This window comes from Streptosporangium pseudovulgare (genome assembly GCF_014648055.1).
GTDB classification, from domain to species: Bacteria; Actinomycetota; Actinomycetes; order Streptosporangiales; family Streptosporangiaceae; genus Streptosporangium; species Streptosporangium pseudovulgare.
In genome coordinates, this window is sequence record NZ_BMQJ01000006.1 from 1 (window position 1) to 57,671 (window position 57,671).

A 57,671-nucleotide genomic window follows, 5' to 3' on the forward strand; every position below is an offset into this window, starting at 1 on the left:
CGGGCCGAGGCGGTGGTTGTTCGCCGGGGTCTCGATCCGCAGGACGCCGTCGGCGTACTCGGCCGTGGTCTGCTCGGCGGCCTTGAGGTCGCGGTCCTTGGCGGCGTTGGCGGGCAGGATCTCGACCGTGGTGTCGGTGCGGTCGGCGGCGATGAGCCGGACGCGTCCGGCGGGGAGGTGCAGGACGGCGGTGATCGGGGCGGGGGTGGTGAACGTGTGCATCGTGTGCTCCCTCGTGGTGGCGGCTCGTTGTTTCCGACAACGAGAAAGCTACGTTGCTTTCCGAATGCATGCAACATGTTCTTTGCTTGCGATCAGCGTTTATGCAGGTAGATGCGAGATAATCATTGCAACGTCTTCTCGCGTAACGCAACGTCGAGGCGGTCGAACGTTGCAATGAATTGAAGGCGAACGCTATGGTGGAGGCGTCAGGGAACGCCGAGCGGCCCCATGGAGCACCCATGGGGCACGAAGGAGATCGCGATGCCGGGAGGCAGGCTCACCCAGCAGGACCGCCGGCAGATCGCACTGGGACTGGCCGAAGGGCAGGCCGTGGGGCGGCGAGCCCAGGCGGGCCGGGAGGGTCAGGCGAAGACGTCCTGCTGGTAGCGGCCCTCGGCCTCCAGCCCGCGCAGCCACTCCTCGCCGTCGCCGCCGGTCCGCTCGTGGTGGATCTCCGCCAGGACCCGCCGTACGGCGGGCGCCATCCGCAGGCCGTCGCCGCAGACGTAGACGTGCGCGCCCCGCTCCAGCAGCTCCCACACCCGGTCGGCGCGGGCCGCGATCGCGTCCTGGACGAAGCGGAAGGGGTGGCCGGGCACGGCGGAGAACGCCAGGTGCAGCTCGGTGGTCCCGGCGTCCTCCCATGCCCGCAGGTCGGAGCGGTACAGCCAGTCGTGCTCGGGGTGGCGGCAGCCGTAGAACACCTCGGCCGGGCCGGTCGCGCCGGTCAGCGCCCGCTCCTCCAGGAACCCCCGCAGCGGCGCGAACCCGGTGCCCGGTCCCACCAGGATCACCGGCGTGGCCGGGTCCTCGGGCAGCCGGAACGGCGGGGCGGGGACACGCACGTAGCCGTAGAACACCTCGCCGGGCTCCAGTCCCGCCAGGTAGGCCGAGCACATCCCCCGGTAGGAGCCGCCGCCCGACCAGGACGGGCCCTCGACCAGCCCGACGGTGATCCGCACCCGGCGCGGGTCGGCCAGTGGCGAGGACGAGATCGAGTAGTAGCGCGGCCGGATCGGGCCGGCCAGCTCCAGGAACACCGGCAGGGGCAGCGTGATCGCCGGGAAGCGCTCCAGCAGCGTGAGCACCGAGATCCGCTTGGCCAGGACCTCGTCGGCGTAGCCGTCCGAGAGGGCGGCGAGCCGCTCCCGGGTCCAGGGGCAGTCGGTGTGCGCGGCCAGCGCCGCGAGGTCCGAGCGGGTGGCGACCTCCTGCAGTTCGGCGAACTCCGACAGCAGCAGCCCGGCCGTCACCGGGGTGTCCACCGGCAGGTGGGTCGTGCCGCGCGAGCTGAGCCGTACCACCTGGTCGCGCGGGACGCGCAGGCAACGCAGCGCCCACTCGACCAGTTCGGGGTCGTTCTTGCCGAAGACGGCCAGGTGGTCGCCCGCGGTGTAGGTCACGCCCTCCGGCAGTTCGGCCACGATGGAGCGCACCCCGGGCCGCGGCGCCTCCAGCGAGAAGTCCCACAGCCCGGCCGGGTCGCCGGTCAGCTCCTCGTTGGACAGCACGGTCAGCGGGACGGCCTCCGGGGACACGACGGCGGGCCGCACGTCGGCCTCGGTGAGGACCTCCATCTCGTAGCGGGGCGCGTTGTCGGCGGCGGCGGCGCCGTACTCGGCCGCCAGCGCCGCCCACAGCCCGGCGGTCCACGCCGACACGTCGCCGTCGAAGTCGCCGTCGGCGTCGGCCTCGCCCCGCTCGACCAGGGGTACGGCCCCGGCGCCGACGAGCTTGTCGAAGGCGCGGCGCGGGAAGCCCTGGTAGGTCGGCCACTGGGTGTTGCCGCAGCCGAGCAGCGCGAGCCGTACGCCGTCCATGCGGGGCAGGTCGTCGAGCGCGTCGAAGCGCTGGGCGTTGTCGGGCGCCTTGCCGTTGTAGGTGGAGGTGACGACGACGAGCACGCCCTCGGCGGGCGGGACGAGGTCGTCGAGCGTGGTCAGCGTGGTCGCGAACCCGGACCGCGCGGCCCGGTCGGCCAGCCGCTCGGCGATGTCGGCCGAGCTGCCGAGGTTGGAACCGTAGGCGACGGTGAGGGCGGTGCCGGAGCCGACGGCGAGCGCCGTCTCGGCGACCTCGGCGGCGTCGTGCCCGGTGTCCGCCGCGGCCCCCGCCGCCCCCCTCTCGTACGGCCTGCGCTCCCGCACGCCGATCGTGAAGTCGTCGGGCTTGAGGGTGAGCGTCTGCTTGATGCGCATCCGGTAGACGCCGGGGTCGGAGACCGCGAGCCTCTGCAGCACCATCGCCAGGGCGAGCCGGGCCTCGGTCAGCGCGAACTGGCGCCCGATGCAGGCCCGTTCGCCGTTGCCGAACGGCTTGTAGGCGGCCGGGTGGTGGGCGGTCTTGTTCTCCGGCAGCCACCGGTCGATGTCGAACTCCTCCGGCCGGTCCCACGCCTTGGGGTGCCGGTGCAGCGACGGCAGCAGGACGACGCAGGTCTGGCCCTTGCGCACCGGGTAGCCGCCGATCGCGGTGTCGTCGAACGCCTTGACGGCGAACGCCGGGATCGGGGACCAGATCCGCAGCGTCTCCTCCAGGATCCGCGGGATCACGTCCAGCTTCATGATCGTCTCGTACGTCGGCGTCGTGTCTCCGGGCAGCAGCCGGTCCACCTCGGCGTAGGCGAGGGCGAGCACGTGCGGGTTGCGCAGCAGGTTGTACAGCGCGAACGACAGCAGGCCGCTCGTGGTCTCGTGCCCGGCGATCAGGAAGGTGAGGACCTGGTTGCGGATGTTCTCGTCCGACAGCCGCTCGCCGGTGCGCGGGTCGGCGGCCTCCAGCATCAGGCCGAGCAGGTCGCCCGTGCCCCCGCCGTCCCCCTCTCGCCGCTGCCTGATCACGTCGTCCACCAGGTCCTGCATCACGCGGATGTCGGCCCGGTAGTCCTCCTCGCGCTTCTTCTTCAGCCTGGTGACGACGGGCAGCTGCCGGTTGCGGAGCATCGCCTCGGTCAGCGCGTTGCCCATGGACCGCAGGAAGGGGTGGAGCTCGTCGGAGGAGAAGGAGTCGAACCGGTAGCCGAAGCCGGTCAGCGAGATCGTGTCGAGGGTGAGCCGGGTCATGTCCTCGGGCACGTTGACCCGGTCGGACCGCGCCCACTTGCCCACCAGCGCCTCGGCGACCTCCAGCATCTGCGGGAAGTAGACCTTCATCGACCGCTGGCTGAACGCCGGCATCAGGATGCGGTGCGCCTGCCCCCAGACGGGCTCGTCGTGGCGGGCGGTGAACAGCCCGTCGCCGCTGAAGTCGCGCACGATCGACAGCGGCGGGTCGATGCCCTTGTAGAAGCGCGTCTCGTCGCAGACCTCGGCCACCAGGTCGGGGTCGTAGACGAACAGGACCTGGCGGCCCAGCAGGTCGAGCTGGAAGATCCCCTCATCGTGCTCCGCCGCGACCTCGTCGAAGAACGCGGCGGGCGAGTGCGCGGGGATCTGCAGGGTGTTCCCGAACACGGGCAGCCCCCGGGGGGCGGGAATCGACCGGATCGCGGCCATGGAAATCCCTCCTTCGGCGGCGGCTCCCGATACCGCCAGCCATACACCGTATGGAAGCTATCATACGGTGTATGGCAGTAAGTGCGCGCAGGGGACGACCCCTGACCCCCGGGGAGATCCACACGACGGCCCTGCGGCTGATCGACGCGGCGGGCGTGGAGAAGCTGTCCATGCGCAAGCTGGCGGCCGAGCTCGACGTCAACCCGATGTCCCTCTACCACCACGTCCAGGACCGGACCGACCTGCTGCGCGGTGTCTGCGCCCTCGTCGCCGCCGAGGTGCGGCTGCCCCCCGACGACGGCACGCCCTGGCAGGACCAGCTCCGGGCCCTGGCGCACGCCTACCGCTCGATCGCGCGCTCCCACCCCTCGCTGTGGTCCCACATGGACACCCACCCCGACGTCGTGGACCAGTCGGGCGCGCTGTGGGTGGTCTACAACCGCATCCTGGTCGCCGCCGGGGTTCCCGCGGACCGGCTCGCCCACACCCGCAAGGCGCTCTTCACGTTCGTCTCCGGTTTCCTCACCGCCGAGAGCGGTGGTCTCCTGTCGAAGCTCGACGGTGTGGACGACGCCGACGCGACGTTCGCGGTGGCCGTGGACCTCATCATCGCCGGGCTGGAGAGCGGCGTGTCCCGGGAGCGCTGACCCGCGGCCCGCCTCCGGCGGCCCCCGCGGCGCCCTCTCCGGAGCCCGCCGTCACCGGATCCGCGGACCCGATGGCGCCCGTCTCGCCACGGCGCCCCTTCGGAGCCCGCCGTCACCGGATCGCGGATCCGACGGTGTCCACCCCGCCACGGAGGCCCTGACCGGGGCCCGGGCAGCAGGGCACATCCGCTCCGTCAGCCGCGGAAGCCCCGCGGCTCGGGCGGCGTGATCCGCACCCGCTCCTCCTCCGGACGGCTGTCGAGGTCGTCGAGCTGCTCGACGATCGTCTTCCGCAGGTCGTCGTAGTCCTGGAAGCGGTACTCCTTGAACAGGGTGTAACCCGCCCACATGAGGTTGGCGCAGACCCGCGCCGGCACCCGGCCCGTCGCCGCGCCCATGCCGACCAGCGCCACCGACCCGATGCTGCCCGGCTCCCGGTCGTTCTGCATGTGGACGGCCTGGAACGCGGCGGCGCACGCCAACGCCACGTTCAGCGTCTCGCTCACGTCCTGCACCGACTCCTCCATCGTCGGCGTCGAGATCAGGAACCTCGGCTCGACCGCCCCGGACGGCACACACACCGCGCTTCCCACCGGCAGCGACCCCCCGAACCCGTCACGGATGGCCCGCTGGACGCGCAGCTGGATCCCCGCCCCGAGATGCCGCTTGATGGCCGCGTCGACCCCGCCGTCCATCCGCCCGCGGGAGTTGGTCGGACTGACCCAGGCATCGACCTTCCGGCTGAGGATCGACCCCTTGTGGATCTCGACCTCGGGCTCGTCGGCGAACGCCGCCCGCCACGACTCCACCACCTTCGCGCTGATGTCCGCCAGCACTACCCTGAGCGGCTGCACACGCTCGACGGTCATGACTCACTCCGGTCGCGAGAGGGGATGTTTACGACACCCGGCAAAGTACCGAACCGGACCGACAATCCAGAACCTGCTCGACGGTCCCGGGGAACAGGCCGTCCCCCTGTGGAGCGGCTTTCCCGATATCGCGCCCACGCCCCTCACACGGCACAATTCCCCCAATTTGATCAACCGCACCGTCATCGGTGCGGCGCGCCGATCCGGGAGCCCACGATGAGCGACACCACCGCCCCCACCCCGCCGGACCCGAACGACCCGCTGGCCCTCGCCGAGCTCTTCAAAGGCGGCGGCGAGCCGTGGCTGCCGCTGCTGAAGCCCGTCGTCGAGGCGCAGCCGGACGCGGCCGCGTTCATCGGCCCGGGCCGCGGCCCGCAGGTCGTGCCGGTACGGGAGCTGACCTTCCAGGCGCTCAAGCCCAACCCGCCGCACAGGTGGAAGGTCGTCGTCTTCGGCCAGAACCCGTACCCGCGGGCCGAGAGCGCCACCGGCATCGCCATGTTCGACAACACCTTCCACGACTGGAACGACAGCCAGTTCGGCAAGGTCGTCTCCATCCGCTGCATCATCAAGGCGGCGGCGATGTGGAAGCACGGCATCCCCAAGAAGACGCCGATCGCCGACATCCGCGCGCTGCTGAAGGAGCACGACACCGTGCAGCCGCCGGAGTGGTTCCAGGCGATGCTCACGCAGGGCGTGCTGCTGCTGAACGCGGCGCTCACCGCCAGCGCCGACGGGGCGATGGCCACCGGCCGGCACACCGCGTTCTGGCGGCCGGTCGTCGAGGCGCTCGTCGAAGAGATCCTGAAGGCCAAGCAGAACGCCGACGAGCCGGACCGGGGTGTGGTGTTCGCCTGGTGGGGAGCCCACGCCCGCAACCTGAAGGAGGTCGTGCTCCGGCTCCAGAAGAAGTATCCCGAGGTGGAGGTCTGGCACATCGACCACCCCAACCCCGCGGCCCAGGGCGACATCTTCTGCGACGGGGACCACTTCGCCGCGGTGAACACGGCGCTCAGGGCGCTCGGGACCGACGAGATCGACTGGTTGCCCAGCAGGGGCTGGAACGAGGGCGCGGCGCTGACCGGTGGGGCGGACGCGGACACGGCCGACCGCATGGGGGCGTTCATCGCCTCCACGATGGAGCTGCACAAGCTCTACCTCGAACGGCTCGCGAGCGTCAAGGACGAGGGACTGGTCCTTCCCGCGATCAGCGGCGTGTCCGACACCCCGCTCATGGACTTCCGCGAGGCCGTCGCCCCGGTGGCCGCGCTGTTGCCGGGTCTCGACCCGCACGTGGAGCAGTCGTACCGGTTCGGGGAGAAGCAGGCGGGCGACGCGGCCGGCGTCCTGTCCGCCGACGAGGTCGCGGCCCTCTACCTCTACACCTGTGAGTCGGCGTTCTACCGGCGGATCAACGCCACCCTGCGCGACCCGGACCGCACCCGGATCGTTCCGTACCTCCCGTATCTCCGGCTTCTGTCCTCGGCCGTGTCGCGACTGCCGGCCCGCCGGGAGCCGCTGTGGCGCGGGGTCTCGCTGGACCTGCGGGCGCAGTACCCACTGGGCCGGACCGTGACGTGGTGGGGCGTGTCCTCGTGTACGCCCAGGCTCGGCGTGGCCCAGGCGTTCCTCGGCCGCCGCGGCAAGCGGACGCTCTTCGAGGTGCTTCCCGCGCGGGCCGTGGGCATCAGCGGCTTCTCCGCGTTCACCGGCGAGGAGGAGTTCATCCTCGCTCCCGGCACGCAGCTCGCGGTGACCGACGTGCGGGCCGAGCGCGGCGGCCTGTGCACCGTACAGCTCACCGAAGTGGACGGGCAACGCCTGGTGGCGTGAGCACCCGGGCGTACCAGGCGTCCCAGGACCGCGATCAGAAACGGTTGCCTGAGGGCGTATCGGTCATCAGCCTGCATACCCATACGACTATGCAGGTAACAGGAAGGGCCACGGGACTCCTCTCCCGCGCGGGCGCCGCACGGGCGCCGCGCGGAGCGCTCAGTCCAGCGGGAAGGAGCGGCGCTCGTCCGGACCGAGGCACGTGTCCCGGCCGCGGACCGTCACCCGGAAACGGCGGTGGCCGCCGCCGTCGCGGGTGACGGTGAGCCGGTGGTGGTCCGCCTCGACGAACAGGGACGTCCCGCGGACCCGGATCGGCAGTGCGATGCTCCCCAGCCGGCCGAGGGGCAGCGGGTCGAGGCCGATGCCGTGCTCGTGGATCTCCAGGCCGAGGTAGCGGCGCTGGAGCAGGTCGAGCGTGCCGGCCATGGCGCCCAGGTGGATGCCCTCGGCGGTGGTGCCGCCCTGCACGTCCTCGACGTCGGCGAGCAGGGCCTCGGTGAAGAAGTGCCGGGCGCCGGCGGGCTGGGACCGGGCCAGCACCCAGGCGTGCACCACCGCGCTGAGCGTGGAGCCGTGGCAGGTGCGCCGCAGGTAGTACCCGACGGTGCGGTCGGTCAGCTCGCGGGAGGCGGGGTAGCCGAGGCGGTCGAGGATCGCCCGCACCTGGGCGGAGCCGAGGAGGTAGAACAGCATGAGGACGTCGGCCTGCTTGGACGCGCGGTAGCGGTCGGGGTCGTCCCCCTCCGCCTCCAGGGCGCGGTCCAGCCTGCGCACGCCCGCGTAGCGCTTCCAGTCCAGCTCGGCCAGGCCGTCGTAGCCGGTGAACTGGCTGATCACCCCGTCATGGAAGTCGACGCGCATGCGGCGGGTGATGTCCCGCCACCGGCCGAGCTCCCCCGCGGTGACGGCGAACCTCTCGTGCCCGTGGACCAGGTCCAGGACCTCGCGGGTCCGGAGCAGCAGCCACACGGTCATGACGTTGGTGTAGGCGTTGTTGTCCAGGCCGGGGGCGGACGCGCCGGGGTAGGCGTCGTGATACTCGTCCGGCCCCATGACCCCGTGGATCTCGTAGCGTCCCGAGCGGGGATCGAGGACGGCGAGCGAGGCGAAGAACCGGGCGATCTCCACCAGCAGCTCCGCGCCGAACTCCGTCAGGAAGGCGGTGTCGCCGGTGGCCCGGTGGTGGTGCCAGACGTTGTAGGCGATGGCCAGCCCGATGTGGCGCTGCAGGTGGGAGTGGTCGGGCAGCCAGCGTCCGGAATCCGGGTTGAGGTGCAGGGACGGGGTCTCCTCCCGTCCGTCGCCGCCGCTCTGCCAGGGGAACATCGCGCCGGCGTGCCCGGCCCGGCGCGCCGCCCGTCTCGCGGCCGGCAACCGCCTCCAGCGGTAGAGCAGCAGCCCCCGGGAGACCTCCGGGAGGCGCAGGTCGAGCCAGGGCAGCACGAACAGCTCGTCCCAGAACACGTGGCCCCGGTACGCCTCCCCGTGCAGACCGCGGGCGGGCACCCCGACGTCGAGGCCGGCGGTGTGCGGGGAGAGCGTCTGCAGCAGGTGGAAGACGTGGAGGTGGACGATCTGGCCGACCTGGGACTCGCCGACGTCCATGAGCGCGCGTTCCCACAGCCGGTCCCAGGCGTCCCGGTGCTCGCGCAGCAGCTCCTCGAAGCCGGGTGCCCGCCGTACCAGATCGACCGCGTCGAGGGCGGGTGACGTGGTCAGGGCGATCGTCTTGGTCAGGACCGCGGTCCGCCCGCGGCGCAGGCTCAGCGTCGGCTCCTCGGCGATCCAGGCGTCCTCGGCGGTCCAGGCGTCCTCGGCGGTCCAGGCGTCCTCGCGATCCTCCTCGTGCGCGGTCTCGTGATCGGTCTCGCGCGCGGTTTCGTGACCGGTTTCGTGATCGGTTTCGTGATCGACGGTGACGCGCATGGCCAGCGAGATCGGCGTGCCCGAGGCGCGGGTCCGGGCGCGCAGCCAGGCGCAGCCGTCCCGCGTGCCCGTGGTGTGCCCGGCGAGGTGGTCGCCGCGCAGGTCGCGGTAGCGCCGTACGCCGCGGTTGGTGACCCGCCCCTCCAGCGCGGCGCGCACGCGGAGCGGCCCGGACCAGTTCTCGGCGGTGAACGCGCACTCCAGGGCCGCGAGGTGCGGGGCGGCCATGGACACCAGGCGGCGCTGCCGTACGGAGGTCACGCGCCCCCGGTCGTCCCGGAAGCGCAGGCGGCGGTGGAGCACGCCGTGGCGCATGTCGAGTTCCTGCTCATACCCGAGCAGGTCGGCCGTCTCGGGGTGGAACCACGGGGCGCCGGGGGCGGCGAAGGTGAGCGGAAGCCAGTCGGGCAGGTTCACCAGGTCCTCGTTGACGACCTCCCGCCCGGCGACCCGGGAGGTCAGCCGGTCGTAGCAGCCCGCGGCGTACGTTCCGGGGGTGCGCATGACCAGGCCGTCCGGCGTCGCCCCGCGGGTGGCGAAGTACCCGTTGCCCAGGGTGCAGAGGGTCTCGCGCACCCCTTCGGGCCGGGGGTCGAATCCCGTGTACACCAGGGTCCACGGGTCCATCGCGCCTCCGCCCTCGCCCCCGCGTCGCTCGGCACTCCCTTCCGGACGTTACGGGCCCGTCCGGCGCGGCGGCAGGGCCGAAAGTCCTCTCACGCGAGCCCTCGCGCTCCTTCCGCGCGGACGCACGATCCGGGCTCCCGGCGCTCACGGGGCACGCGTCCAGAGCAGCCTGTCGTGCGCGGCGTCTAGAAAGGCCACGAAGCCGGCGGCCACCGGCAGAGCCACGATCACGACCGCGAGAGGAACCTGCCGTTCATCTTTCTCCCCGTTGGCGTCCGGGAGCCGTCGCGGCAGACCGAGCCAGAGACGGCCCGGCCCTCCAGAGCGTCTGTCCATGCCTGGACGGTAGGAGCGGGGCAGGGCGGAGCGGCACCTCAGAAAGGTGAAGAGCGGAGTGAAGACGGACCGCCGCACACGCCGGGCGGCCCGGGACGGTGAACGGCCCGGGACGGCGGACGGCCCGGGACGGTGAGCGCCCGCGTCGGTCCGCTGGGCCCGCCTTCAGGTCACACTCATGAACCTCCCAGGATGACCGCCTAGCCTGACCGGATGTTCGTCGAAGCTGTGAAGACGAGTCGGAGCGATGCCGGAAAGGAGGTTCCGTCCACGCGGACGCGGTCGTCGTCCGCGGGGCGGCAGGGGTGGCTGGACGCGTTGCGCGGCATGGCCGCGCTGGTCGTGGTGTTCGAGCACTCCCTGGACGCGCTCTTCCCGGAGGTGCGCGCGAGCGCCGGCCCGTGGTTCGACTTCGGCCAGTACGGCGTGCTCGTGTTCTTCCTCGTCAGCGGCTACGTGGTGCCGGTCTCGCTCGAACGGCGCGGCAGCGTCGGCGGGTTCTGGATAAACCGGGTCTTCCGCCTGTACCCCCTGTGGCTCGTCGCGGCGGCGGCCGGGACGGTGTTCGGCGTCGAGGGCGTGTACACCCCGCTGCCGGACCAGCTGGCGGACAACCCGGGCACCGCGGCCCTGGCGCACCTGACGATGCTTCAGGACCTGCTTCAGGTGACCAGTGTCCTCAACGTGTTCTGGACCCTTTCCTATGAAATGGTCTTCTACCTCCTCGTGACCGCCATGTTCACAGCCGGTGTGCACCGGTTCAGCGCCACCGGCATGCTCGCCTTCGCCGTGGCGGCCCTCACCGTGGGAGGGCTGATCCCGGCGGGCGCGCTGTCACGCGGCCTGGGCACCGCGCCGGTCGTGGCGCTGACCGTTGTCGTGCTGCTCGCCGCGGCCGCGTCGCTGACCTGCGGGGGGCGCCTCCGCCTGTACGGCACCGCGGCGGCGGCCGTGCTCGCTCTGGTGCTGCTCGGCGCCAACAGCCGGATCGGGACGTGGCAGAGTCTCGCCATCCTCGCGACGATGTTCGCCGGCACCGTCTTCTACCGGCTCGACCAGGGGCAGGTCCGGTGGAGGAGGACCGGATGGCTGCTCGGCTTCGTGCCGGTCGCGTCCATCGGAGCCGCGTGGGCGTTCGGCCCCGGCTGGGGCATGCCCGACGACCAGGCGCGGGCCTTCACCTGGGGCTGGACCACGGCCGTCGCCGCCGCCTGGGCGACCTTCCTGATCGCCCGTCTTCTGCGGCACCGGACGATGCCCCGCCCCCTCGTCCGGCTCGGCCTGATCAGCTACTCCGTCTACCTGCTGCACCCCCTCGCGGTGCAGGCCCTCCGGCGGCTGACGATGGATCCCGGCCGCTTCCCCCTCGCCGAACGGCTCGTCATGGCCGTCCTGCTGCTGGCGGTGGTGCTCGGCTGTGCGGAACTCACCTACCGGGCCGTCGAGCGCCCGGCCCAGGCCCTGGGCCGTCGCCTGTCCCGGAGGCCGCGGGCCACTCCCGTTCCGGAGTCCGCCTCCCGGAAGGCGGCCTGAGACCGCTGCCCGGGGCCGGTGGCCGCGCCCGGGAGGGATCCGCGTACCGGTCACACGCGGGCGCCCCCGGTCCGGATGACTCGGACCGGGGGCGCCGGAGCGGAAGGACCGGCCGGCTAGTCGATGCGGCGCCTGCCGTACAGGCTGACGGCCAGGATGACTCCGACCGCGGCGAGGACCACCTGGATGACCAGTTCGATCCAGTCGATGCCGCGGGTGTCGGCGACTCCCAGGGCTCCGGCGATCGCCGTGCCGATGAGAGCGGCGATGATACCGATCACCATGGTCAGCCAGATCGGGATGCTCTGACGTCCCGGTACAACGAGCCGACCAAGCGCGCCGATGATGAGCCCGATGATTATGGCGGAAATGATGCCTGTCACGGCCATTACTTCACGCTCCTGTGGTTGACTTTCTCATTTTGTGCCCTTGCCCAGCTGTTCGACACATAACGAATCGACAGCACGCCACCGGGACGTCCGGTCAGGCTCCCGCCGTCGGCCGGGGCCCGTCGCCAGGCCGCGCATCTGATCAAGAAGTGGCCGACCCCGAGGAGGTGGGGGGTTCCACATGGCCGCCGGCGGCGACACGCACCTGACCGCTGACGGTCCACATGTCGTACCGGAAGTACATGATGTGAGCCATGACTCAGTCTTCCCCGCATCGACACCACGCCATCGACTACGTGGAGCTCACGGTCACCGACCTTGAGCGGGCCAAGCGTTTCTACACCGAGGCGTTCGGCTGGCGGTTCAACGACTACGGGCCGGGTTACGCCGGCATCCGGAGCGCGCAGGACGAGACCGCTCCCGAAGTGGGCGGTCTTCGCGTGGACGAGGAAGTGCGGCCGGGCGGCCCGTTCGTGCTGCTCTACTCCGCCGACCTGGACCGGTCCGTGGAGGCGGTGACCGACGCGGGTGGCCGGGTGGTGAGCGGGCCGTACGGGTTCCCCGGCGGCCGCCGCTTCCATTTCACCGATCCGAGTGGAAACGAACTGGGCGTCTGGGCCGAGGCGTAGGTCCACTCACCCTGGGGTCCGCTCACCCCGAAGGCGTCCGCGCTTCGGGGTGAGCCCTCCGGCCCGGCCGTGCCCCGGATTCGGGCTCGGCCGTACGAGACCCGATCCGCCGGGCGCCGGGGAAGCCGGGAAACCGCGATCCGGGAGGTCGACCACCCGTCCGGGAACCCGTTGCGGCAGTGGACATGCCAGAACGCCCCGCACGGGCATCCGTACGAGGCGTTTGTGAAAGTGGGGCTACCAGGACTTGAACCTGGGACCTCTTCCTTATCAGGGAAGCGCTCTAACCGACTGAGCTATAGCCCCTTGTTGCGAAGAAACGGTATCGCATCCGCTCTGCGGAGGCGAATCCGTTCGCTCGAACAGGGAAAAGCTTACCCTCTTCCAGCACCTGTTCGCGCCATGTCCCCGGCCCGCCGGCCCGGAGAGGACCGGTCGGCCGGGAACACGGCGCGGGACGGTTACTCGGCCTCGCTGAAGGTGACCTCGACACCGCCGACCAGGTCGGAGGCGATGTTGTAGATCACGGCGCCGAGGGTGGCCAGGGCGGTGATCAGCACGACGTTCACCGCGCCGATCAGGGCGGTGTACCCCAGGATCCGGACCGGCTCGAACCAGGAGGCGGCGTCGATGCCGCCGGTGGGCTTGCCGTCGGCCGTGGTCACCTGGTTCACCATCTGGATGATGTTGTCGAACACCCCCAGGCTGGACAGCGCCATGTAGAGCACCGCGACCGCGACGAACAGCACCACGAAGCAGACCAGCGACACCACGAAGCTGAACTTCATCGCCGACCACGGCTCGATCCGGCGCAGCACCAGGTGGGCCTTGCGCGGCCCCTTCGCGGGGGCCTCGGCCACCTTCTTGTCGGTCGCCGGGGTCCCCGGCGCCCCGGAGGACGACAGGTTCCCGGGAGCCCAGGAGGGGTTGCCGGCGTCCGGGGACGCCGGGCGGATACGCACCGTGGACTCGCTTGGCTTGCCGTCCTCGATCGCCGTCACGTTCTGCCTGCCCTTGAGATCGTCGGTCACCGATTCACCGGTCCCCGGCGTGGGCGCTTTACCGTCGGCCGGCGACTCGACCGCTCCGGCGGTCTCGTCTATCTTCTCCGTTACCTGATCGCGTGTCGACGAGGAAGCCGAACGTGGACCCTTTTTGCCCTGGGCACCCACGCGTTACTCCCCTTCGCCGTTCTCCGGGGCCGCAAGGGCCTCGGCGTTGTCACGGGCCCCGGCGGCCTCGGCGTTGCGCGCGAGCGCCACGACGCTGTCACCTTCCGCGAGATTCATCAGACGTACCCCCATGGTCTGGCGACCGGACTGCTTGATCTCCCCTGCGCTGGTCCGGATAACCCCGCCGTTGGACGTGATCGCGAAGACCTCGTCCTCCGGCCTGACCATGGCAGCACCCACAAGCTTGCCACGGGAGCTGACGATCTTAGCCGTCAGGACACCCCTGCCGCCCCTTCCCTGGACCGGGTACTGGTCGGCCGGGGTGCGCTTGGCGTAGCCGCCCTCGGTGGCGACCAGCACGTCGTCACCGTCGGCGATGCGGTTCATCGCCAGCAGCTCGTCGCCCTCCAGGAACCGCATGCCGATCACGCCGCTGGTCGCCCGGCCCATCGGGCGCAGCGCCTCGTCGGTGGCGGTGAAGCGGATCGACTGGGCGCCGCGGGAGATGAGCAGGAGGTCGTCGTCCTCGGACACCAGCCGGGCGGCGATCACCTCGTCGTCCTCCCGGAGGTTGATGGCGATGAGACCGCCCGAGCGCGGCGAGTCGTACTCCGCCAGGCGCGTCTTCTTCACCAGGCCGTGCCGGGTGGCCAGCACGAGGTACGGAGCGACGTCGTAGTCACGCAGGTCCAGGACCTCCATGATGACCTCGTCGGGCTGCATGGCCAGGAGGTTCGCCAGGTGCTGGCCGCGCGCGTCGCGGGCGGCGTCCGGCAGCTCGTACGCCTTGATCCGGTAGACGCGGCCCCTGTTGGTGAAGAACAGCAGCCAGTGGTGCGTCGTGGTGACGAAGAAGTGGTCGACGATGTCGTCCTGGCGCAGCTGGGCGCCGCGCACCCCCTTGCCGCCGCGCCGCTGCGCCCGGTACAGGTCGACGTTGGTGCGCTTGGCGTAGCCGCCGCGGGTGATCGTGACGACCATGTCCTCCTCGGCGAGGAGGTCCTCGATCGACATGTCGCCCTCGTAGGCGATGATCTCCGACTTGCGGTCGTCGCCGTACCTGTTCACGATCTCGGTGAGCTCGTCGAGGACGATCGTCCGCTGCCGCTGCGGCGAGGCCAGGATGTCCTGGTAGTCGATGATCTGTGCCATCAGCGCGTCGTGCTCGTCGGTGATCTGCTGCCGCTCCAGGGCGGCGAGCTTGCGCAGCTGCATGTCGAGGATGGCCTGCGCCTGGACCTCGTCGATCTCCAGCAGCGTCATCAGGCCGCCCTGGGCGGCCGACGCCGACGGCGAGCGCCGGATCAGCGCGATGACCTCGTCCAGCCGCTCCAGCGCCTTGAGCAGCGCGCGCAGGATGTGGGCGCGCTCCTCGGCCTTGCGCAGGAGGTAACGGGTACGGCGGACCACGACCTCGATCTGGTGCGTCACGTAGTGGCGCACGAACTGGTCCAGCCGCAGGGTGCGCGGCACCCCGTCGACCAGGGCCAGCATGTTGGCGCCGAAGGTGGTCTGCAGCTGGGTGTGCTTGTAGAGGTTGTTCAGCACGACCTTGGCGACCGCGTCGCGCTTGAGCACGATCACCAGGCGCTGGCCGACACGGGAGGAGCTCTCGTCGCGGACGTCGGCGATGCCGTTGATCCGGCCGTCCTTCACCAGCTCGGCGATGGACAGCGCCAGGTTGTCCGGGTTGACCATGTAGGGCAGCTCGGTGACGACCAGGCACTGGCGGCCCTTGGCGTCCTCCTCGACCTCCACGATCGCCCGCATGGTGATCGACCCGCGGCCGGTGCGGTAGGCGTCGTCGATGCCGCGGCGGCCCACGATGAGCGCGCCGGTGGGGAAGTCGGGACCCTTGATCCGGGCGATCAGCGCTTCCAGCAGCTCGTCGTCGTCCGCCTCGGGGTTCTCCAGGCACCACTTGATGCCGTCGGCGACCTCGCGCAGGTTGTGCGGCGGGATGTTCGTGGCCATGCCGACCGCGATGCCGGCCGAGCCGTTGACCAGGAGGTTCGGGAACCGCGAGGGGAGGACCAGCGGCTCCTGCGAACGCCCGTCGTAGTTGGGCTGGAAGTCGACGGTCTCCTTGTCGATGTCACGGATCATCTCCATGGCGATCGGCGCGAGCTTGCACTCGGTGTACCGCATGGCGGCCGGCATGTCGTTGCCGGGTGATCCGAAGTTGCCCTGGCCGTCGACCAGGGTGTAGCGCAGCGCCCAGGGCTGTGCCAGCCGTACGACGGTGCCGTAGATCGACGAGTCGCCGTGCGGGTGGTAGGAGCCCATGACGTCGCCGACGACGCGGGAGCACTTGAAGTAGCCCCGGTCGGGGCGGTAGCCGCCGTCGTACATGGCGTACAGCACGCGGCGGTGCACCGGCTTGAGCCCGTCACGGACGTCGGGCAGCGCACGGGACACGATGACCGACATCGCGTAGTCCATGTAGCTGCGCTGCATCTCCGACTGGATGTCGACCGGCTCGATGCGCTCTGCTGGCTCTGCGGGCGGAGTGTTCACGTCCGTCACGGGTGATGGGTCCTTTTCGAAGAGAGGTCTGTACGGCTGCCGCTACGCGTCGGGGGACCGCCGCTACACGTCGAGGAAGCGGACGTCCCGTGCGTTCCGGATGATGAAGGAGCGGCGTGCCTCGACGTCCTCGCCCATCAGGACGCTGAACAGCTCGTCGGCCTGCGCGGCGTCGTCGAGGGTGACCAGGCGCAGGACGCGGCTCTCGGGGTTCATCGTGGTGTCCCACAGCTGGCCGGCGTTCATCTCGCCCAGACCCTTGAACCGCTGGACGCCGTCGTGCAGGCGCGGGTCGCGCCTGCCCCGGTCGATGCCCTCCTGGATGATCGCGTCACGCTCGGGGTCGGAGTAGGCGTAGGAGGCGTCCTCGCCCCGGCGGTCCCACTTGATCTTGTAGAGCGGCGGCTGGGACAGGTAGACGTGCCCGGCCTCGATCAGCGGACGCATGAAGCGGAACAGCAGCGTCAGCAGCAGAGTGTTGATGTGCTGGCCGTCGACGTCGGCGTCGGCCATCAGGATCAGCTTGTGGTAGCGCAGCTTGGAGATGTCGAACTCGTCGTGGACGCCGGTGCCCATGGCGGTGATCAGCGCCTGGACCTCGGCGTTCTTCAGGACCTTGTCGATCCGCGCCTTCTCCACGTTCAGGATCTTGCCGCGGATGGGCAGGATCGCCTGGAAGCGGGAGTCGCGGCCGCCCTTGGCCGAGCCGCCGGCCGAGTCGCCCTCGACGATGAACAGCTCGCACTTCTCCGGGTCGCTCCACTGGCAGTCGGCCAGCTTGCCGGGCAGCCCGGAACCGGCCTCCAGCAGCGACTTGCGCCGGGTCAGGTCGCGGGCCTGGCGGGCCGCGAGACGGGCGCGGGAGGCCTGCAGGGACTTGCTGATGATGTCCTTGGCCTCGCCGGGGTTGCGCTCGAACCAGTCGCGCAGGTGGTCGTTGCAGGCCTTCTGCACGAACGACTTGGCCTCGGTGTTGCCCAGCTTGGTCTTGGTCTGGCCCTCGAACTGCGGGTCGGCCAGCTTCACCGAGATGATCGCGGTGAGTCCCTCGCGGATGTCCTCGCCGGTGAGGTTGTCGTCCTTGCCCTCCTTGAGGAACTTCTGCTCGCGCGCGTAGCGGTTGACGATCGACGTCAGCGCCGCGCGGAAGCCCTCCTCGTGGGTGCCGCCCTCGGCCGTGTTGATGGTGTTGGCGAAGGTGTAGACCGACTCGGTGTAGGAGTTGTTCCACTGCATCGCGATCTCGACCGAGATCCCGTCGCCGTTCTCCTCGAAGTCGATCACCGAGACGTGCGCCGCCTCCTTCTTCGAGTTGAGGTGCTTGACGAAGTCGGACAGGCCGCCCTCGTAGTGGTAGATCACCTCTACCGGCCCACCCTCGCCGTCCTCACCGGCGGAGTGGCCGGGGCGCTCGTCGCGCAGGGAGATCGTCAGGCCCTTGTTGAGGAAGGCCATCTCCTGGAAGCGGCGCGAGAGCGTCTCGAAGTTCCACGTCGTGGTCTCGAAGATGGTGGGGTCGGCCCAGAAGGTGATCGACGTGCCGGTCTTCTCGGTCGGCTCGCCCTTCTCCAGGGGCGCCGTCGGCCGGGAGTCCGCGTAGGACTGCCGCCAGTAGTGGCCGTCGGTGAGGATCTCCACCTCCAGCCTGGTGGACAGCGCGTTCACCACGGAGACGCCGACGCCGTGCAGACCACCGGAGACCGCGTAGGACTTTCCGTCGAACTTGCCTCCCGCGTGCAGCACGGTCAGGACGACCTCGACCGCGGGCCGCTTCTCGACGGGGTGCATGCCGACGGGGATGCCACGGCCGTTGTCCACGACCCGCACGCCGTTGTCGGCGAGGAGGGTGACCTCGATCCTGTCGGCGTGACCGGCGAGGGCCTCGTCCACGGAGTTGTCCACGACCTCGTAGACGAGGTGGTGCAGACCGCGTTCCCCGGTCGAGCCGATGTACATGCCTGGGCGCTTACGGACCGCCTCAAGCCCTTCGAGAACGGTGATTGAGCTAGCGTCGTAGGACAAGTGCGGAATCCTCCTGCCGCGGACACGCAGCGGGGACCCGATTAAGCCCCGCCCTGCCCGTCACCGTCGTGAATGCCCCGATGCGCCCACCCGGGGGAGTCGGCCTCGCAGGCCGGGGTGTCACGCAAACGGACGTGTCCGGAATTCGGTTCCATTCTAGCGGCTCGGGACGCGTGATGCGGCATTGACGGGCTCCAGAAGCCTCTCTAGCGCGTCCACCCTCCATTTGGGCATCCCCCCTCGGGGGTGGGGGGTCATCGCGCGAGAGGGGCTGCTGATCCGTTTTCGGCGTCAGCCGGACCACCGTGATCAACCGTACGTGTCACCTGGGCCCCGGCTGCCGGTGACCCGGAGGCCGCCGGGGCGTGGGCCGTGCTGCGGACCGCGCACCCGCACCCGCTGCACCGTGCCGTCCCCGAGCTCCTCGTTAAGCCGTCTGACCAGGGTTCTCGCCAGCAGGCGCACCTGGGTGGCCCAGGCCGTGGAGTCGGCGGACACCACGACCTCCCCGTCGGCGAAGGTCTCCGGCCGGGTGTGGGAGGCCAGCTCCGGGCCCACGATCTCGGGCCAGCGGCCGAACACCCCGCCCACCGCGGCGGGCCGCTCCCAGCCCCGGTCGGCCAGCAGGTCGGCGATGGCCCGGCCGAGGAGCTGGGGGTCGCCGCCCTCCCTGCGGGCGCCGGACGCCGCGCGCCTGGGCTCGCGCCGCGGCAGCCTGCCGCGGCGGGCCGCGTCGGCCTTGGCCTGGGCCAGCTTCTCCCTGGCCAGCGCGGCGCCCCGGGCCGCGGTGCCCGCGGCCGCCTCTGCCGCCGCCGCGGCGCCGGTCCCCGTACCGGGACCCGCCCCGGGTACGGCGCTCCCGCCGTCCGCCCCGGAGTCCCCGGAGCCGCGCGCGGGCCGGTCCGGCCGGTCCCGCGCGGCGTCGTCAGCGGACACGCCCGACACTCCCCTCGGTCACGTCGAACCGGGCCCCGGCCAGCTCCGGCGGCACGTCGGCGGGCACGGCGGCGGTGATGAGCACCTGCTCGGCGGGGGCGACGATCTCCGCCAGGCGGCGGCGCCGGCGGCTGTCCAGCTCGGCGAAGACGTCGTCGAGGATGAGGACCGGGTCGCCGCCGTCGGCCCGCAGCAGGTCGTAGGCGGCCAGCCGGAGGGCCAGCGCGAACGACCACGACTCCCCGTGGCTGGCGTAGCCGCGCGCGGGAAGGTCTCCCAGGCCCAGGAACAGGTCGTCGCGGTGCGGGCCGACCAGGGTGACGCCGCGCTCCAGCTCGGCGCTCCTGACCTCGGCCAGCGCCTCGCGCAGCCGCTTCTCCAGGACCGAGCGGTCGGCCGGGTCCGCGCCGTGCCCGGTGTCCGCGGCGCCCTCGCCGTCACCGGCGTCCGGCGCGTCCCCGGGCAGCGTGCCGCGGTAGACCAGGCCGGCGGGGGCGGAGTCGGGGGCCAGGGCGGCGTAGGAGGCGGCGACCAGCGGCCGCAGCGCCTCGACCAGCTCCAGGCGGGCCGCGAGCAGCTCGGCGCCGTATCTGGCGAGGTGGGCGTCCCACACCTCCAGCGTGCTCAGCGGGTCGCCCGCCCCTGCGGCGGCGAAGCCCGCGTCGTTCTCGGCCCGGCGCCCGCTCCGGCCGCCGCGCCGCGCCTGCGCCGCCGTGCGCAGCAGCGCCCCGCGCTGCTTGAGCACCCGGTCGTAGTCGGCGCGGACCCCGGCGAAGCGGGGCGTCCTGGCCACCAGCAGGTCGTCGAGGTAGCGGCGCCGCTCCGACGGGTCGCCCTTGACCATCGCGAGGTCCTCCGGCGCGAACAGGACCGTGCGCAGCAGCCCGACGGCGTCACGGGCGCGGGAGATCGGCGAGCGGTTCAGCCGGGCGCGGTTGGCCTTTCCCGGGTTGATCTCCAGCTCGACCAGGGCGCGGCGGTCGTCCCGCACGACGACGCAGCGGACGATCGCCCGGGCCGCCCCGTGCCGCACCAGCGGCGCGTCGGTGGCCACCCGGTGGCTCGACTGCGTCGCGACGTAGCCCAGCGCCTCGACCAGGTTGGTCTTCCCCTGCCCGTTGGGCCCGACGAAGGCCGTGACGCCCGGCTCCAGGCCGAGGTCTGCGGTGTCGTAGGACCGGAAGTCGGTCAGCGAGAGATGGGCGACGTACACCCCTCGAAGACTAGCCGCACCCCGGGGGTCGCGGTCGGCCCCGTCCGCCACGGGCGGCCGTCGCGAGGGTGCCCGTACGGCCGCGCGCCCCGCGTCTCCCGCGGCGGGGTGCGCGGCCGTACGGGCGCCGCGTCACCTGTCGGCCTCCGCCGGCGGGACGACGTCGGCGCCCGGGGCGTCGGCGCCCTTGGCGACCTGGCCCTCCTTGGCGGTGACCGCGTGGCCGCCGAACTGGTTGCGCAGGGCCGCGACGACCTTCATCGCCGGGGAGTCGTCCTGCCGGGAGGCGAACCTGGCGTACAGGGCGGCGGTGATGACCGGCAGCGGCACCGCGTGGTCCACGGCGGCCTGGACGGTCCACCGGCCCTCGCCGGAGTCCTGGGCGTAACCCTTCAGCTCCTCCAGCCCGGGGTCCTCGTCGAGGGCGCGGACCAGCAGGTCGAGCAGCCAGGAGCGGATGACCGTGCCGTTGCGCCAGCTCTTGAAGGCGCCGGCCACGTCGGTCACGACGTCGGAGGCCTCCAGCAGCTCCCAGCCCTCGGCGAAGGCCTGCATCATGCCGTACTCGATGCCGTTGTGGACCATCTTCGCGAAGTGGCCGGCGCCGATGCCGCCCGCGTGGACGAAGCCGCCCTCCTCGGGCTTGAGGGTCTCGAAGATCGGCATCAGCCTCCGGACGTCCTCGTCGGAGCCGCCGGTCATCAGCGCGTAGCCGTTCTCCAGGCCCCAGACGCCGCCGCTCACGCCGCAGTCGACGAAGCCGACGCCCCGGGCGCCGAGCTCCTCGCCGTGCTTGCGGTCGTCGAGGTAGTGCGAGTTGCCGCCGTCGATGACGATGTCACCGGGCGACAGCAGCTCGCCGAGCTGCTCGACCGTCGCCTGGGTCGGCGCGCCGGCCGGCACCATGACCCACACCGCGCGCGGCGCCTGGAGCCGGTCCACCAGCTCCTTCAGGTTCGCGACGTCGCTGATCGACGGGTCGCGGTCGTAACCGACCACGTCGTGGCCGCCGCGGCGCAGGCGCTCGGCCATGTTGCCGCCCATTTTGCCCAGCCCGATCATGCCGATTTGCATACGAGCACCCCCTCTTATTCGGGTTTCTTCATCCATCTACGTCAGGCGCGCCATCGCAAGCCGTACCAGATCGGCGTTTCCAGCAACGGGGTCGCCCACAGGGCTGTGGAGGACGTCCTCCAGGCCGACACGCGTGGCCAGACCCATCTGCCCCGCTTCATCCACAAGTATCCAGGTCGGCTCCTCCTCACCGTGAAGGAGCCGCCGCCCGGGGACGCCCAGCTCGTCCAGGCGGGCGAGGACGGCGTGCGCGCGGGACACGGCGGTGCCGGCCGGGCCGCCGATGATCTCCACCAGCACCCGCAGGCACTCCAGGCCGCTCGCGGCGAGCGCCTCGGCGTCGGCGGTGGACCAGACCCCCGCCTCGACGTCCACACCGAGCTCGCGCAGGTCGTGCCAGAGCTCGGCGAAGCCGGGCTCCGAGAGGTTCACGGAGGCGAAGTCGGGCCGGTCCTCCGGCGGCAGCCCCGCCCAGCCCCGTACGGCCCGCCGCCGCTCCCCGGCGTCCCCGCCGGATATCCACAGGCCCGTGCTGACGCCGACGGGCATGCCGGGGCACGCCCGCCGTACCTCGCGGACGGCCGCGCCGATGTGCGCGGCGCTGAGAGACTCTCTGCCGGTCTCGTCACGCGGATGCATGTGGACGGCCGACGCACCCGCCTCACAGGCCTCACGGGCCTCCTGAGCGAGCTGCAGGGGGGTCAGGGGCAGAGCGGGGTGCTCGCCGAACCTCCTCGAACCGTTGAGGCACGCCTTCAGCATGATCTCGGTCACCGGTGAACCGTACCCGGGCCCGCCGCGCGCTCACCCGGCGGGCGGCCCGAGCCGGCTCGGCGGGCGGCGCGGTGGGCAGTGCGCCCCGCCCGCCGGCGCCGCCCTCGCGTCACCCGGGCGCCCGCCGCGGTACGGCACGGCGCGTCCCGCCGGGACCGGGCCACCGGGGCCGGACCGCGTCAGCTCGACAGCCGGATCGGCATGATCAGGTAGCGGTAGTCGGGGGTCCCGCCGTCGTCCACGGGCTTGCCGCCGGTGAGGATCGCCGGCTTGGTGGAGGTGGTCATCTGCAGGCGGGCGACGTCGGAGTCGATCGCGCCGAGCCCCTCCAGCAGGAACTGGTGGTTGAAGGCGATGTTGATGTCGTCGCCGTCGAAGTCGACGGGCAGCACCTCGACCGCCTGGGCCTCGTCGCCGGTGCCCGCCTCCAGGACGACCTCGCCGCCGCGGAAGGCCAGCCGGACCGGGGTGTTGCGCTCGGCGACCAGGGCCACGCGCTTGACGGCCTCGACGAAGGCGCCGGTGGACAGGTCGGCGCGGGCGGAGAACTCCGTGGGCAGCAGCGAGCGGTACTTGGGGAACTCCGGGTCGAGCAGCCGGGTGGTGGAGCGGCGGCCGGCGCTGGAGAAGCCGATCATGCCCTCGCCGGTGCCGCCCGCCGAGCTCAGCGCGATCTCGACCTCGGCGCCGGTGCTGCCCAGGGCCTTGGCGGCGTCGGCGAGGGTGCGGCCGGGGATCATGGCGATCGCCGAGAAGTCGGGCTGCCCCGGCTGCCACTTCAGCTCGCGCACGGCCAGCCGGTAGCGGTCGGTGGCGGCGAGGGTCACGGTGTCGCCCTCGATCTCCACGCGCACGCCGGTCAGCATCGGCAGGGTGTCGTCCTTGCCCGCGGCCACGGCGACCTGGCCCACGGCCGAGGCGAACACGTCGCTGCCCACCCGGCCGGCGGCCGGCGGCATGGCCGGCAGGGAGGGGTAGTCCTCCACAGGCATGGTGAGGAGTGTGAACCGGGCGCTTCCACAGGTGACGACCGCCTTGGCGCCGTCCACCACGAAGTCCACAGGCTGTGCGGGCAGCGCCCGGGTGATCTCGGCGAGGAGCCGGCCCGAGACCAGCACCACGCCCGCCTCGCCGCTCTGGGGTTCGAGGGTCACCTCCGCGGAGACCTCGTAGTCGAAGCCGGAGAGCTTGAGCTGGCCGCCCTCGGTGACCTCGAGGCGCATGCCGGCCAGCACCGGCACGGAGGGACGCGCCGGAAGGCTGCGCGCCGTCCATGCGACCGCCTCAGCGAGGACGTCTCGCTCGATCCGGAACATCACGGGGATCTGCCTCCTGTGTGGCGAGCGCCCTTCGCTCGCCGCCTTGGGTTCGGGTGTTCACTGTCCCGCACCTGTGTGCTCCGGGACCCCTCTATGGGTCTTGAAGTTCTTAGAGAGATACATGGAGTCATCACAGTAGGGGCGGTGGAAACTGTGGAAGACCATCGTTTCCGCAGGTCAACTATAGTTTTTTCATCCACCGGGGGTGTGGGTGAAGGGTGTGGAGAACCTGGCGGCCTGGGGACAACCGAGCTGTACCCACAGGCCGTCCCCAGATCAAGGGGTGTTCATCCACCGGTTATCCACGAGGTTTCCCCAGGTTATCCACTGGGTAAGAGACCGTTTTGTCCTTGGGGAAAACTCTCCCCACAGGGCGTCCACAGGTTGTCCACGAGTTCTCCCCAGCTTTTCCCCAGGTTCTCCCCAGGTTCGTCCCCAGGCGCCGAAACCGATTCGAGTTCGGCCGCAGGTGATGATCATGACTGAATGCCCCGATAATTCACCTTCGGGCGACTCATACCTTCAGTCCACAAGGTTTTCCACAGCCTGTGCATCACGCGGTGGCGCGTCTCATCCGCCGCGCGACTGCTGCTTGATCCTCGTGGTCAGCTCGTTGACCTGGTTGTAGATCGAACGACGCTCCGCCATGAGGGAACGGATCTTCCGGTCGGCGTGCATGACCGTGGTGTGGTCCCGGCCGCCGAACTGCTGCCCGATCTTCGGCAGCGACATGTCGGTCAGCTCCCGGCACAGGTACATGGCGATCTGCCGGGCGGTGACCAGGACCCGCGAGCGCGAGCCGCCGCACAGGTCGTCGACCGACAGGCCGAAGTAGGCGGCGGTGGACGCCATGATCGTGGCGACCGTTATCTCCGAGCCGGCGTCCTCGGTGATCAGGTCCTTGAGCACGACTTCGGTGAGCTGCAGGTCGACCGATTGCCGGTTGAGGCTGGCGAACGCCGTCACCCGGATCAGCGCCCCCTCCAGCTCGCGGATGTTGGTGGAGATCCGGCTGGCGATGTACTCCAGCACCTCCGGCGGCGCGGCCAGCCCCTCCTGGATCGCCTTCTTGCGCAGGATCGCGATGCGGGTCTCCAGCTCCGGCGGCTGGACGTCGGTGATCAGACCCCATTCGAACCGGTTGCGCAGCCGGTCCTCCAGCGTGACGAGCTGCTTGGGCGCCCGGTCGCTGGAGATGACGATCTGCTTGTTGGCGTTGTGGAGGGTGTTGAAGGTGTGGAAGAACTCCTCCTGCGTCTGCTCCTTGCCCTCCAGGAACTGGATGTCGTCCACGAGCAGGATGTCCACAGCCCGGTAGCGGGCGCGGAAGCCGTCGGCCTTGTGGTCGCGGATGGAGTTGATGAAGTCGTTGGTGAACTCCTCGGAGCTCACGTATCTCACCCGCGCGCCGTCGTAGAGGCTCTGGGCGTAGTGGCCGATCGCGTGCAGCAGGTGGGTCTTGCCCAGGCCGGAGTCACCGTAGATGAACAGCGGATTGTACGCCTTGGCCGGCGCCTCGGCCACCGCGACCGCGGCGGCGTGGGCGAACCGGTTGCTGGAGCCGATGACGAACGTCTCGAAGGTGTACTTCGGGTTCAGCCGGGCCGGCTCGCCCTGTGGACGGCCGCCGCGGCCGTCCCACCTGTTCTGCGTCTGGGCCGGCGGCGGGCCGGGCACGGGCGACGGCCGGTCGAAGGCGTCGCTCTCCGGGCGGGGCGGCGCCGGCCGCGGGTCGTACCCGCCGGGGCCCGCCGGACCTCCCGTGCCCGCCGGGCGGTAGCCGTCGGGGCTCGCGGGGCCGTAGCCGTCGGAACCGCCCTGACCGTAACCGCCGGAACCCGCGGGACCGCCGTGACCGCCATGACCACCGTGACCGCCGGAGCCGCGCTCACCCGGGCGCTCCGCCTCCGCGTCGTCCGCGGGGAGGTACGGCTGCGCCGGCTCGTCCATCCGCCCGTACGGATAGGGAAACCGTCCACCCTGTGGCTGACGCTGTGGATAACCGGTGGACGACATCACCCCGGAGCCCGGGTCACGGTAGCCGTCCTGGGCGGCGATACCGTCCCCGAGCTGCGGTGACATGGGCTGTGCATAACCCTGTGGCTGCCCCGGGCCCTGTGCGTAACCCGACGCCGGAGCCTGTGGATAAGTGTCGCGCCGGGGCGAGACCGCGGTCTCGGGGCCGGCCGCCCCGGGATCGACCATGACCGCGACCTTCATGGGACGGCCGAACTCCGCCGACAGCGCGTGGCTGATCAGGGGACGGAGCTTGTTCTCCAGGACGTCGCGGGCGAAGTCGGTGGGGGCGGCGAGCACCACGGTGTCGTTCATCAGGCCGAACGGCCGGGTCATGCCAAGCCAGACACGCTGCTGGGACGGGACGCTCTCGTTGAGGGAGTTCTCCAGCGCGCGTGCCCACATCGCGCCGAGATCCACGTCATCCACGGCCCGGCTCACCTCCTCCGACGCGGCCCCCGACCGAGCTTCACCGCGACTCCCGTTATCCACAACCGGCGGCCGCCGGGCCCACCGGGTCCTCCCGCCGTCCACCCGCCGGGCGCCGCGGCGGCCCATCGGGCCACCGTCCGGAATCCACAGGCAATCCACACGGTGTACACAGCCCCGCGCCCGCCGCCCCGCGCATCGTCGCAGCGGAGAGTAGGTCTGGAAGGGCCGACAGTAGTCTTGTCCACATCTCTGTTCAAGACGTTGTCCACAGCCTAGTGGCAGTACGGGGGAGGCTGGGTGCATGCCCTGTGGATGGCGGGGCGGCGGTGGACGAAGGGGCTGTGGATTCGTGGACGAACCGTCGGCGGCCCGCCCGCCGGTTTGACCTGGGACACGCGGGCACCGTAACGTACGACGGTCGGCTTACCACGCGGCGGCTATTTCGCATGCCCCGCCTCCGGTAAGCCAGCCACTCTGTCAAGCGTCCCCATGTGCTGGGGGCCGCGCCTTGAGCCTGGAGCCCACTCGTGAGCAAGCGTACTTTCCAGCCGAACAACCGTCGTCGCGCCAAGACCCACGGCTTCCGGCTCCGTATGCGCACCCGCGCCGGCCGCGCCATCCTGGCCGCCCGCCGTCGCAAGGGCCGCGCCGAGCTCTCCGCCTGACGTATCCAGGCCCGGTCCGCCGGGCCAGGGCAGCAGCGTCTCGTCGCCCGCCGGCCGTGACAGCCGGCGGGCGATAGCCGTACCTGCCCGGATCCCACGAAGACCCACTCGTGCTGCCGTCCGAATCCCGCATGCGCCGGGGCGAGGAGTTCGCCAGCGCGGTCAGAAAGGGAGGCCGAGCAGGCCGCCCCACCCTGGTCGCGCACTTGAGCATGCGCCCGGAGAGCGGTGAACCGCCGCTGGTGGGGTTCGTGGTGAGCCGGGCCGTGGGAGGCGCGGTCGTCCGCAACCGCGTCAAGCGCAGGTTGAGACACCTCGTGCGAGAACGCCTGGATCGCCTCCCGCGAGGTAGCCTGCTGGTTGTACGCGCCAATCCACCGGCCGCGTCCGCGCGAAGCGAGCGCCTTGCCGCCGAACTCGATGTCGCGCTGGATCGTTTACTCAGGCGGCGAGAGCCTCCCAAGGCTCGCATGGATGGGCGATGATGACGGCGCAGCAGACCGACGGCGGCACTCCCGCCGCCAGGACCCTGATGGCTCCTATCCGGTTCTACCGGGCCTACGTGAGCCCCCTGCTGGGTCCCCGTTGCCGTTTCCACCCCTCGTGCAGCGCCTACGGCCTGGAGGCCCTGGCCGTTCACGGCGCGTTGCGCGGCACATGGCTGACGATCCGGAGAATCGGGCGTTGCCACCCATTCCATCCCGGAGGTTTTGACCCGGTGCCCCCACGCCCGGTCCGGTCCGACGAAACGCAAGGGAGCTAGCTCCGTGGAGCTGTCCTGGCTGAATTGGCTGTACACGGCCGTCGCCCATGTCATCACCTGGATCCACCAGGGTTATAGCAGCTTCCTCTCTCCCGACAGCGGGCTGACCTGGGCGCTGACCATCATCACGCTGACCGTGCTGATGAGGCTGCTCATCTTCCCGCTGTTCCTCAAGCAGATGCGCTCGTCAAAGAAGATGCAGGAGCTGGCCCCGAAGGTCCAGGAACTGCGCAAGCGCTACAAGAACGACAAGCAGCGCATGAACCAGGAGGTCATGGCGCTGTACCAGGGGGCCGGGGCCAACCCGCTCGGCGGCTGCCTGCCGATCGTGGCCCAGTTCCCGATCTTCATCTCGATGTTCACCGTGCTGCGGGCGATGGCCGACGGTCACACCAAGTTCGGCATGACGAAGGAACTGGTCGACAGCGCCCGCGCGGCGCACATCTTCGGCGCCCCGCTGCCGGCCACCTTCTGGAGCAGCTCCGAGCAGATCCAGGCCCTCGGTGGCGCCCACCCGATCCAGACGAAGATCGTGCTCGCGCTCTTCGTGGCGGTCAGCTCGCTGACCACCTTCCTCACCGTCCGGCAGAGCGTCACCCGCTCGATGGCGCAGATGCCGGACAACCCGATGGCGCAGCAGCAGAAGATCCTGATGTACATCTCGCCGCTGTTCGCCATCTTCTCGCTGAACTTCCCCCTCGGCCTGATCCTCTACTGGGTCACCACCAACCTGTGGACGCTGGGCCAGCAGCACTGGTTCTACAGCCGCAACCCCTCTCCCGTGGTCGACGCCAAGGGAAACGTGGTGACCCCCGAGCCCAAGCCGGGCCTGCTGGGCAAGGTCAAGAAGACCGAGCCCCCCGCTCCTCCCGTCGAGCCGGCACCCAAGGTGATCCGCCAGCAGCCGACCCGTCAGCCCCGCAGCAAGCGGACCGGTAGCAAGAAGTCATGACGACTCATCCCCGACAGCACGAAGGAGTGGCGGAGTGACCGAGGCTGAGAAGGAGACCGCGAAGACGGCTCCGGACCTCGCCGCGCTGGAGCAGGAAGGCGAGGTCGCGGCGGACTACATCGAGGGTCTGCTCGACATCGCCGACATCGACGGTGACATCGACATGGACGTCGAGGGCGACCGCGCCGTCGTGTCGGTGGTGGACGTCAAGGGCGGCGACCTCGTCGGCGCCAACGGCGAGGTGCTGGAGGCGATCCAGGAGCTGACCCGGCTCGCGGTCCACCGCCAGACCGGCCAGCGGTCCCGGCTGATGCTCGACATCGGCGGCTACCGCGACCGCCGCCGGACGGAACTGCGTGACCTCGGCACCAAGGTCGCCGCGGACGTCAAGCGCAGCGGCGAGCCCAAGGCGCTGCAGCCGATGACCCCGTTCGAGCGGAAGATCGTCCACGACGCGGTCGCGGCGGCGGGCCTGCGGAGCGAGTCCGAGGGCGAGGAGCCCCGGCGCTTCGTGGTGGTCCTGCCCGCCTGACCTTCTGCGGCGGACACGAGAGCACCGGCCGCCGCCCCTGGTCCGTCCAGGGGCGGCGGCCTTTTTCGTCGGTGAACCCTCTTCCCCGGGGCACGGCTTCCGTCTGCGGGCCGCCCCCTTCGGAGGCGGCTCTCATCGGCGGATGTCCCCTTCGGGCAGACCACCGGCGGTGGGCCGCCTTCCTCCGTCCTCCGGGTACGGCTCCCGGCGGCGGACCGCCCCCCGTCCGGACACGGCGGCCTTTCCCCGGTCCGCTTCGGTGTCTGCGGGCGAGGGTGGCCTATTAGCCTTAGAACGCCCTGACCAAGACAGTTTCCGAGAAAAGAGTGAACGTCGAGTGAGCGAGCAGATCCCCGAGCCGCCCGAGGTCGCGCGCGAGGTGTTCAGCGGCGACGCCTGGTCGAGAGCTGAGGAGTTCGCCGGGCTCCTGGCCGGTCCGGGGGTGGTGCGCGGGCTGCTCGGCCCCCGCGAGGTGCCCCGGATCTGGGATCGCCACCTGCTCAACTGCGCGGTGGTCGCCGAGGCCGTCCCCGCCGATGTGCGCCTGGTGGACATCGGCTCGGGCGCCGGCCTTCCCGGCCTGGTCCTGGCGATCGTACGACCCGACATCCAGGTCACGCTCCTGGAGCCGCTCCTGCGCCGGACGACGTTCCTCCAGGAGTGCGTGGACGCGCTGGGACTCGGCAACGTCGAGGTGCTGCGCGGCCGGGCGGAGGAGGTCGCGGGCCGGCGGGAGTTCGACGTGGCCTGCGCGCGGGCGGTGGCGCCGCTCGACCGGCTGCTGAAATGGGCGCTCCCCCTGCTGCGCGAGGGCGGCGAGCTCCTGGCGCTCAAGGGAGAGCGGGCGGCCGGGGAACTGGCGGACGCAGAAGCCCAGTTGCGGGCCAGCGGGGTACAAACCGCCGAACTTGTGTCCGTCGGGCACGGTAAGGTCGAGCCGCCGGCAACTCTCATCCGGGTGGTCGCCGGTCGGCTCCCCGGGAAAGCGCGCCAGGCGGCCCGCGGCAAGGACCGCGCCTCGCGGGCGAAGCGGACCCGACATCAGTAGGACAGCCGGACAGCAGTAGGCAGCCGGACAGCACCACCGGAAAGACCGAGCAAAGCGAGTACGAAGCCAGTGAATGACCGTGGAAAAGCGATCTCGGGCGCGACACGCGGTCTCGGCTGGCCCGAGAATCCCGTCACCCTGCCAGCGGGACACCCCGGTGGTCTGGGCTGGCCGGTCCCGGCTCCCGAAGCCGCGGCCCGGCCGGTCGAAAGGGCGGCGACCGTGACCCAGGTGACCCAGCCACCCCTTAGCCCCGGCGACTCGCCGCTGGTACGAGAGGCACTCAGTTCAGTGGTTTCACGTGAAACATCGGCCCAGACGACCATGACCACTCCGGGAAACTCCAGCGTGCCCCGGGACACCGTATGGCCGCGCCCGCCGAAGACCCGCATCTTCACGGTCGCCAACCAGAAGGGCGGGGTGGGCAAGACCACCACGTCGGTGAATCTCGCGGCGGCGCTGTCCATGCACGGCCAGCGGGTCCTGGTGGTCGACCTCGACCCGCAGGGCAACGCCTCCACGGCGCTTTCCATCGAGCACCGCGGCGACGTGCCGGACATGTACAAGGTCCTGGTCGAGGACGTACCGCTGGAGGAGGTCGTCAAGGAGGTCCCGGACATGCCGGGGCTCTACTGCGCCCCCGCGACGATCGACCTGGCCGGCGCCGAGATCGAGCTCGTCTCCATGGTCGCCCGGGAGGCGCGCCTCCAGCGGGCGCTGAACGCCTACGGGGCCGACGAGTTCGACTACATCCTCATCGACTGCCCGCCCTCGCTCGGCCTGCTGACCGTCAACGCCCTGATGGCCGCGAACGAGCTGCTGATCCCGATCCAGTGCGAGTACTACGCGCTGGAGGGCCTTGGCCAGCTGCTGCGCAACGTGGACCTGGTCCGCGCCCACCTCAACCCCACACTCGACCTGTCCACCATCCTGCTGACGATGTACGACGGGAGGACCCGCCTGGCCTCCCAGGTGGCGGAGGAGGTGCGGTCGCACTTCAGCGGCACCGTACTGAACACGGTCATCCCGCGGAGCGTCCGCGTGTCCGAGGCGCCCAGCTACGGCCAGTCCGTCATGACCTACGACCCGGGCTCCAGCGGCGCGATGGCCTACATGGACGCCGCACGCGAAATCGCCTACCGCGGCGCTGCCGTGTGAGCGCCCGGGGGCCTGTGGCTGTCATCATTACGAGGATCATTGGGGACGCCGACGTGAGCCGGGAGAGGCAGTGAGCAAGCCGCCGAGGGGACTGGGCAAGGGACTGGGAGCGCTCATCCCGACCGGCCCGGCCGTGACGGAGGTACGGACGCCGGTCCAGGAGCCGGTCGTGACCACCGGTACGACCGCTGCGGCGGTCATCATGGAGCCGGAACCGCCGGAGCTGCCGGAGCCACGGCGGCCCGAGCTGCAGCCGGTCGCGGGCGCCTACTTCCTTGAGATCCCGATCGGGAAGATCAGGCCGAACCCGCGCCAGCCCCGCGAGATCTTCGATGACTTCGCACTGGACGAGCTGGCCATCTCGATCCGCGAGGTCGGGCTGCTCCAGCCGGTCGTGGTCCGGGCGGTGGACGACGACTCCTACGAGCTCATCATGGGGGAGCGCCGCTGGCGTGCCTCCGAGCGCGCCGGACTCTCGGAGGTCCCCGCGATCGTCCGCGACACCCAGGAGGACAAGCTCCTCCTGGACGCCCTCATCGAGAACCTCCAGCGGGAGCAGCTCAACCCGCTGGAGGAGGCCGCCGCCTACCGGCAGCTCATCGATGACTTCGACGCGACCCACGAGCAGCTCGCCACCCGCATCGGCCGCTCGCGCGCCCACGTGACGAACACGCTGCGCCTGCTCAAGCTGCCGCCCAACGTCCAGCGGAAGGTCGCGGCGGGCACGATCACCGCCGGGCACGCCCGCGCGCTGCTGACGCTGGACGACCCGGCCGCCCAGGAGCACCTCGCCAACCGGATCGTGGCGGAGCTGCTGTCGGTCCGGGAGGTCGAGGAGATCGTGGCCGTCGGCGACGCCAAGGCCGCTCCGGCGCCCGCTCCACGGGCTCCCCGGGCGAAGCCGGCCGAGGAGCCGGGTCTCCGTCAGCTCGCCGACCGGCTCTCCGACCGGTTCGAGACCCGGGTGAAGGTCGACTTCGGCCGTCGCAAGGGACGCATCGTGGTGGAGTTCGCCACCATCGACGATCTGGAGCGCATCATCGCGACGATGGCCCCTGGCTCCATGGGGGACGGCGAAAGCTGACGGCTCGTCTGCGACGGTGGCCCGGTGTTTCACGTGAAACACCGGGCCACCGTCATTTCCGCCCCCCGCGGCAGACCGTCGCCGTTGCTCCATGATGGGCCGCCGCCATCTCCCCACGGAGCCAGGCCGCCGGTCGGGTCGCCCCTCATACCGTGCCGGTCCACCCCTTATGCCGAGTCGGACCGCCTCCGCGTCGAGTCGGACCGCCTCCGCGCCGCGCCGCCTCCGCGTCGAGTGGGAGCGCCCTCGTCCGCTATGCCCCGGCCACGTCCGCATCGGTTCCGCATCCCGCCCGCTGCCGCACCCGGCCGATCCCGCTCCACGGCTTCCTCCGGTGCGTGAGGCGGCAGCCGGTCGATGTTTCACGTGAAACATCGACGCCGCTATCCCGCCCGGTTCCATGAGGGGGCCGGTGTTTCGGCGCCGCGCCGGGCCGTCGTCGTTCCGGCTCCATCCGGCACTCGGTCCTGGCTGCACTTCGGCCGTCGCCATTGTCCGGGGGCTCCCGGTGGACGGGGAAGGTTCTCCTCCGAGGCCGCCGGGAAGCGGCGATGTTTCACGTGAAATAGTGACCGTCCATAGGCCCTTCGCTCCACTGCCGGGTCCCTGGTGAAGGCCCGGGCCTGTGCTCCAGAATCGGCTCTCGGACTTGTTTCACGTGAAACAACGACTGCCCCGGGTTCTCCGCTTTGGTCGCCGATCCGCCGAAGGAAACCTGGACTCTACGTTCAGGAGTCGTTTCTCGGCATCGTTTCACGTGAAACATCGCCGTCCGGACGGGCGGCCGCACCGGTCCGCCCAGCCGTACCGGGCAGAGGGGTCAGGCTCCGGTGGCCGCCTGTACGGCGAGCCGGATGTCGGCGAGGAAGGCGTCGATGTGTTCCGCCGTGGTGTCGAACGAGGTGACCCACCGGACCACGCGCTCCTCGGCGTTCCAGACGTGGAAGAGATACCGCTGCTGGAGTTCGGCGATCGCCTTCTCCGGAAGCGCCGGGAAGACGGAGTTGGACTGGACGGGGTAGCGGAGCGAGACCCCGGGAAGTCCTGTGACGCCCTCCGCCAGCCGACGGGCCATCGCGTTGGCCTGGGCGGCGTTCTCGCGCCAGAGCTCCCCGGCGAGGAGCGCGGCCAACTGGACGGAGACGAAGCGCATCTTGGAAGCGAGTTGCATCGCCTGCTTGCGGAGGAACAACGCGGAGGCGTCCAGCTCGGGGTTGAGGATGACGATCGCCTCGGCGCCCATGGCGCCGTTCTTGGTGCCGCCGAAGCTGAGCACGTCCACTCCGGCGTCCGTGGTGAGGGCGCGCAGCGAGCAGCCCAGCCCGGCCGCGGCGTTGGCCAGCCGCGCCCCGTCCATGTGCAGGAGAAGGCCGCGGGCGTGAACGAACTCCGCGAGCTCGGCGACCTCGTCGGCGGTGTAGCAGGTGCCGCACTCGGTCGCCTGGGAGATGGAGACGACGCGGGGCTGTGAGTGCTGGACGTTGCCCAGCGCCGAGAGCTGCCCCCGGACGTCCTCCACCGAGATCTTGCCGTCCTCCGCGGCGAGAGGGACCAGTTTCGTGCCGAGCAGGCGTTCGGGGGCGCCGCACTCGCTGGTGTTGATGTGCGCGCTGACGGGGCAGAGCACCGCGTCATAGGGCCGCAGGAGGAGACTCAGCCCGACGACGTTGGCTCCGGTGCCGTTGAACATGGGATAGACGGTCGCCCGGTCGCCGAACTCGGCGCGGAAGGCGTCCTCCATCTCCCTGGTCCAGCGGTCCCCGCCGTACGCGGGGGCGTCCCCGGTGTTCGCCTCGATGACGGCGGCCATGACCGCCGGGTGGACGCCCGCGTGGTTGTCGCTGGCGAAGCTCTTCGGAAATGGGGTGGAAGTCAGCACGGGACCACATTAGGACCTGTTTTGTGGATCTTCGCTGTAGCGAGGATCAGTCGGGCGGTCCCCATGGATCCCAGGCCCGCGCCGGGGTCCGTGCCGTGGCACGGACCCCGGCGGGGTCAGACCGTGCCGCGGGCGGCGGCCTGCTCCAGCAGCACCCGGCAGACGGTGCCGAGGTCGTCGCCGGCGGCTTCGACGGCCATCGGCAGGAGGGACGTCTCGGTCATGCCCGGGGCGACGTTGACCTCCAGGAAGTGCGGCAGGCCGTCCGAGTCGACGATGAGGTCCGTACGGGAGATGTCCCGCAGCCCCAGTGCGGTGTGCGCGGTCACCGCCATCTCGGCGCAGGCCGCGGCGACCTCGGGGGACAGCCGGGCGGGCGCGAAGAACTCGGTGTGGCCCGCGGTGTAGCGGGCCGCGTAGTCGTACACCCCTCCGTCCGGGACGATCTCCACGGGCGGCAGGGCCACCGGGCCCTCCCCGAGGTCGAGCACGGAGACGGCCACCTCGACGCCTTCGATGAACCGCTCGATCAACGCGGTGTCGCCGTAGGCGAAGCAGCCGACCATGGCGGAGGGCAGTTCCTCCGCCGTACGGACGACCGACGCGCCGAGCGCCGAACCGCCCTGGGACGGCTTGACGAACAGCGGCAGGCCCAGCCGCTCGACGATCCGGGACAGCACCTTGGACGCGCCGAGATCGTGGAAGGTCTCCTTCGGCAGGGTCACCGAGTCGGGCGTGCGGAGGCCGACGGAACGCACGACGGCCTTAGCGGTGGGCTTGTCGTAGGCCACCCGGCAGGCGTCGGGCCCGGCGCCCACGTACGGGACGGAGAGGAGCTCCAGCACCGAGCGGATGGCGCCGTCCTCGCCGGACCCGCCGTGCAGTGTCACGAAGGCCGCGTCGGGCGGGTCGGCGAGGACGGTGGGCACCAGGGAGGCGTCGGTGTCGCGGATCTCCACCGGGATCCCCGCCGCCCGCAGTACCTCGCCCACCCGGCGGCCGGAGCGCAGGGACACCTCACGCTCGTAGGACAACCCGCCCGCCAGAACGAGGACATGGCCCAGATCACTCACCCGAAACACCTCTCTTTTCCCACCCGTACCGCGTCCCGGTCCGCTTCCGTCGCGGCCGGGCCGTTCGCCGCGCGACGGCGGCGGAAGTCACCGTACGGCACCGCGCCCGGTCCGCGCTCGCCCGGTCCGTCACCGGACGCCCGCGTGGAAGGCCGGAGCCCGGCGCCCATGCCGGACCCTGTACCGGATGGCCGAGCCGGGCGCCCATGCCGGAGGCCGCGGGCCCGCCGGACGGCGAGCCCGGGCTTCCACCTCAGGGTAGGCGGGAAGGACCCGCGGGCCGGGCAGCGGCCCGCGGGGCGGCGAGACGTTCCGGCGCGCCGCGGTGATCCATGGGTGGCGTGGTGACAGACGGGACGGCGAGGCGCTCCGGCGCGCCGCGGTGGCCCGCGGGTGGCGTGGTGACAGGGGACGGTGAGGGCTCCGGTGGGCGGCGCCCACAGCGGTCCGGGACGCCGCTTCCGGCTCCCCCGCGCCGGCGGCGCCGGGCTGCCTCGGTACACGACGGGCGTGTTGCGGGCGCCGCGCCGGGCACCGGTCGGGGCGTGCCCACGGTGAGGAGATGAGCGACGAATCCGGCCTGGCGACGATCACCGGTCACCAAGCCTTCGACAAGACGGTGGACGACGTGTGCGCGGGCGGCCGGTGTCGCGCCGGATGACTTCGTGGCCGCCTCCGGCTTCAGCGGCGACTACGGCTCATCGGAGAGATCCCCACGCCTCATGCCGTGATCATCACGGCATGAGGCCCGGGGTGAAGGACGGCCTAGGCGATGTCGGGGCCGGGGGTGTCCACCCCGGTGTGACCCGGCGCGGCGCCCGGGCCGAACGTGTCGCGCAGTTGCAGCTCCTGCTCGATCACCCCGGCCAGGCGGCGGACGCCCTCGCGGATGCGGTCCGGCTCGGGATAGCAGAACGACAGGCGCATGTTCCGGGTGCCGCCGCCGTCGGTGTAGAAGCCGGTGCCCGGGACGAAGGCGACCCGCTCGGCGACCGCGCGCGGCAGCAGGGCCTTGGAATCGAGGCCCTCGGGAAGCGTGGCCCAGACGAAGAACCCGCCCCGGGGACGGGTCCACGTCATGCCGGTCGGCATCAGGGCGTCCAGCGAGGTGAGCATGGCGTCGCGGCGCTCGCGGTACAGCTCACGGAAGGTCTTGATCTGCTCGCGCCACGGCTGCACGGAGAGGTACTCGCCGACCGCGAGCTGGGTGAAGGTGGAGTGCGAGAGCACCGCCGACTCCATCGCCAGCACCAGTTTGTCGCGGATGGCGTGCGGGGCGAGCGCCCAGCCGACCCGGAAGCCCGGGGCCAGGGTCTTGGAGAACGAGCCGAGGTACACCACGCCGTCGGCGTTGTCGGCACGCAGTGCCCGCATGGGCTCGCCGTCGAAGCCGAGCAGGCCGTACGGGTTGTCCTCGACGACCAGGATGCCGGCGCGCTGGCAGATGTCCAGGACCTGCTGCCGGCGGGCCGCGTTGAGGGTCACCCCGGCCGGGTTCTGGAAGGTGGGGATCGTGTAGAGGAACTTGATCGGCGCGCCCGCCGTCCGCAGCGCGTAGATGGTCTGGGCGAGCGACTCGGGGACGATGCCCTCGTCGTCCATGGCGACGTGGACGACCTTGGCCTGGTAGGCGGAGAAGGTGCCGAGCGCGCCGACGTAGGACGGCCCCTCGGCCAGCACGACGTCGCCCGGGTCGATGAAGATGCGGGTGATCAGGTCGAGGGCCTGCTGGGAGCCGACGGTCACCACGACGTCGTCGGCGCCCGCATCGATGCCCTCCAGGCGCATGACGTCGCAGATCTGCTCACGCAGGTGCGGGTCGCCCTGGCCGGAGCCGTACTGCAGCGCGACCGGGCCGCGGCGGGAGACGAGGTCGGCGACGAGCTCCCCCACCACGTCGAGGGGCAGCGCGGTGACGTACGGCATGCCGCCGGCCAGCGAGACCACCTCGGGCCGCGACGCGACGGCGAAGAGCGCCCGGATCTCGGAGGCGACCATCCCGGTTGCCCGTGCGGCGTACCGGTCGACATAGGCGTCGATCCGCGAACCCTGGGGCGCGACGGTCCGACCGTGATCAGAATCGTGGGGCACGGTCCACCTCCTAGCTCATGTGGAGCACGCGAGTGCTCATGCCAGAGAAACCAGCGTACGTCAGTGAATGATGTCGTCTGCGTGGGGGGATGCGACAGTCTGAAACACGGACCCCCACTGGGCTACGATGCCAGCTGGGGACACCGTTTTCGCGGGGTTTTCGTCATGGCTCGCACTCGTCTCGCCAGGATTGGGGCCAACAGGTGTCGCGTCGGCTGGCCAACGTCACTCTCGACAATCTCGACGACCTGCCGCACCGGTGCCGCCGGTGCGTGTTCTGGGAGCTGGATCCCATGAGCGGCAACCGCGCCGTCGAGGCCGGGGACCCGGCGTTGGAGAAGGAGGCGTGGATCTCCTCCACCCTCCTGGAGTGGGGGAGCTGCGGGAAGATCGTCTATGTGGACGGCGTGCCCGCCGGGTTCGTGCTCTACGCGCCCCCGCACTACGTGCCCCGTTCGATCGCCTTCCCGACCTCGCCGGTCAGCGCCGACGCCGTGCTGCTGATGACCGCGCACATCATCCCGGAGTTCTCCGGGGGCGGCCTGGGCCGGATGCTGGTCCAGGGCGTCGCCAAGGACCTGACCCGGCGCGGGGTGCGGGCGATCGAGGCGTTCGGCGACCTGAAGTGGGAGCAGCCGGGGGCGTGCGTGATGCCCGCCGACTACCTGCTCTCGGTGGGTTTCAAGACCGTCCGGCCGCACCTGCGCTTCCCCCGGCTCCGTCTGGAGCTGAAGACCGCCGTGTCGTGGCGTGAGGACGTCGAGGTGGCCCTGGAGCGGCTGCTGGGATCCATGAACCCGGAACGGGCGCTACGGCCGGTCTGAGGCGGTCTCAGCCGCTTCCCGCCCCGCGCCGCCGTACGCGGCGGAACGACCGGCATGACCGGCACGGCCGTACGGCATCGCGGACATGACCGGTGCCCGGCCGTACGGCACGGCGGACGCGGCCGGCGTGGCCGTACGGCACGGCGGGGATGATCGGTACGGCGGACGCGGATCGGCGCGGCCGTGCGTCGGCGCGCATGCGAAAGCCCCCTGCCGTGGGGTGGAAGGGGGCTTTCGCGGGTGGGTGTGCCGCTCGGAAGCGGTGGTACGGCCCGTGCGCCGTGGGGTGCGCCGTGCCGCAGGGGGCCTTTCCCGGCCCGTCCGTCCGGCCCCGCCGGAGCGGGGCCGCGCGGGCGGTCCTAGATGATGCCCTCGAGCTCGCGGAGCAGCATGGCCTTCGGCTTGGCGCCGATGATCTGCTTCACGACCTCTCCACCCTTGTAGACGTTCAGGGTCGGAATCTGGAGTACACCGTACTTGCCGGCGGTCGCCGGGTTCTCGTCGACGTTCAGCTTGACGATGGTCAGCTTGTCGGCCTGCTCACCGGCGATCTCTTCCAGGATCGGGGCGACCTGGCGGCACGGGCCGCACCACTCGGCCCAGAAGTCGACGAGGACGGGCTTGTCGTTCTTCAGGACGTCGGCGTCGAAGCTGGCGTCGGTCACGCTCTTGATGGCGCCCAAGGTCTTGCTCCCTTTTCGTGTGTCTCTGTGTCCGGGTCGTCGGTCGGGTCAGCTCTCGCGGTCGGCCAGCCAGCGCTCGGCGTCGAGCGCGGCGGCGCAACCGGTGCCGGCGGCGGTGATCGCCTGCCGGTAGGTGTGGTCGACGACGTCGCCCGCGGCGAACACCCCGTCGGCGCTGGTGCGGGTCGAGGGGGCGTCGACCTTGATGTAGCCCTCCTCGTCGAGCTCGATCTGGCCCTTGAGGAGCTCGGTGCGCGGGTCGTGCCCGATCGCGATGAACAGGCCGGTGGCGGCCAGCTCGCTCTCCTCGCCCGTCTTGACGTTGCGCAGCCGGACCCCGGTGACCTTGGCGTCGCCGAGGACGTCGACCACCTCGCTGTCCCAGACGAAGCGGATCTTGTCGTTGGCGAACGCCCGGTCCTGCATGATCTTGCTGGCGCGCAGCTCGGCGCGGCGGTGCACGACCGTCACCGACCTGGCGAACCGGGTCAGGAAGGTCGCCTCCTCCATGGCGGTGTCGCCGCCGCCGACGACCACGATGTCCTGGTCGCGGAAGAAGAAGCCGTCACAGGTGGCGCACCAGGAGACGCCGTGGCCGGACAGGCGCTTCTCGTTGGGCACGCCCAGCTCGCGGTAGCCGGAGCCGGTGGACAGGATGACGGTCTTGGCGTGGTACGTGTCGGTGGCGGTCTTGACGACCTTGGGGTCGGCCTGCAGGTCGACCTCGACGACGTCGTCGGCGACCAGCTCGGCGCCGAACCGCTCCGCCTGCTTGCGGAGGTTGTCCATCAGGTCGGGCCCCATGATGCCGTCGGGGAAGCCGGGGAAGTTCTCCACCTCGGTGGTGTTCATCAGCGCGCCACCGGCCGTGACCGAGCCCTCGAAGACGAGGGGCCTCAGATCGGCGCGCGCCGAGTACACGGCCGAGGTGTAACCGGCGGGACCCGAGCCGATGATGATCACATTCCGGACGTCCATCACTGCGGTGCCTTCCCGTCGTCGTTGCCAGTGGCGTCAACAGATACTAAGCGCCGGTGATTCCCCCGCCCGAACCGGCGCGTCCACCTGCGGTGACGCCGCCTCCACCCGGTCCCCGCCGGGGGACCGCCCCGCATGACGGCCGGCCGTACGGCGAGCCGTACCGGCCGTACGGCGAGCCGCACCGGCGGCGGGGCCGGGGAGAGCGGGGCCGTGCGGCGGGGCGCGGCCGGAAGACGGAGGGCCCGGCACGGATGACTCCGTGCCGGGCCCCGATGTCCTCGCGGATCGTCCCCGAGGGCCTACTTCCAGCGGGCGAAGGCGGGCTTGCGAACGTTCTCGCACTGCGGGCCCACGACGTGCACGCGCACGGTGTTCTTCGCCTGGTTCTGCCAGAAGACCATGATGTTGGCCTCCTGCCCGTTGTAGAAGCCCTGGTCCACCGCGAACGGGAACTTCCCGATCTTCTTGGAGACCTGCTGCACGCACTGATCGATCTTGGACGCGTCGGTCGCCTGGGCGGCGTCCACGATCTGTGCCGGGCCGATGTACTCCAGCAGCGAGCCGCTGAGCTCCTGCTCGGTGTAGTTCCAGTTGCTGTCGGTCAGCTGATAGGCGGGCTCACTGGCCGACGGGGTCAGGGCGAGCGAACCGCCCTGCTCCGGCCCTGACGCGGTGAGCATGCCGGTCGACACCACGGTCGCGCCGATCACCGCGGCCGCGGCCACGCCCGCCACGGCGGGCAGGGCCCACCGGCGCCGCGCGGCTCCGGAGCCGCGGCGCCGCCTGACCGGAGCCGGGACCACGGTGCCGTCGTCGCCGACGACTCCGAGGCGGGCGGCCGGAACGGCGGGCTCGCCGTCGAACTCACGGTCGCGGTCGTCAGCGGCGACCTCCGGCCGCGTGGCGGGGGCGTCGCCGTCCCCTGCCGTTACGGGCCGCGTGACAGGGATCACGGTGCCGTCGTCGCCGACGATCCCGAGGTGCGCCACCGGCTCCGGCACGGGGGAGGACGTCGTCTCCCACGGCGCGTCGCGCATTATGTCGTCCCAGGCCGGTGCCTCCACCAGGCCTACTCCACCTCCACGGAAGCTCTCGGCCTCAGCGGCCAGCGCACGGTCGATCCTGAGGGCGACCCCCATCGGCATGGCCGGGGTGGGCGTCGCGGCAAGCACCTCACGGACCGCTGCGAGGTCGGCGAGGCTTTCGCCACAGGGATCGCAGATCGCGAGATGCTCGCGTACCTGCAGAGCCGTGGCGGCGTCGAGAAGACCCTCAGCCAGTTCGGCAAGGGTCTCCAGGTCGTAGTGCGTGTCACCCGTCACGAAGTTCTGCTCCCTTCGCGGATGAGACGCGAGTGAGGTCTGATCGGTTCCGTAGGTGGGAAAGAATCGGGGCCAGTTTCGCCCGGCCGCGGGCGCATCTGCTCTTCACGGTGCCGCTCGGCACCCCGAGGACCTGGGCCGCGTCCTCGACGGAGTAGCCCATCATGTCCACGAGCACCAGCGCGGCGCGCTGGTCGGCGGGCAGCAGCCGGAGCGCGGACGAGACCTCCATGGAGACCTCGCGCTCGGCCGTCTGGTCCTGCACGGGGGTGTCGCGCTCGGCGGCCTCGACGAGCTCGTCGTCGGCGACCGGGCGGACGGACTTCCTGCGCATGCGGTCCAGGCACGCGTTCACCACGATGCGGTGCAGCCACGTGGTGACGGCCGCCTCACCGCGGAAGCTGTCGGCCTTGCGGTAGGCGGAGACGAACGCGTCCTGTACGGCGTCGGCCGCCTCGTCGGGGTCGCCCAGCGTGCGCAGGGCGACCGCCCACATGCGGTCTCGGTGCCGCTTGACTATTTCACTGAAAGCGTGCGGGTCCCCGGCGATGTGCCGGGTCAGCAGATCGGCGTCGGACACGGCGGGCCGCGCCATCTGCTCCGCCGCTGGCGGGGTCTCTGGTGGGGAGTTCACAAGGAAAGTCCTGCTGCCGGTCCGGGGAGAATCACCACTACGGGATAGATGGTGCCACGAAATCTCCCATGATCGGCAAGAAGCAGGGTAAAAGCGTCCGAATCCGTACAGCTTTCACTTGGCAGCGAGGATCTTCACGTCCACGACCGTGCCGCGGTACTTCCCCTGGAAGGTCGGCATCCTGGTGAACCAGACGCACACGTAACGGCCCTTGTGCGGGGAGTCGGCGCTGAAGGTCTTCTTGCCCCCGAGGTCGGAGAACTTGTGGACGACGTCCAGGGAGCCCAGGTCGGCGGACGGGCCCACCCGCAGCTCGGCCGTGCCGCCGGAGCCGGCCCCGAAGTCGACCGTGACCTGCTTGACCGGCACGCTCTCGCCGAGGTCGAGCAGCAGCCCGACGCCCTTCTTCAGGTTGCCGAAGTCGGCGGAGAAGTAGGACTGGCTGTGCCAGTCGGTGGAGGACTTGCCGTCGACCGCGTTCAGGGCCAGCTCGCTGCGCTCGTCCCCGCCGGTCTGCGGGTCGAAGCCGGACGCCTTCTGGACCTTGACCTCGCGGGTGGCCGTGGCCGTCGTGGGCGTGGGCTTGGCGGTCGTGACGGCCACGGGCGGCTCGGAGGTGCCGAGGCTGCGGCCGAGAGTCCAGGCGACCAGGCCGACGGCCACCATCACCAGCAGCACGACGAGGGTCATGGCGACCTTGTTGACCGTCCCGCCGCCCGCCGGGCGCGGCTGCTGGTACGCCTGCTGGTACGACTGCTGGTACGGCGGCGGGGTGGCGGGCGCGCCGGCCGGGGCCGTGGCGGGCGCCGCCGCGGCGCCGGTGGGCGCCTCGGCGCGCGAGGCCGTCACCGGCGGCAGGGCCGTCGCGGGCAGCGGCATGGGCATGGGCGTGGGCCTCGGCACCGAGCTGAGCGCCTCGGCGAGCTCCGCCGGCGTGGTCAGCGGGGTGAGCCCCTTGCGGCTCTCCGGCAGCAGTGCCCGGCAGGTGATGGTGTCGAGGTAACCCGGGATCCCGGCGGTGACCTGCCGCGGCGTGCAGTAGTGGCCGTCGTCCATGGGGGCGGCAGGCAGCCCGCCCTCCTTCTCCTCGCCCGGCCAGTGGCCGGTCAGCCCGGCGTACAGCAGGCGGCCGAGGCCCTCGGTGTCGGTGCGGGCCGGGTCGTCGCCGGTGACCTCCGCCAGGGCGGCGTCGATCCCCACGCCCAGCAGCTTGACCGTGTTGCCGGAGGTCCATACCAGGTGGTCGGGGGTCAGGCACAGGTGCGCGATGTCCGCCTCGTGCGCGTGGGCCAGCGCCTCGGCGGCCTCGGCGACCAGCGCGGCGGCCCGCTCGGGCTCCAGTGATCCGGAGGCGACCATGTCGCCGAAGGTCTCGCCGCTCACCCACTCGCTGACGACGTAGGAGCGCCCGTCGTCCTCGGTGGCGTCGAACACCTGGGTCAGGCGCGGGTCGGTCAGCCGGCTCGCCGCGCGGGCGGCGGTGACGACCTCGTTGAGGCGCGGGAAGTCGGGGTCGAAGGTGTGGACCGCGACGGGGCGGGCGAGCACCTCGTCGATCGCCTTCCACAGGGTGGCACCGCCGGACTCGTGGACCCGGTCCTCAAGCCGGAAACGGTCGGCCAGCTTCGCGCCCGGCTCGACGGCGGCGGAGGAACTCATGGGGTCTCCGCGACTGGGGACACGACGCCGCCATCCTCGACGACCGACACGTCAGGACACATCACACTATGCCGGGTGGATCCGCCCACGCCCTCCTGCTTCCATTAGCCGCATGTCGTCACACGCGTCGCACCATGGTAGTCCCGCGCCGGTTCCGCCCGTGTTCCGCTTGTCAGACGCTTGGGACAAGTCTTGGGGTTACCGGCCTACCCGTCCTGCCACCATTCCAACGATCGAGCCGACCTCCGGGATGCGCATCCGATGCGCGAAGGCCAGATAGAGCACCATACCGAGACCACCGCCCGCGGCGAGCATGATGGCCGCGTTGAAAGGGGTCAGGTCGGCGAGTTCCCTGGTGATCCACAGCACGCCGAGCGCGAGCGCCGCGGCCGGCAGGGCCGCGATGTACATCCGGGACAATCCGGCGGCCACCACGCGCCCGTTCAGCCCGCCCGCGCGGCGGGCGGCCAGTCGCCAGGCCACCACCGTGCCCGCGACGTAGGAGACGGTGAGCGCGAACGCCAGGCCCATGACGACGTACTCGGGGGGCAGGACGGCGGCGGCCAGGAAGCTGAGCGCGATGCTCACCGCCGTGTTGCCCGCCCCGATGAGGACCGGTGTCCGCGTGTCGCCGAAGGCGTAGAACACGCGCAGCAGGAGCTGGAAGAGCGAGAACGGCACCAGCGCCAGCCCGAAGACCTGCAGCACGCTGCCGATGTAGAGGGCGTTGGCGGGGTCGTTGTTGCCCCAGGAGTAGATCAGCACGGTCACGGCCGGGCCCAGCACCATCAGCAGCACCCCGGCGGGAACGAGCAGCGACGCCACCAGTCGCACGCCCGAGGCGAACTCGTCACGGACCGAGGTCAGGTCGCCCTCGGCGACCGAGCGGCTCATCCGGGGCAGCATCGCGGTGATCACCGAGACCGCGATGATCCCGTAGGGGAGCTGGAAGAGCTGGAACGCCTGGGAGTAGGCGGTGTTGCCCGCACCCGGCGCCTCGTCGCCGGCGGCGGAGGCGATGTTGGTGGTGACCAGGAAGCCGAGCTGGGTGATGGTCACGTACAGGAAGGTCCAGGAGCCGGCCTTGGCCATCTCGCCCAGCCCGGCCTGGCGCAGGTCGAACCGGGGCATGAGGCGGAAGCCCGCCCGGTGCAGCGAGACCATCAGCACCAGGCACTGGGCCACGATCCCGAGGGTCGTGCCGAGTCCCAGGACCGTGAGGTCGGAGCCGCTCACCGCGGTGACGTCCGCGCCCGCCGGGCCCGCCTTCACGTAGTACAGGGCCAGGACGGCGATCATCACGATGTTGTTCAGCACCGGCGCCCACATCGGGGCGGCGAACCGGTCGCGGGTGTTGAGGATCGCCCCGGCGAGCGCCCCGACGCCGACGAAGGCGACCTGCGGCAGGAGGTAGCGGGCCAGCGTGACCGTGACCTCGATCCGCTCGTGGCCCCAGTCGTGGGTGTAGAGGCCGATCAGCGGCCGGGCGAGCAGCACCGCGATGACGGTCAGCGCCACCAGCCCGAGCACGCCCGCGGTCATCAGCCGCTGCTCGTAGGCCCGTCCGCCGTCGGGGTCGGACTTCTGCCGCCGCACGATCGACGGCACCACGACGCTGCTCAGCACCCCGCCGAGGAGGTAGTCGAACAGGATGAACGGGATCATGTTGGCGACGGTGTAGGCGTCGCCCATCTGCGCGCTGCCCAGCGCGGCCACCAGCACCGCCGAGCGGACGAACCCGGTGACGCGGGAGACCATCGTCCCCGCCGCCATGATCGCGCTCGCGCGCAGGACCCTGCTCATGGGCTTCCTTCCACTGGGGGACCCGCTCAGGACTCGGTGCCCGCGGGGGCGCCCGCCGGTCGCGGCGGGGCCGTCGGGGACGCCTGGGACGCCGCGACGCGGCGGGCTCCGCGGCGCCGCAGCACGCGCATGACCACGGCCGCCAGCATCACCGCCAGGGCCGCGCCCACGATCACCAGCGCGATGCCGGTGTAGCCGGTGGTCCGCACGGTCAGCTTCACCGGCTTGCCGTACTTGCGCATGTCCTTGGTGACGAGCTGGACCGTCACGGTCGTCTGGCCGCCGATGGCGGTCGCCCGCATCGGGACCCGGATCGTGCGGTTCTGCCCGCCCGCGATGACGATGGGGGAGTCCTTGCTCTCGTACGGGTCGATCTCCAGCAGCTTCGGCTTGTCGGACGTCACCTGCAGCTGCACCGCGATCTCGCTGCCGGGCCCCGTCAGGTCGTTGCGGACGCTGATCGGCACGTTGCCGTCGGAGCCGGCCAGGGTGCGGAACTGCGGCTGGTCGCTGCCGCTGATGGAGACCTTGCCGATCCGCGCGTCGACGGCGGCCGCGACCTGCCTGACGTACGGCGTGGCGTCCTCGGTCCGGCCGCGCCAGGCGGAGGAGGCCAGCCGAAGCAGCGCCGGCTCGAAGATGTCGAGGTCCTGAGCGGTGGTGACGCCGGTCGTCAGGTCGGCGCGGGAGTTCACGCGCTTGACGCTCGCCATGTACGGCTTGCCGAGCTCGGTCCGCCGGTCCTGCTCGGTGTAGGTGAGGCCGGACCGCGGCGTGACCGGCGTCTTGGGCCGCCTGAGCGCGTCGAGCGTGACCGGGGAGAGCCAGGGCAGCGTGGCGGCCGCCTTGACGAGTCCGGTGACGTAGCCGGGGTCCGGGTGCCAGCGGCGCGGCGGGACCGCGACGACGGTCTTCGCGGCGGTCTTGGGGGCGCCGGCCGAGCCGGCGGCGGGAACGGCCTGCTCGGCGCCGATCATCGCGGTCTCGGCGACGAACCGCTGGTGGCTCAGCGCCGCGGCCCCGGGGGCCGAGGTGTCGGCGCCGAGGACGTCGCTCAGCGCCGTGTCGGCGACCAGCGCGGTGACCGGGCCGTCCACGCTCTCCAGACGGGCGAAGGCGTCCGGGGTCGTGGCCGGCGTGGCCGGCGTGGTGGTGGTCGTGGTGGTGGACGGGACCGTGGGCGGCACGGTGGCGGACCGGTCGGCCGCGGGCGGCAGGTTGCGCTCGTCGAGCAGCACCGTGTCGACGCCCGCACCGGCCAGCGCGTCCAGCCCGTCGTAGTCGATCATGCCGTTGACCGGCCAGTTGACGTAGTCGATGACGTCGCGGCCGAGGGCCTCCCGGCCGATGCGGGCCGCCGCCCCGATGCCGTCGCGCGCCGCGTCGTCCACCCCGTTGTGGGTCAGGGCGGTCACGTCGGGGTCGGCGTAGGGGGTGGCGACCACGGGCGGCCTGGCGAGGGCGGCGCGCAGGTCGCGCAGCCACCGGCCGGCCTCGGGACTGGCCGGCCGCTTCTCGGTCGCGTCCTTGGTCTTGACCGTGTGCGTCTTCGCCATGGCCTGGGCGTCGTCGAGCAGGGCGGGGTCGACCATCCAGGTGAGCCCCTTGGCCGAGGTGTTGTCCTGGGCGATCTTCAGCAGGTCGCCCAGCCGCTGCCCGGACGCCATGGACTTGGCCAGGGTGTCGTCGACGAAGGTGGCGTCGTCGGCCCGGCGCGGCTGGTCGATGACCGGCAGGACCATGGCGATCTTCGTGCGGGGGACCGTGACGTCCTTGGGGAGGTAGGTCAGCAGGGTGCGCTGGGCGACGACCTGCTGGCCGAAGCCGTCCAGCACCTCCAGCAGGATCGGGTAGACCCCGAACCGGCTGATGCCGAGCTGCTGCGGGGTGACCGTGAACTCCCAGGGCGCCTTGGCCGAGGGGGCGATCATCGGCTCCAGGTACTGGTCGTGGTAGGAGTAGGGCTGCGCTCCCTCACCCCCGAGGTAGGTCGCGAGGTCGGCACGGCGGGCGAACGGCTGCGCCGAGTGGCGCAACCGGACCCGCAGGCCGCTGCGGGCCTCGCCGGTGTTGGCGAAGAAACCGGAGATCCTGATCTCGGTCGTCGGATCGCGCGGCACGTCCGGGGTGATCGACTCCACCGCGAGCTGTGGCTCCTGGCGCCCCTGCCGGGCGGCCGCCGGACGGGCGCCGGCCACGGCCGTCCCGGCCTCGCGGGCCTCCGCCGCGGTCGTCTGGGCGTTCGCCGTACCAGCAGGGACCACGACGGCGGAGGAGAGCATCGTGGTGGTCATCACGGCGAGCAGGGCGGCCTTGCGGATCACGTGCCGGCCTGGGTCGGAGTACGGCGCACGCCCGTAATGCTATGGCCTATCCGGCGAGCGGGAAGGTCGCGGGCTCTCTCCGTGACCGGGATTGGACCAGGCCGATGGTCTTCCCTGGGACAAGGGCGAGCAGGTGATCCGCCCTGATCCGCAGGGCCGTACGGCGCTCTCCGGTGGGGGTGTGGACGACCTGCGCGGTCCCCGACAGCCGCTCGTCCACCAGGACGGGAAGGGTCTCGGGGAGCAGCAGCGGGCACACCAGCCCGGCGGCGTAGTCGGTGACGGAGTTCACAGCGAACGCCGTCGCCGGGCGGACCCGGCGGGCCCCCACGATGCCGCCGACGACGCCGGAGGCCGGCGGGGTGCCCACGGTGGAGACGACCGCCACCGGCTCGCGGCCGATACGGGTCGTGACCTCGAACACGGTGACCTCCACGCAGGTCGCCGGGCTCACCGACAGCAGGTCCGGCAGCTCCCGGACGGACGTCATCGCCCGGGGAAGGCGTACGATCTCATGATGGACCTGGTGTGCGAGGAGCCAACGGTGGATCGCGAGGGCGTCCTTCATGTGTGTGCTCCTTGCCTCGACTGTCTCGACGCACGGCCCCCGACGGTCTCTTACCGACCGTAACCTGGTGATCGCTTCAGGTGTATCCCCGTAGGGAACATGTTTAGTAACCGAAGGACCTACCCGGCTTGTCCCTTTCAAATCTGACCGAGAGCCAGCGGAGCGGCGTGACCGAGCTGTTCCGGAAGATCGCCCCCGTGGCCGACGAACTCGGCGAGCTCTTCGCGGCCGGCGGACACCAGATCGCCCTCGTGGGCGGCTCCGTCCGCGACGTCTTCCTGGGCAGGATCGGCAACGACCTCGACCTCACCACCGACGCGCGCCCGGAGACCGTCCTGGCGCTGGTGCGCGACTGGGCCGACTCCGTCTGGACGGTCGGCATCGACTTCGGCACGGTGGGCGTGCGCAAGGACGGCTGGCTGCTGGAGATCACGACCTACCGCAGCGAGTCCTACGACCCCGCCTCCCGCAAGCCCGAGGTGTCCTACGGCGACACGCTGGAGGGCGACCTCGCCCGTCGTGACTTCGCGATCAACGCGATGGCGCTGCGGCTGCCCTCCCGCGAGTTCGTCGACCCGTACGGTGGCCTGGACGATCTGCACGCCCGGGTGCTGCGCACCCCGGGCCCGCCCGAGCGGTCCTTCGACGACGACCCGCTGCGGATGCTGCGGGCCGCCCGGTTCGCCAGCCAGCTCGGCTTCACCGTGGACGACGCAGCGCTCGCCGCGATGCGCGAGATGGCCGGGCGCATCGACATCGTCTCCGCCGAGCGGATCCGCGAGGAGCTCAACAAGCTGATCTGCGGCGACGACCCCCGCCGCGGGCTGTCGATCCTGGTCGACACGGGGCTCGCCGCGCATGTCCTGCCCGAGCTGCCCCGGCTCCGCCTGGAGATCGACGAGCACCACCGGCACAAGGACGTCTACGAGCACACGCTGATCGTGCTGGAGCAGGCGATCGACCTGGAGGAGGACGGCCCCGACCGGGTCCTGCGCTGGGCCGCGCTGCTGCACGACGTGGGCAAGCCCAAGACCCGCCGCCACGAGCAGGGCGGCCGGGTCTCCTTCCACCATCACGAGGTGGTGGGCTCCCAGCTCGCCAGGCGGCGGCTGACCGAGCTGAAGTTCCCCAAGGACGTGGTGGCCGACGTGTCCCGCCTGGTGGAGCTGCACCTGCGCTTCCACGGCTACGGCACCGGCGAGTGGACCGACTCGGCGGTGCGCCGCTACGTCCGCGACGCCGGGCACCTGCTCGACCGCCTGCACAAGCTGACCCGCGCCGACTGCACCACCCGCAACCGCCGCAAGGCCCAGGCCCTGTCGCGGACCTACGACCAGCTTGAGGAGCGCATCGCCCGGCTGGCCGAGGAGGAGGAGCTCGGCAAGATCCGCCCGGAGCTCGACGGCAACGAGATCCAGTCCGTCCTCGGCATCCCGCCGGGCCCGGCCGTCGGCCGCGCCTACAAGTTCCTCCTGGAGATGCGGCTGGAGTCGGGCGTCGTCGGCAAGGAGGCCGCCACGGAGGCCCTTCTCGCGTGGGCCGGGGAGAACGGGCTGACGGCCGCCGGGGGGTGATCGGCCCGCCCGCCCCGCGACCGGCGCGGCGGGCAAGCGCCCGGCGGGCACGGGCCCGGCGCCCGGGTCGTACGGCGGGCCGTCCCGGGGCGGGTCACGACGGCGACGGCCCCGGACGGGTCACGACGGTGACGACGGCAGCGGCTCGCGCGACCGGCCCGGCGCCACGGCCCGGTAGGCCAGCGCGCCCGCCAGATACCCGATGCAGATGACCGAGAGCACGACCAGCGATTTCCCGTTGGGCGGCAGCATCACCGCGGCCAGGGCGGCGGCGAGCACGTACGTGCCGTTGAAGAGCATGTCGTAGATCGAGAACGCCCGCCCGAGGTAGAGGTCCTCGACGTCGCGCTGGACGCTCGTGTCCGCGCAGATCTTGACGCTCTGCCCGGCGATGCCCAGCACGAAGCCGGCGGCCGCGAAGGCCCACTGGTGGAACGACGCGCAGAGCGCGAACGTCAGCACCCCGGCGGTGGCGAGCATGACCGGCACCCAGGTCTCGATGCCGAAGCGCGCGGTCGCCCACGGTGTGACCAGGATGGCCAGGAAGTAGCCCACCCCGGAGGCGGCCAGCACCAGGGTGACCGCGTTCAGTGCGCTCTCGGCGCTCTCGGCGAAGTAGTAGCGCGACAGCAGCACCAGCATCGCCGTGCACATGCCGTACATGAACCGGTGGGTCGCCATCGCCCCCAGGGCGGCGCTCGCGGCGCGGCGGTGGGCGATGTGCCGGGCGCCGTCGGCCAGTCCGCGGAGGACGTTGCGCACCGCCTCGCGGGCCTGCGGCCGCTCGGGGTCGTCGGCCGGGCCGAGCAGTCTGCGGTCCATGGTCCTGGCGACCAGGCCGCTGGCGCAGAAGATGATCGCGGAGAAGGCCAGCAGCGCCGCCGTACCCCGGTCGTCGCCCCCGACGACCAGTCGCAGCGCGTAGCCCAGGCCCACGCCGAGGAAGGTCACCACCGTCCCGGAGGTGGGGGTGACCGCGTTTGCCACCATCAGCCGGTCTGCCGGGACGACGTGCGGCAGCGCGGCCCCGAGCGCGGCCAGGAAGAACCGGTTGACGCCGAGGACGGCGAGCGCGGCGGCGTAGAAGACCGGGTCGGGGGCGTCCGAGACGACGATGGCCGCGGTCGCCAGCAGCAGCGCGCCGCGCACCAGCGGCGAGATCACCAGGATCCGCTGGCGGGACCACCGGTCGATGAACACGCCCACGAAGGGGCCCAGTATCGAGTAAGGCAGGAACAGCACGGCCAGGCCGGCGGCGACGGCGGCGGCGCTCGTGTTCGTCTCCGGGCTGAAGAAGGCGAATCCGGTCACCGCGAACTGGAAGACCCCGTCGGAGAACTGTGAGACCAGGCGGGTCGCGTACAGCCGCCGGAAGTCCCGGCCTTCCAGGACGACGCGGAGATCGGAGAGGAACGACACGCGATCAGCGTACGCGGGGCCGCCGGTCCCGACATCGGGGAAATCCCTGAGAAGCCGTTCGGCCATGGACGGACCTTCGTGAAACGGTGTTCACCGCACTACACGGACCTTTCATGAACTAACGCTCATGGAACCCGGTGTACCGGCATGGTCACGTACCCTCGGTCGGGTGACACGTGATGAACACGTCGTGCTCGTCGACACCGAGGGCAACGCGATCGGCACCGCCTCCAAGGCGACGGTGCACGGCTCCGACACCCCGCTGCATCTGGCCTTCTCCAGCTACGTGTTCGACGACCAGGGCCGGGTGCTGCTCACCCGCCGGGCGTCACACAAGATCACATGGCCGGACGTCTGGACCAACAGCTGCTGCGGCCACCCGCTGCCCGGGGAGCCGGTCCCGGCCGCGGTGATCCGCCGGCTCTCCTACGAGCTCGGGCTGGAGGTGGAGCGGGTGGACCTGATCCTGCCGCGCTTCTCCTACCGCGCGGTCATGGACAACGGGATCGTCGAGCGTGAGCTCTGCCCGGTCTACCGCGCCGTCGTCGCCCGCGACGCCGCGCCCAACCCCGAGGAGGTGGGCGAGGTCCGCTGGATGCCGTGGAAGGAGTTCGCCGCCGGGGTGCTCGACGGCAGCCTGGAGATCTCCCCGTGGTGCCGGGAGCAGATCCCCCACCTCGACCGGCTCGGCGCCGACCCGATGTCCTGGCCGGTCGCGGATCCGGCGGAGCTGCCGCCCGCCGCCCGCTGAGTGACCGGGGGAGGGCCGGGCGCGCCGGGCGAGGGGCCCGGCTTCGAGCGACCCGGGACGCCGTCCGAGGGGCCCGGCGCCGTCATGAGCGCCGGGACGGCGGAGAAAGGGTCCCGACAGCGGTAAGCCCCCCGCCCGGGCGGGCGGAGGGCCTCGTCATCGGCGGGGCGTCAGCGCTCGACCTCGCCGCGGATGAACTTCTCGACGTACTCGCGAGCCTCGTCGTCGGAGTACTGCTCCGGCGGGGACTTCATGAAGTAGGACGAGGCGGACAGGATCGGGCCGGCGATGCCGCGGTCCATGGCGATCTTGGCGGCCCGGACGGCGTCGATGATGATGCCGGCGGAGTTCGGGGAGTCCCAGACCTCCAGCTTGTACTCCAGGTTCAGCGGGGTGTCGCCGAAGGAGCGGCCCTCCAGGCGGACATAGGCCCACTTTCGGTCGTCCAGCCACGGCACGTGGTCCGACGGGCCGATGTGCACGTCGGCCTTGCCCATCTCGTGCGGGATCTGCGAGGTGACGGACTGCGTCTTGGAGATCTTCTTGGACTGGAGGCGCTTGCGCTCCAGCATGTTCATGAAGTCCATGTTGCCGCCGAAGTTCAGCTGGTAGGTGCGGAGCAGCTCCACACCGCGGTCTTCGAACAGCTTGGCCATGACGCGGTGCGTGATGGTGGCGCCGACCTGCGACTTGATGTCGTCACCGACGATCGGCACGCCCGCCTCGGTGAACTTCTGCGCCCACTCGGGGTCGGAGGCGATGAACACCGGCAGCGCGTTGACGAACGCCACCTTGGCGTCGATGGCGCACTGGGCGTAGAAGCGGTCGGCCTCCTCCGAGCCCACCGGCAGGTAGGAGACGAGGACGTCGACCTGGTTCTCCTTGAGGACCCGCACGACGTCGACCGGGTCCTCGTCGGACTCCTCGATCATGTCGCGGTAGAACTCGCCCAGGCCGTCGAAGGTGTGGCCGCGCTGCACGGTCACGCCGAGCGGCGGCACGTCGCAGATCTTGATGGTGTTGTTCTCCGACGCCACGATCGCCTCGGACAGGTCACGCCCGACCTTCTTGGCGTCGACGTCGAACGCCGCGACGAACTCGACGTCACCGACGTGATACTCGCCGAACTTGACGTGCATCAGGCCCGGCACCCGGGTGCCGGGATCGGCGTCCCTGTAGTAGTGCACGCCCTGCACGAGCGACGAGGCACAGTTGCCAACACCGACAATGGCTACGCGCACCGAACCCATGGCACTCGCTCCCCTTGGTCGTTAGTCGTCAGTTGCCACCCGGAACGGAACGCCGTCCCGGGTTATCAGATCCGGGCGCGGGCGCCCGGGGTGTTTCCTCTTGTGGAACGTCCTCGGCCGAACGCCGGGCCTCCGCCGCCGACGACTCGCGCCGCTCGGTGGCGATCAGCTCGTTCAGCCAGCGCACCTCGCGCTCCACCGACTCCAGCCCGTGGCGCTGCAGTTCGAGGGTGTAGCTGTCGAGCCGCTCCCTCGTCCGGGCCAGGGCCGTGCGGACGCCGTCGAGCCGCTCTTCGAGCCGGCTGCGACGGCCCTCGAGGATGCGCAGACGCACCTCGGCCTCCGTGTGCCTGAAGAAGGCGAAATGGATGCCGAAGCTCTCATCTTCCCAGGCGGACGGGCCGGCCTGGGTCAGCAGGTCCTGGAGCCGCTCCTTGCCGTCGGCGGTCAGCCGGTAGACGATCTTTGATCGCCGCCCGGTGAGCGTTATGGGACTCTCCGCCGGGGCAGGGGCACCATCCGCCCCGTCGTCCTCGACGATGAGGCCGTCCGCCAGCAGCTGGCGGAGGCAGGGATACAGCGAGCCGTAGGAGAACGCCCGGAACATCCCGAGCAGGGAGTTCAGACGTTTGCGCAGCTCGTAGCCGTGGAGTGGAGTCTCGTGCAACGACCCGAGCACGGCGAGCTCCAGCACGCCGCTACGCCCGCTGGCCACAGGAGAACACCACCTCTCGCGTCGATGTATCGCTCCGATACATCAGGAGGATACGTCGGGCCGTCATATCTCCGCAATCAATGACTTTCTCAAGATGTTGGGAGGAAACCGTAAAAAGCCGTAGTCTGGCGGCTATGTGGTCACGGCCGATCGTGGTGGGAAACGGCTCCCGCATGGCCCGGACCGCTCGTCGATGCGGGAAATCCCGGCCCGGTGCGGCCGAGGTCTGCCAAGGTTGTTCCGGGAGCCACCGGAAGACCTCGCTCGTCCTCGGTAACGGAGATCCACCCCAACGGACCGGCCAGTTGTGGGCCAAGGCGACGAGATCATCCATCCGCGGGAGGTAACCTCACCGCGCCTGTACGCCGCCGTAGACCTTGACGACCGAACGAGGACGCGTGAGTTACAGCAGCAGCAATGACCCGGAGCCGGACGGATACCGGCAGCGCCCGGACGCTCCGGCTCGCCAGGGGCGGCGCCGCCGCTCTAGCGCGGGGGCCGCTTCCCAACCGGTTCCCCCGGCGCAACCCTCTCAAACCGGTGACATGACCGCAGGCCGCGGGCCGTCCCAGGCGCAGCCGGGGCATCCCCCGTACGGCGCGGGCCGGAACGACACGGTACGGCTGCCGCAGGGCGCGGGGTCCGACCCCCGCGCTCCGTACGGCTCCGCCGCCGGCCGCCGCCCGGAGGCGGCCTTCGAGGACACCCAGGCGATGCTCGCCGCGGCGCGGGGCGCCGCCCCCGCGGGCGGCCCCGGGGACGGAGGCCACGCCGCGGCGCAGGAGACCCGGGTGCGGGGCGCCGGCTCGGGGAACCGTTCCCTGGACGACAACGAGACCCAGGTGGCCGGCCGGTTCGCGGCCGAGGGTGTGGCGGGCGCCAGGGCGCGCAGGCGGGCGCGCGGACGCGGGGCGTCCGGGCCGGGCGGCCCCAAGGGCCCCGGCGACGACGGGTTCGGCGATGACGGGGGCGATGACGGGTCCGGCGGCGGGAGGCGCAGGGGCTGGAAGCGGTTCCTGCCGAGCTGGAAGATCCTGGTGGCCGGCTTCGTGGTCGTCGTCGCCGGCGTCTTCGGCATGATCGCGGTCGGCTACGCCAACACGCCCGTCCCGTCGGACAAGGACGCCAAGGACAGCGTGAACGACCGGGGCAGCGTCTTCTACTACGCCGACGGCAAGTCCTTCGCCCGCATGGGCGTCAAGCGCACCCCGGTGACGATCAAGCAGATCCCCGAGCACGTCCAGGACGCGGTGATCGCCCTGGAGAACAGGACCTTCCGCACCGACAGCGGCATCGACATCAAGGGCATGGCCCGCTCGCTGTGGAGCACGGCGTCCGGCACCCAGCTCCAGGGAGCCTCGACCATCACCCAGCAGATGGCCCGCGGCTACTACGACGGCCTCGACCAGGAAGTGTCGATCAAGCGGAAGATCAAGGAGATCTTCGTCGCCGTCAAGATCAGCAAGACGCTTGAGAAGGACGAGATCCTCACCCGCTACCTGAACACGATCTACTTCGGCCGCGGCGCCAATGGCATCGAGGCCGCGGCCAAGGCGTTCTTCGGCAAGCACGTCTGGCAGCTCACCCCGCCCCAGGGCGCCTACCTCGCCGGCCGGATCCAGAACCCGAGCCGCTTCGACGAGCTGGAGCAGGGGGGCAACTACGCCGCCACCAAGGAGCGCTACACCGTCGCGCTGCGGAACATGGCGGAGATGGACCCGGCCAAGTACGGCAAGTACGCCGACGTCCCCTTCGAGAAGCTCAAGTTCGCCAAGGTCAAGACCACCGAGATCAACAAGGGCGTCCGCGGCTTCATGCTCGACGTCGTGCTCAAGGAGCTCGCCCGGCGCGGCATCACCAAGCAGATACTGGAGACCGGGGGCCTGAAGGTCTACACGACCTTCGACAAGCAGAAGATGGAGGACGCCCAGAAGGTGGTCAAGGCCCGCACCGCCGGCCTCGACCCCACCATCCACGCCAGCATCGCCTCGGTGGACCCCAGGAACGGCCGGGTGGTCGCCTTCTACAGCGGCGACGACTTCCTCCACGGTTTCACCAACCGCGCGTTCTCTTCGCCCAAGCAGGCGGCGTCGGCGTTCAAGCCGTACGTCCTCGCGGCGTGGCTGGAGAAGGGCTACTCCCTCGACAGCTACATTGACGGCGTTTCAACGATCAAGATGCCGGGCACCACGCCGATCGGCAACTCCCACGCCGCGCCGTACGGGCCGATCAACATGGTCAAGGCCATGGCCGACTCGGTGAACACCGTCTTCGCGCAGATGGGCGAGAAGGTCGGCCTGGACAGCGTCGCCCAGATCGCCAAGGACGCCGGGGTGGGCGAGGAGGCCAAGAAGAACTCGAACTACCGCGGCCTGAACGCGGTCGACTACGCGGTCCAGGAGCAGAAGTACCTGACCACGATCGGTGTCGCCTCGGTCACCCCGGTCGAGCAGGCCGCCGGCTACTCGATCTTCGCCAACGCCGGCAAGCACGCCGACTGGCACACCGTCATCAAGGTGATCGGCCCCGACGGAGGGGTGGTGCTGCCCGAGCTGGCCAACACCCGGGAGGTCATCACCCCCGAGACCGCGGCCGACGTGACCGTCGCACTGCAGGCCGTCGTCAAGAGCGGCACCGGCACCGCGGCCAACCTCGGCACCCGGCCGGTGGCCGGCAAGACCGGAACGAACAACGACTACAAGGACGCCTGGTTCGTCGGCTTCACCCCGCGGCTGGTCACCGCGGTCGGCATGTCCAAGGACGTGCCGTACAACAAGCCGGTCGGCGCCGCCGGCCGGCGCCCGCTCAAGGTCGACAAGTACGGCCAGCCGAGCAGCAAGGCCAAGTCGGTGTCCTGGGCCGAGGAGCCGATGCCCGCCTTCATCGGCGGCGGCGGCACCCCGACCCAGATCTGGCACGACTACATGGCCCTGGCCACCGCCAAGGACCCGGTCGAGCAGTTCCCGCCGAAGGCCGGCGTCGGACAGCCGAACAACCTGGTCGAGCCCAAGCCGACCCCGTCGGCGACGGAGGAGTCCGAACAGCCCGAGGACCCGTTCGACGAGAGCTGGCCGGACGACGGCGGCACGGACACCCCGTCCGTCGACGACGGAAGCTGCCAGCCCGGCGACCTGTCCTGTGACACGCCGCAGGACAGCACCGACGACGCGCCCTTCCCCGACGACGGCGGGGGCGGCGACATCGGCAACGGCAACGGCGGCGGAAACGGCAACGGTCCCGGAAACGGCAACGGTCCCGGGAACGGCAACGGCGGCGGCGACGTCGGCACCACGAGTCCCGGAGCGGCGATCATGCCGAGCCCCGAGCCGTCCCGCCGGCGTCCCTGATGAAGGGGAACCGGCCCGAGTGGCCCGCCCCGTCCCGCGGGCGCGGGGGGATCCCGTACCTCCCCCTGGCCCTGCTCGCGGGGCTGGGGGCGGTGCTCGCCTACCTGTGGAAGTGGCCCTGCCGCTTCGGCGGGGCGTGGAACGACGGCACCCTCCAGTTCACCAACTTCTGCTACACGGACATCTATCCGCTGTGGTGGAACGAGAAGCTCAACGAGGGCAAGGTCCCCTACTTCGACCACCCCGTCGAGTACCCCGTCGGCATCGGCGGGATCATGGAGTTCTTCCGCCGGATCGTCACGCCGATGAGCGACCCCCCGACGGCGTTCTACGACCTCACCGCGGTCCTGATGGCCGTCTGCCTGGTCGGGGGCGTGCTGCTGACGGCGGCGCTCGCCGGGCCGGCCCGCCGCTGGGACGCCGCGTGGTACGCGCTCGCCCCGGCGCTGATCCTCACCGCCTACATCAACTGGGACCTGGCCGCGGGGGTCCTCGCGCTCGGCGGGCTGCTGGCCTGGTCCAGGGGACGGCACGTGTTCGCCGGAGTCCTGCTCGGGCTGGCCGTCGCCACCAAGTTCTA

46 protein-coding genes, 1 tRNA gene and 1 pseudogene (1 of these 48 running past the window's edge) are annotated in these 57,671 nt (G+C 71.0%); 18 read left to right on the plus strand and 30 right to left on the minus strand.

The genetic code is table 11. The features are described from left to right. Positions 1–222 (minus strand): annotated as a pseudogene (locus IEZ10_RS13580) (DUF4097 family beta strand repeat-containing protein); the annotation flags it as partial. Positions 223–450: 228 nt separating this feature from the next. On the opposite strand from IEZ10_RS13580, the gene IEZ10_RS13585 reads away from it, so the two are divergent. After that, on the plus strand, positions 451–609 hold the full coding sequence (locus IEZ10_RS13585; RefSeq protein WP_189247176.1) for a hypothetical protein: 159 nt from the start codon (positions 451–453) through the stop codon (positions 607–609). Here IEZ10_RS13585 and IEZ10_RS13590 read toward each other — a convergent pair. Continuing rightward, complete coding sequence (locus IEZ10_RS13590; protein WP_189246869.1) at positions 585–3,716, minus strand: bifunctional cytochrome P450/NADPH--P450 reductase; 3,132 nt, start codon at positions 3,714–3,716, stop codon at positions 585–587. The two genes, IEZ10_RS13585 and IEZ10_RS13590, sit on opposite strands and share 25 nt — an antisense overlap. A 71-nt stretch (positions 3,717–3,787) precedes the next feature. Here IEZ10_RS13590 and IEZ10_RS13595 point away from each other — a divergent pair, with 71 nt between their 5' ends. Beyond that, a complete protein-coding gene (locus tag IEZ10_RS13595) occupies positions 3,788–4,363 on the plus strand; it encodes a TetR/AcrR family transcriptional regulator (RefSeq protein ID WP_189246870.1) in 576 nt (191 codons plus the stop codon). Between the two features lie 194 nt (positions 4,364–4,557). Here IEZ10_RS13595 and IEZ10_RS13600 read toward each other — a convergent pair whose 3' ends face one another. Then, on the minus strand, positions 4,558–5,232 hold the full coding sequence (locus tag IEZ10_RS13600) for a macro domain-containing protein (protein WP_189246871.1): 675 nt from the start codon (positions 5,230–5,232) through the stop codon (positions 4,558–4,560). A gap of 216 nt (positions 5,233–5,448) precedes the next feature. Between IEZ10_RS13600 and IEZ10_RS13605 the strand changes: the two genes are divergently transcribed. Further along, on the plus strand, positions 5,449–7,065 hold the full coding sequence (locus IEZ10_RS13605) for an ADP-ribosyltransferase domain-containing protein (protein WP_189246872.1): 1,617 nt from the start codon (positions 5,449–5,451) through the stop codon (positions 7,063–7,065). 159 nt (positions 7,066–7,224) lie between these two features. Here IEZ10_RS13605 and IEZ10_RS13610 read toward each other — a convergent pair whose 3' ends face one another. Both IEZ10_RS13610 and IEZ10_RS13615 read right to left on the minus strand, forming a co-directional pair. Beyond that, positions 7,225–9,621, minus strand: coding sequence for a glycoside hydrolase family 65 protein (locus IEZ10_RS13610; protein ID WP_189246873.1), 2,397 nt, complete (start codon positions 9,619–9,621; stop codon positions 7,225–7,227). Positions 9,622–9,765: 144 nt separating this feature from the next. After that, positions 9,766–9,957 (minus strand): hypothetical protein, encoded by a 192-nt coding sequence (locus IEZ10_RS13615; RefSeq protein ID WP_189246874.1) that lies wholly within the window; start codon positions 9,955–9,957, stop codon positions 9,766–9,768. 213 nt (positions 9,958–10,170) lie between these two features. Here IEZ10_RS13615 and IEZ10_RS13620 point away from each other — a divergent pair, with 213 nt between their 5' ends. Continuing rightward, positions 10,171–11,490, plus strand: coding sequence for an acyltransferase family protein (locus tag IEZ10_RS13620; protein ID WP_189246875.1), 1,320 nt, complete (start codon positions 10,171–10,173; stop codon positions 11,488–11,490). Between the two features lie 116 nt (positions 11,491–11,606). Here the strand turns inward: IEZ10_RS13620 and IEZ10_RS13625 are convergent, their stop codons facing one another. Beyond that, the gene (locus IEZ10_RS13625; RefSeq protein WP_189246876.1) at positions 11,607–11,879 is read right to left on the minus strand and encodes a GlsB/YeaQ/YmgE family stress response membrane protein; all 273 of its coding nucleotides are present in this window, start codon (positions 11,877–11,879) and stop codon (positions 11,607–11,609) included. A gap of 254 nt (positions 11,880–12,133) precedes the next feature. Here IEZ10_RS13625 and IEZ10_RS13630 point away from each other — a divergent pair, with 254 nt between their 5' ends. Further along, positions 12,134–12,508: a VOC family protein gene (locus IEZ10_RS13630; RefSeq protein ID WP_189246877.1), complete on the plus strand. Its 375-nt coding sequence runs from the start codon at positions 12,134–12,136 to the stop codon at positions 12,506–12,508. 232 nt (positions 12,509–12,740) lie between these two features. Here the strand turns inward: IEZ10_RS13630 and IEZ10_RS13635 are convergent. The 10 genes from IEZ10_RS13635 to dnaA form a co-directional block, all read right to left on the minus strand. Beyond that, a tRNA-Ile gene (locus IEZ10_RS13635) sits at positions 12,741–12,814 on the minus strand. A gap of 155 nt (positions 12,815–12,969) precedes the next feature. Further along, complete coding sequence (locus IEZ10_RS13640) at positions 12,970–13,539, minus strand: DUF3566 domain-containing protein (RefSeq protein WP_229811239.1); 570 nt, start codon at positions 13,537–13,539, stop codon at positions 12,970–12,972. 144 nt (positions 13,540–13,683) lie between these two features. Beyond that, the gene (gyrA, locus tag IEZ10_RS13645) at positions 13,684–16,206 is read right to left on the minus strand and encodes a DNA gyrase subunit A (RefSeq protein ID WP_189246878.1); all 2,523 of its coding nucleotides are present in this window, start codon (positions 16,204–16,206) and stop codon (positions 13,684–13,686) included. Positions 16,207–16,269: 63 nt separating this feature from the next. After that, the gene (gyrB, locus tag IEZ10_RS13650; protein WP_189246879.1) at positions 16,270–18,228 is read right to left on the minus strand and encodes a DNA topoisomerase (ATP-hydrolyzing) subunit B; all 1,959 of its coding nucleotides are present in this window, start codon (positions 18,226–18,228) and stop codon (positions 16,270–16,272) included. Positions 18,229–18,537: 309 nt separating this feature from the next. Further along, a complete protein-coding gene (locus tag IEZ10_RS39925) occupies positions 18,538–19,164 on the minus strand; it encodes a DciA family protein (RefSeq protein WP_268246310.1) in 627 nt (208 codons plus the stop codon). Beyond that, complete coding sequence (gene recF, locus IEZ10_RS13660) at positions 19,154–20,377, minus strand: DNA replication/repair protein RecF (RefSeq protein WP_189246880.1); 1,224 nt, start codon at positions 20,375–20,377, stop codon at positions 19,154–19,156. The genes IEZ10_RS39925 and recF overlap by 11 nt, the downstream gene beginning before the upstream one ends. A gap of 132 nt (positions 20,378–20,509) precedes the next feature. Next, positions 20,510–21,451 (minus strand): phosphogluconate dehydrogenase (NAD(+)-dependent, decarboxylating), encoded by a 942-nt coding sequence (gene gnd / locus IEZ10_RS13665; RefSeq protein WP_189246881.1) that lies wholly within the window; start codon positions 21,449–21,451, stop codon positions 20,510–20,512. Positions 21,452–21,487: 36 nt separating this feature from the next. Continuing rightward, positions 21,488–22,225 carry a 3-keto-5-aminohexanoate cleavage protein gene (locus tag IEZ10_RS13670; RefSeq protein ID WP_229811240.1) on the minus strand — a complete coding sequence of 246 codons (738 nt, stop codon included), beginning with the start codon at positions 22,223–22,225 and terminating at the stop codon, positions 21,488–21,490. A 179-nt stretch (positions 22,226–22,404) separates the two neighbouring features. Then, entirely contained in the window at positions 22,405–23,544 is a 1,140-nt protein-coding gene (dnaN, locus tag IEZ10_RS13675) for a DNA polymerase III subunit beta (protein WP_189246882.1), read from the minus strand. 570 nt (positions 23,545–24,114) lie between these two features. Beyond that, positions 24,115–25,764 (minus strand): chromosomal replication initiator protein DnaA, encoded by a 1,650-nt coding sequence (gene dnaA / locus IEZ10_RS13680; RefSeq protein ID WP_506004880.1) that lies wholly within the window; start codon positions 25,762–25,764, stop codon positions 24,115–24,117. Positions 25,765–26,519: 755 nt separating this feature from the next. On the opposite strand from dnaA, the gene rpmH reads away from it, so the two are divergent. The 8 genes from rpmH to IEZ10_RS13720 all read left to right on the plus strand — a co-directional run bounded on the left by rpmH (position 26,520) and on the right by IEZ10_RS13720 (position 32,194). Further along, entirely contained in the window at positions 26,520–26,657 is a 138-nt protein-coding gene (rpmH, locus tag IEZ10_RS13685; protein WP_010849920.1) for a 50S ribosomal protein L34, read from the plus strand. Positions 26,658–26,767: 110 nt separating this feature from the next. After that, positions 26,768–27,142, plus strand: a complete 375-nt coding sequence (gene rnpA / locus IEZ10_RS13690; protein ID WP_179821623.1) for a ribonuclease P protein component — start codon at positions 26,768–26,770, stop codon at positions 27,140–27,142. Continuing rightward, positions 27,142–27,420, plus strand: coding sequence for a membrane protein insertion efficiency factor YidD (gene yidD / locus IEZ10_RS13695; RefSeq protein ID WP_179821626.1), 279 nt, complete (start codon positions 27,142–27,144; stop codon positions 27,418–27,420). The genes rnpA and yidD overlap by 1 nt, the downstream gene beginning before the upstream one ends. A 4-nt stretch (positions 27,421–27,424) precedes the next feature. Beyond that, complete coding sequence (yidC, locus tag IEZ10_RS13700) at positions 27,425–28,372, plus strand: membrane protein insertase YidC (protein WP_189246884.1); 948 nt, start codon at positions 27,425–27,427, stop codon at positions 28,370–28,372. 34 nt (positions 28,373–28,406) lie between these two features. Next, positions 28,407–28,904 (plus strand): Jag family protein, encoded by a 498-nt coding sequence (locus IEZ10_RS13705; RefSeq protein WP_189246885.1) that lies wholly within the window; start codon positions 28,407–28,409, stop codon positions 28,902–28,904. 337 nt (positions 28,905–29,241) lie between these two features. Further along, positions 29,242–29,952: a 16S rRNA (guanine(527)-N(7))-methyltransferase RsmG gene (gene rsmG, locus IEZ10_RS13710; protein ID WP_189246886.1), complete on the plus strand. Its 711-nt coding sequence runs from the start codon at positions 29,242–29,244 to the stop codon at positions 29,950–29,952. 324 nt (positions 29,953–30,276) lie between these two features. Continuing rightward, positions 30,277–31,110 (plus strand): ParA family protein, encoded by an 834-nt coding sequence (locus IEZ10_RS13715; RefSeq protein WP_229811241.1) that lies wholly within the window; start codon positions 30,277–30,279, stop codon positions 31,108–31,110. A gap of 70 nt (positions 31,111–31,180) precedes the next feature. Next, on the plus strand, positions 31,181–32,194 hold the full coding sequence (locus IEZ10_RS13720) for a ParB/RepB/Spo0J family partition protein (protein WP_189246887.1): 1,014 nt from the start codon (positions 31,181–31,183) through the stop codon (positions 32,192–32,194). Positions 32,195–33,014: 820 nt separating this feature from the next. Here the strand turns inward: IEZ10_RS13720 and IEZ10_RS13725 are convergent. The 3 genes from IEZ10_RS13725 to IEZ10_RS13735 form a co-directional block, all read right to left on the minus strand. Further along, positions 33,015–34,073, minus strand: coding sequence for a threonine aldolase family protein (locus tag IEZ10_RS13725; RefSeq protein WP_189246888.1), 1,059 nt, complete (start codon positions 34,071–34,073; stop codon positions 33,015–33,017). Between the two features lie 116 nt (positions 34,074–34,189). Then, entirely contained in the window at positions 34,190–35,146 is a 957-nt protein-coding gene (locus IEZ10_RS13730) for a D-alanine--D-alanine ligase family protein (RefSeq protein ID WP_189246889.1), read from the minus strand. 765 nt (positions 35,147–35,911) lie between these two features. Further along, positions 35,912–37,144 (minus strand): aminotransferase-like domain-containing protein, encoded by a 1,233-nt coding sequence (locus tag IEZ10_RS13735; RefSeq protein WP_229811290.1) that lies wholly within the window; start codon positions 37,142–37,144, stop codon positions 35,912–35,914. Positions 37,145–37,440: 296 nt separating this feature from the next. Here IEZ10_RS13735 and IEZ10_RS13740 point away from each other — a divergent pair, with 296 nt between their 5' ends. Beyond that, positions 37,441–38,061 carry a GNAT family N-acetyltransferase gene (locus tag IEZ10_RS13740; RefSeq protein ID WP_189246891.1) on the plus strand — a complete coding sequence of 207 codons (621 nt, stop codon included), beginning with the start codon at positions 37,441–37,443 and terminating at the stop codon, positions 38,059–38,061. Between the two features lie 359 nt (positions 38,062–38,420). Here the strand turns inward: IEZ10_RS13740 and trxA are convergent, their stop codons facing one another. The 8 genes from trxA to IEZ10_RS13780 form a co-directional block, all read right to left on the minus strand. Next, the gene (gene trxA / locus IEZ10_RS13745; RefSeq protein WP_179821647.1) at positions 38,421–38,744 is read right to left on the minus strand and encodes a thioredoxin; all 324 of its coding nucleotides are present in this window, start codon (positions 38,742–38,744) and stop codon (positions 38,421–38,423) included. Between the two features lie 48 nt (positions 38,745–38,792). Next, the gene (gene trxB, locus IEZ10_RS13750) at positions 38,793–39,725 is read right to left on the minus strand and encodes a thioredoxin-disulfide reductase (protein WP_189246892.1); all 933 of its coding nucleotides are present in this window, start codon (positions 39,723–39,725) and stop codon (positions 38,793–38,795) included. Between the two features lie 299 nt (positions 39,726–40,024). Continuing rightward, complete coding sequence (locus tag IEZ10_RS13755; protein ID WP_189246893.1) at positions 40,025–41,047, minus strand: anti-sigma factor family protein; 1,023 nt, start codon at positions 41,045–41,047, stop codon at positions 40,025–40,027. Beyond that, positions 41,037–41,642 carry an RNA polymerase sigma factor SigM gene (sigM, locus tag IEZ10_RS13760; RefSeq protein WP_179821653.1) on the minus strand — a complete coding sequence of 202 codons (606 nt, stop codon included), beginning with the start codon at positions 41,640–41,642 and terminating at the stop codon, positions 41,037–41,039. The genes IEZ10_RS13755 and sigM overlap by 11 nt, the downstream gene beginning before the upstream one ends. Before the next feature lie 153 nt (positions 41,643–41,795). Further along, positions 41,796–43,340, minus strand: coding sequence for a protein kinase family protein (locus IEZ10_RS13765; RefSeq protein ID WP_189246894.1), 1,545 nt, complete (start codon positions 43,338–43,340; stop codon positions 41,796–41,798). A gap of 198 nt (positions 43,341–43,538) precedes the next feature. Beyond that, complete coding sequence (gene murJ, locus IEZ10_RS13770) at positions 43,539–45,143, minus strand: murein biosynthesis integral membrane protein MurJ (protein ID WP_189246895.1); 1,605 nt, start codon at positions 45,141–45,143, stop codon at positions 43,539–43,541. A gap of 26 nt (positions 45,144–45,169) precedes the next feature. Next, on the minus strand, positions 45,170–47,467 hold the full coding sequence (locus tag IEZ10_RS13775) for a hypothetical protein (protein ID WP_189246896.1): 2,298 nt from the start codon (positions 47,465–47,467) through the stop codon (positions 45,170–45,172). Between the two features lie 46 nt (positions 47,468–47,513). Next, positions 47,514–48,035, minus strand: coding sequence for an aminoacyl-tRNA deacylase (locus IEZ10_RS13780; protein ID WP_189246897.1), 522 nt, complete (start codon positions 48,033–48,035; stop codon positions 47,514–47,516). A 128-nt stretch (positions 48,036–48,163) separates the two neighbouring features. On the opposite strand from IEZ10_RS13780, the gene IEZ10_RS13785 reads away from it, so the two are divergent. Further along, positions 48,164–49,609, plus strand: a complete 1,446-nt coding sequence (locus IEZ10_RS13785) for a CCA tRNA nucleotidyltransferase (protein ID WP_189246898.1) — start codon at positions 48,164–48,166, stop codon at positions 49,607–49,609. A gap of 120 nt (positions 49,610–49,729) precedes the next feature. Here IEZ10_RS13785 and IEZ10_RS13790 read toward each other — a convergent pair whose 3' ends face one another. Next, the gene (locus IEZ10_RS13790; protein ID WP_189246899.1) at positions 49,730–51,028 is read right to left on the minus strand and encodes an MFS transporter; all 1,299 of its coding nucleotides are present in this window, start codon (positions 51,026–51,028) and stop codon (positions 49,730–49,732) included. A 169-nt stretch (positions 51,029–51,197) separates the two neighbouring features. Between IEZ10_RS13790 and idi the strand changes: the two genes are divergently transcribed. Continuing rightward, positions 51,198–51,779 (plus strand): isopentenyl-diphosphate Delta-isomerase, encoded by a 582-nt coding sequence (idi, locus tag IEZ10_RS13795; RefSeq protein WP_312873310.1) that lies wholly within the window; start codon positions 51,198–51,200, stop codon positions 51,777–51,779. A gap of 170 nt (positions 51,780–51,949) precedes the next feature. Here the strand turns inward: idi and IEZ10_RS13800 are convergent, their stop codons facing one another. Next, positions 51,950–53,029, minus strand: coding sequence for an inositol-3-phosphate synthase (locus IEZ10_RS13800; protein ID WP_189246901.1), 1,080 nt, complete (start codon positions 53,027–53,029; stop codon positions 51,950–51,952). Between the two features lie 28 nt (positions 53,030–53,057). Further along, positions 53,058–53,744 (minus strand): PadR family transcriptional regulator, encoded by a 687-nt coding sequence (locus tag IEZ10_RS13805; RefSeq protein WP_189246902.1) that lies wholly within the window; start codon positions 53,742–53,744, stop codon positions 53,058–53,060. 545 nt (positions 53,745–54,289) lie between these two features. Here IEZ10_RS13805 and IEZ10_RS13810 point away from each other — a divergent pair. Beyond that, the gene (locus IEZ10_RS13810; protein WP_189246903.1) at positions 54,290–57,091 is read left to right on the plus strand and encodes a transglycosylase domain-containing protein; all 2,802 of its coding nucleotides are present in this window, start codon (positions 54,290–54,292) and stop codon (positions 57,089–57,091) included. Then, positions 57,091–57,671 carry the start of a glycosyltransferase family 87 protein gene (locus tag IEZ10_RS13815; RefSeq protein ID WP_189246904.1) on the plus strand. 763 nt of this gene lie beyond the right edge of the window, so only the first 581 of its 1,344 coding nucleotides appear in the window; its start codon is at positions 57,091–57,093; the stop codon falls past the right edge of the window. Before IEZ10_RS13810 ends, IEZ10_RS13815 begins: the two co-directional genes overlap by 1 nt.

Excerpts from the sequence above, each read along its gene's own strand:
- IEZ10_RS13585 (WP_189247176.1), top strand. The coding sequence starts at position 451 with ATGGAGCACCCATGGGGCACGAAGGAGATCGCGATGCCGGGAGGCAGG.
- IEZ10_RS13590 (WP_189246869.1), bottom strand. The coding sequence starts at position 3,716 with ATGGCCGCGATCCGGTCGATTCCCGCCCCCCGGGGGCTGCCCGTGTTC.
- IEZ10_RS13595 (WP_189246870.1), top strand. The coding sequence starts at position 3,788 with ATGGCAGTAAGTGCGCGCAGGGGACGACCCCTGACCCCCGGGGAGATC.
- IEZ10_RS13600 (WP_189246871.1), bottom strand. The coding sequence starts at position 5,232 with ATGACCGTCGAGCGTGTGCAGCCGCTCAGGGTAGTGCTGGCGGACATC.
- IEZ10_RS13605 (WP_189246872.1), top strand. The coding sequence starts at position 5,449 with ATGAGCGACACCACCGCCCCCACCCCGCCGGACCCGAACGACCCGCTG.
- IEZ10_RS13610 (WP_189246873.1), bottom strand. The coding sequence starts at position 9,621 with ATGGACCCGTGGACCCTGGTGTACACGGGATTCGACCCCCGGCCCGAA.
- IEZ10_RS13615 (WP_189246874.1), bottom strand. The coding sequence starts at position 9,957 with ATGGACAGACGCTCTGGAGGGCCGGGCCGTCTCTGGCTCGGTCTGCCG.
- IEZ10_RS13620 (WP_189246875.1), top strand. The coding sequence starts at position 10,171 with ATGTTCGTCGAAGCTGTGAAGACGAGTCGGAGCGATGCCGGAAAGGAG.
- IEZ10_RS13625 (WP_189246876.1), bottom strand. The coding sequence starts at position 11,879 with ATGGCCGTGACAGGCATCATTTCCGCCATAATCATCGGGCTCATCATC.
- IEZ10_RS13630 (WP_189246877.1), top strand. The coding sequence starts at position 12,134 with ATGACTCAGTCTTCCCCGCATCGACACCACGCCATCGACTACGTGGAG.
- gnd (WP_189246881.1), bottom strand. The coding sequence starts at position 21,451 with ATGCAAATCGGCATGATCGGGCTGGGCAAAATGGGCGGCAACATGGCC.
- dnaA (WP_506004880.1), bottom strand. The coding sequence starts at position 25,764 with ATGAAGGTCGCGGTCATGGTCGATCCCGGGGCGGCCGGCCCCGAGACC.
- yidD (WP_179821626.1), top strand. The coding sequence starts at position 27,142 with ATGACGGCGCAGCAGACCGACGGCGGCACTCCCGCCGCCAGGACCCTG.
- IEZ10_RS13715 (WP_229811241.1), top strand. The coding sequence starts at position 30,277 with ATGACCACTCCGGGAAACTCCAGCGTGCCCCGGGACACCGTATGGCCG.
- IEZ10_RS13735 (WP_229811290.1), bottom strand. The coding sequence starts at position 37,144 with ATGGTCGCCTCCGAGATCCGGGCGCTCTTCGCCGTCGCGTCGCGGCCC.
- sigM (WP_179821653.1), bottom strand. The coding sequence starts at position 41,642 with ATGGCGCGGCCCGCCGTGTCCGACGCCGATCTGCTGACCCGGCACATC.
- IEZ10_RS13765 (WP_189246894.1), bottom strand. The coding sequence starts at position 43,340 with ATGAGTTCCTCCGCCGCCGTCGAGCCGGGCGCGAAGCTGGCCGACCGT.
- murJ (WP_189246895.1), bottom strand. The coding sequence starts at position 45,143 with ATGAGCAGGGTCCTGCGCGCGAGCGCGATCATGGCGGCGGGGACGATG.
- IEZ10_RS13780 (WP_189246897.1), bottom strand. The coding sequence starts at position 48,035 with ATGAAGGACGCCCTCGCGATCCACCGTTGGCTCCTCGCACACCAGGTC.
- IEZ10_RS13800 (WP_189246901.1), bottom strand. The coding sequence starts at position 53,029 with ATGGGTTCGGTGCGCGTAGCCATTGTCGGTGTTGGCAACTGTGCCTCG.
- IEZ10_RS13810 (WP_189246903.1), top strand. The coding sequence starts at position 54,290 with ATGACCGCAGGCCGCGGGCCGTCCCAGGCGCAGCCGGGGCATCCCCCG.